This window comes from Paenibacillus sp. Soil750 (genome assembly GCF_001428045.1).
GTDB classification, from domain to species: Bacteria; Bacillota; Bacilli; order Paenibacillales; family NBRC-103111; genus Paenibacillus_E; species Paenibacillus_E allorhizoplanae.
The window spans coordinates 173,015-230,685 of the sequence record NZ_LMSD01000044.1 but is presented as its reverse complement, the minus strand read 5'-3'; the positions used below and the strand labels follow the sequence as shown (position 1 = coordinate 230,685).

50 protein-coding genes and 3 pseudogenes (1 of these 53 cut by a window edge) are annotated in these 57,671 nt (G+C 43.6%); 12 read left to right on the top strand and 41 right to left on the bottom strand.

What is annotated here, in order from left to right:
• Nucleotides 1–45: 45 nt before the first annotated feature.
• From ASL11_RS35250 to ASL11_RS35215, 7 genes are all read right to left on the bottom strand, one after another.
• Entirely contained in the window at nucleotides 46–687 is a 642-nt protein-coding gene (locus tag ASL11_RS35250) for a hypothetical protein (RefSeq protein WP_056626131.1), read from the bottom strand.
• A 286-nt stretch (nucleotides 688–973) separates the two neighbouring features.
• Nucleotides 974–1,975: a type I glyceraldehyde-3-phosphate dehydrogenase gene (locus ASL11_RS35245; protein ID WP_056626126.1), complete on the bottom strand. Its 1,002-nt coding sequence runs from the start codon at nucleotides 1,973–1,975 to the stop codon at nucleotides 974–976.
• Between the two features lie 38 nt (nucleotides 1,976–2,013).
• Complete coding sequence (locus tag ASL11_RS35240) at nucleotides 2,014–2,577, bottom strand: NADPH-dependent FMN reductase (protein WP_056626122.1); 564 nt, start codon at nucleotides 2,575–2,577, stop codon at nucleotides 2,014–2,016.
• A gap of 163 nt (nucleotides 2,578–2,740) precedes the next feature.
• A complete protein-coding gene (locus tag ASL11_RS35235) occupies nucleotides 2,741–2,965 on the bottom strand; it encodes a DUF896 domain-containing protein (protein WP_200962505.1) in 225 nt (74 codons plus the stop codon).
• A 734-nt stretch (nucleotides 2,966–3,699) separates the two neighbouring features.
• Nucleotides 3,700–12,039 carry a GH36-type glycosyl hydrolase domain-containing protein gene (locus ASL11_RS35225; RefSeq protein ID WP_056626113.1) on the bottom strand — a complete coding sequence of 2,780 codons (8,340 nt, stop codon included), beginning with the start codon at nucleotides 12,037–12,039 and terminating at the stop codon, nucleotides 3,700–3,702.
• Between the two features lie 155 nt (nucleotides 12,040–12,194).
• The gene (locus ASL11_RS35220) at nucleotides 12,195–12,605 is read right to left on the bottom strand and encodes a hypothetical protein (RefSeq protein WP_056626110.1); all 411 of its coding nucleotides are present in this window, start codon (nucleotides 12,603–12,605) and stop codon (nucleotides 12,195–12,197) included.
• Nucleotides 12,606–12,725: 120 nt separating this feature from the next.
• Nucleotides 12,726–13,061 (bottom strand): hypothetical protein, encoded by a 336-nt coding sequence (locus ASL11_RS35215; RefSeq protein WP_056626108.1) that lies wholly within the window; start codon nucleotides 13,059–13,061, stop codon nucleotides 12,726–12,728.
• A gap of 118 nt (nucleotides 13,062–13,179) precedes the next feature.
• On the opposite strand from ASL11_RS35215, the gene ASL11_RS35210 reads away from it, so the two are divergent.
• The gene (locus tag ASL11_RS35210; RefSeq protein ID WP_056626105.1) at nucleotides 13,180–13,950 is read left to right on the top strand and encodes a class I SAM-dependent methyltransferase; all 771 of its coding nucleotides are present in this window, start codon (nucleotides 13,180–13,182) and stop codon (nucleotides 13,948–13,950) included.
• Between the two features lie 233 nt (nucleotides 13,951–14,183).
• On the opposite strand, the gene ASL11_RS35205 is transcribed toward ASL11_RS35210, so the two are convergent.
• Together ASL11_RS35205 and ASL11_RS35200 are read right to left on the bottom strand one after the other, a co-directional pair.
• Nucleotides 14,184–15,092, bottom strand: coding sequence for a phosphotransferase (locus ASL11_RS35205; RefSeq protein ID WP_056626101.1), 909 nt, complete (start codon nucleotides 15,090–15,092; stop codon nucleotides 14,184–14,186).
• 226 nt (nucleotides 15,093–15,318) lie between these two features.
• On the bottom strand, nucleotides 15,319–15,648 hold the full coding sequence (locus ASL11_RS35200; protein ID WP_056626098.1) for a hypothetical protein: 330 nt from the start codon (nucleotides 15,646–15,648) through the stop codon (nucleotides 15,319–15,321).
• 242 nt (nucleotides 15,649–15,890) lie between these two features.
• Between ASL11_RS35200 and ASL11_RS35195 the strand changes: the two genes are divergently transcribed.
• The gene (locus ASL11_RS35195) at nucleotides 15,891–16,868 is read left to right on the top strand and encodes an aldo/keto reductase (RefSeq protein WP_056626096.1); all 978 of its coding nucleotides are present in this window, start codon (nucleotides 15,891–15,893) and stop codon (nucleotides 16,866–16,868) included.
• Between the two features lie 302 nt (nucleotides 16,869–17,170).
• On the opposite strand, the gene ASL11_RS35190 is transcribed toward ASL11_RS35195, so the two are convergent.
• The 7 genes from ASL11_RS35190 to ASL11_RS35160 all read right to left on the bottom strand — a co-directional run bounded on the left by ASL11_RS35190 (nucleotide 17,171) and on the right by ASL11_RS35160 (nucleotide 23,330).
• Entirely contained in the window at nucleotides 17,171–17,500 is a 330-nt protein-coding gene (locus ASL11_RS35190; RefSeq protein WP_056626094.1) for a hypothetical protein, read from the bottom strand.
• 511 nt (nucleotides 17,501–18,011) lie between these two features.
• Entirely contained in the window at nucleotides 18,012–18,743 is a 732-nt protein-coding gene (locus ASL11_RS35185; protein ID WP_063795782.1) for a YheC/YheD family protein, read from the bottom strand.
• Between the two features lie 29 nt (nucleotides 18,744–18,772).
• Nucleotides 18,773–19,687 carry a CapA family protein gene (locus ASL11_RS35180; protein WP_063795781.1) on the bottom strand — a complete coding sequence of 305 codons (915 nt, stop codon included), beginning with the start codon at nucleotides 19,685–19,687 and terminating at the stop codon, nucleotides 18,773–18,775.
• Between the two features lie 490 nt (nucleotides 19,688–20,177).
• Nucleotides 20,178–20,735, bottom strand: a complete 558-nt coding sequence (locus ASL11_RS35175) for a class I SAM-dependent methyltransferase (protein WP_056626088.1) — start codon at nucleotides 20,733–20,735, stop codon at nucleotides 20,178–20,180.
• A 504-nt stretch (nucleotides 20,736–21,239) separates the two neighbouring features.
• Nucleotides 21,240–21,665, bottom strand: a complete 426-nt coding sequence (locus ASL11_RS35170) for a DUF4304 domain-containing protein (RefSeq protein ID WP_056626085.1) — start codon at nucleotides 21,663–21,665, stop codon at nucleotides 21,240–21,242.
• Between the two features lie 206 nt (nucleotides 21,666–21,871).
• Nucleotides 21,872–22,177 carry a PhnD/SsuA/transferrin family substrate-binding protein gene (locus tag ASL11_RS35165; protein ID WP_268796266.1) on the bottom strand — a complete coding sequence of 102 codons (306 nt, stop codon included), beginning with the start codon at nucleotides 22,175–22,177 and terminating at the stop codon, nucleotides 21,872–21,874.
• Nucleotides 22,161–23,330, bottom strand: coding sequence for an MFS transporter (locus ASL11_RS35160; protein ID WP_442953123.1), 1,170 nt, complete (start codon nucleotides 23,328–23,330; stop codon nucleotides 22,161–22,163). The genes ASL11_RS35165 and ASL11_RS35160 overlap by 17 nt, the downstream gene beginning before the upstream one ends.
• A gap of 333 nt (nucleotides 23,331–23,663) precedes the next feature.
• On the opposite strand from ASL11_RS35160, the gene ASL11_RS35155 reads away from it, so the two are divergent.
• Nucleotides 23,664–24,245: a TetR/AcrR family transcriptional regulator gene (locus ASL11_RS35155; RefSeq protein ID WP_056626077.1), complete on the top strand. Its 582-nt coding sequence runs from the start codon at nucleotides 23,664–23,666 to the stop codon at nucleotides 24,243–24,245.
• Between the two features lie 230 nt (nucleotides 24,246–24,475).
• On the top strand, nucleotides 24,476–24,598 hold the full coding sequence (locus ASL11_RS37950; protein ID WP_261305123.1) for a hypothetical protein: 123 nt from the start codon (nucleotides 24,476–24,478) through the stop codon (nucleotides 24,596–24,598).
• A gap of 77 nt (nucleotides 24,599–24,675) precedes the next feature.
• On the opposite strand, the gene ASL11_RS35150 is transcribed toward ASL11_RS37950, so the two are convergent.
• The 3 genes from ASL11_RS35150 to ASL11_RS35140 form a co-directional block, all read right to left on the bottom strand.
• Nucleotides 24,676–25,902, bottom strand: a complete 1,227-nt coding sequence (locus tag ASL11_RS35150) for an RNA polymerase sigma factor (RefSeq protein ID WP_082596085.1) — start codon at nucleotides 25,900–25,902, stop codon at nucleotides 24,676–24,678.
• Nucleotides 25,903–25,907: 5 nt separating this feature from the next.
• Nucleotides 25,908–26,258: a YciI family protein gene (locus ASL11_RS35145; RefSeq protein WP_056626071.1), complete on the bottom strand. Its 351-nt coding sequence runs from the start codon at nucleotides 26,256–26,258 to the stop codon at nucleotides 25,908–25,910.
• 153 nt (nucleotides 26,259–26,411) lie between these two features.
• Complete coding sequence (locus ASL11_RS35140; RefSeq protein ID WP_056626068.1) at nucleotides 26,412–26,828, bottom strand: VOC family protein; 417 nt, start codon at nucleotides 26,826–26,828, stop codon at nucleotides 26,412–26,414.
• Between the two features lie 133 nt (nucleotides 26,829–26,961).
• Here ASL11_RS35140 and ASL11_RS38300 point away from each other — a divergent pair.
• Nucleotides 26,962–27,372, top strand: a pseudogene (locus ASL11_RS38300) (ISL3 family transposase); the annotation flags it as partial.
• A gap of 166 nt (nucleotides 27,373–27,538) precedes the next feature.
• Here ASL11_RS38300 and ASL11_RS35130 read toward each other — a convergent pair.
• Together ASL11_RS35130 and ASL11_RS35125 are read right to left on the bottom strand one after the other, a co-directional pair.
• Nucleotides 27,539–27,880, bottom strand: coding sequence for a hypothetical protein (locus ASL11_RS35130; RefSeq protein ID WP_056626062.1), 342 nt, complete (start codon nucleotides 27,878–27,880; stop codon nucleotides 27,539–27,541).
• Between the two features lie 382 nt (nucleotides 27,881–28,262).
• Nucleotides 28,263–28,901: an FMN-dependent NADH-azoreductase gene (locus ASL11_RS35125; protein WP_056626058.1), complete on the bottom strand. Its 639-nt coding sequence runs from the start codon at nucleotides 28,899–28,901 to the stop codon at nucleotides 28,263–28,265.
• 129 nt (nucleotides 28,902–29,030) lie between these two features.
• Here ASL11_RS35125 and ASL11_RS35120 point away from each other — a divergent pair, with 129 nt between their 5' ends.
• Entirely contained in the window at nucleotides 29,031–29,390 is a 360-nt protein-coding gene (locus ASL11_RS35120; protein ID WP_056626055.1) for a winged helix-turn-helix transcriptional regulator, read from the top strand.
• A 59-nt stretch (nucleotides 29,391–29,449) separates the two neighbouring features.
• Here the strand turns inward: ASL11_RS35120 and ASL11_RS35115 are convergent, their stop codons facing one another.
• The 6 genes from ASL11_RS35115 to ASL11_RS36925 form a co-directional block, all read right to left on the bottom strand.
• Nucleotides 29,450–29,902, bottom strand: a complete 453-nt coding sequence (locus tag ASL11_RS35115) for a VOC family protein (protein WP_063795780.1) — start codon at nucleotides 29,900–29,902, stop codon at nucleotides 29,450–29,452.
• Between the two features lie 466 nt (nucleotides 29,903–30,368).
• Nucleotides 30,369–31,517: a response regulator gene (locus tag ASL11_RS35110; protein WP_056626053.1), complete on the bottom strand. Its 1,149-nt coding sequence runs from the start codon at nucleotides 31,515–31,517 to the stop codon at nucleotides 30,369–30,371.
• Nucleotides 31,518–31,533: 16 nt separating this feature from the next.
• Nucleotides 31,534–33,315 carry a sensor histidine kinase gene (locus ASL11_RS35105; RefSeq protein ID WP_056626049.1) on the bottom strand — a complete coding sequence of 594 codons (1,782 nt, stop codon included), beginning with the start codon at nucleotides 33,313–33,315 and terminating at the stop codon, nucleotides 31,534–31,536.
• A gap of 111 nt (nucleotides 33,316–33,426) precedes the next feature.
• Nucleotides 33,427–36,468, bottom strand: a complete 3,042-nt coding sequence (locus ASL11_RS35100) for a peptidase domain-containing ABC transporter (RefSeq protein ID WP_056626046.1) — start codon at nucleotides 36,466–36,468, stop codon at nucleotides 33,427–33,429.
• Between the two features lie 34 nt (nucleotides 36,469–36,502).
• Complete coding sequence (locus tag ASL11_RS35095) at nucleotides 36,503–37,261, bottom strand: foldase protein PrsA (protein WP_082596078.1); 759 nt, start codon at nucleotides 37,259–37,261, stop codon at nucleotides 36,503–36,505.
• A 63-nt stretch (nucleotides 37,262–37,324) separates the two neighbouring features.
• Entirely contained in the window at nucleotides 37,325–37,492 is a 168-nt protein-coding gene (locus ASL11_RS36925; protein WP_157257161.1) for a hypothetical protein, read from the bottom strand.
• 841 nt (nucleotides 37,493–38,333) lie between these two features.
• Between ASL11_RS36925 and ASL11_RS35090 the strand changes: the two genes are divergently transcribed.
• Entirely contained in the window at nucleotides 38,334–38,831 is a 498-nt protein-coding gene (locus ASL11_RS35090) for a hypothetical protein (RefSeq protein WP_056626040.1), read from the top strand.
• Between the two features lie 48 nt (nucleotides 38,832–38,879).
• Here the strand turns inward: ASL11_RS35090 and ASL11_RS35085 are convergent, their stop codons facing one another.
• The 4 genes and pseudogenes from ASL11_RS35085 to ASL11_RS37790 all read right to left on the bottom strand — a co-directional run.
• Nucleotides 38,880–39,329 (bottom strand): GNAT family N-acetyltransferase, encoded by a 450-nt coding sequence (locus ASL11_RS35085; protein ID WP_056626038.1) that lies wholly within the window; start codon nucleotides 39,327–39,329, stop codon nucleotides 38,880–38,882.
• A 198-nt stretch (nucleotides 39,330–39,527) separates the two neighbouring features.
• Nucleotides 39,528–39,812 (bottom strand): hypothetical protein, encoded by a 285-nt coding sequence (locus ASL11_RS35080; RefSeq protein WP_056626035.1) that lies wholly within the window; start codon nucleotides 39,810–39,812, stop codon nucleotides 39,528–39,530.
• Nucleotides 39,813–40,022: 210 nt separating this feature from the next.
• The gene (locus tag ASL11_RS35075; protein ID WP_235550675.1) at nucleotides 40,023–40,919 is read right to left on the bottom strand and encodes a peptidase domain-containing ABC transporter; all 897 of its coding nucleotides are present in this window, start codon (nucleotides 40,917–40,919) and stop codon (nucleotides 40,023–40,025) included.
• 24 nt (nucleotides 40,920–40,943) lie between these two features.
• Nucleotides 40,944–41,424 (bottom strand): annotated as a pseudogene (locus tag ASL11_RS37790) (ABC transporter transmembrane domain-containing protein); the annotation flags it as partial.
• 534 nt (nucleotides 41,425–41,958) lie between these two features.
• On the opposite strand from ASL11_RS37790, the gene ASL11_RS35065 reads away from it, so the two are divergent.
• Genes ASL11_RS35065 through ASL11_RS35055 form a run of 3 tightly spaced genes read left to right on the top strand, consistent with a single transcriptional unit; the run spans nucleotide 41,959 to nucleotide 45,425 of the window.
• Complete coding sequence (locus tag ASL11_RS35065; RefSeq protein ID WP_056626025.1) at nucleotides 41,959–43,293, top strand: spore germination protein; 1,335 nt, start codon at nucleotides 41,959–41,961, stop codon at nucleotides 43,291–43,293.
• A complete protein-coding gene (locus ASL11_RS35060; protein WP_056626023.1) occupies nucleotides 43,286–44,368 on the top strand; it encodes a GerAB/ArcD/ProY family transporter in 1,083 nt (360 codons plus the stop codon). The genes ASL11_RS35065 and ASL11_RS35060 overlap by 8 nt, the downstream gene beginning before the upstream one ends.
• Nucleotides 44,355–45,425: a Ger(x)C family spore germination protein gene (locus ASL11_RS35055; RefSeq protein ID WP_056626021.1), complete on the top strand. Its 1,071-nt coding sequence runs from the start codon at nucleotides 44,355–44,357 to the stop codon at nucleotides 45,423–45,425. Before ASL11_RS35060 ends, ASL11_RS35055 begins: the two co-directional genes overlap by 14 nt.
• 290 nt (nucleotides 45,426–45,715) lie before the next feature.
• Here the strand turns inward: ASL11_RS35055 and ASL11_RS38295 are convergent, their stop codons facing one another.
• Nucleotides 45,716–45,877: a DUF5316 family protein gene (locus ASL11_RS38295; protein WP_442953122.1), complete on the bottom strand. Its 162-nt coding sequence runs from the start codon at nucleotides 45,875–45,877 to the stop codon at nucleotides 45,716–45,718.
• A gap of 429 nt (nucleotides 45,878–46,306) precedes the next feature.
• On the opposite strand from ASL11_RS38295, the pseudogene ASL11_RS35050 reads away from it, so the two are divergent.
• Nucleotides 46,307–46,554: pseudogene (locus tag ASL11_RS35050) on the top strand (transposase); the annotation flags it as partial.
• A gap of 228 nt (nucleotides 46,555–46,782) precedes the next feature.
• On the opposite strand, the gene ASL11_RS35045 reads toward ASL11_RS35050, so the two are convergent.
• Nucleotides 46,783–47,565: a copper amine oxidase N-terminal domain-containing protein gene (locus tag ASL11_RS35045; RefSeq protein WP_056626016.1), complete on the bottom strand. Its 783-nt coding sequence runs from the start codon at nucleotides 47,563–47,565 to the stop codon at nucleotides 46,783–46,785.
• A gap of 220 nt (nucleotides 47,566–47,785) precedes the next feature.
• On the opposite strand from ASL11_RS35045, the gene ASL11_RS35040 reads away from it, so the two are divergent.
• Nucleotides 47,786–48,451, top strand: a complete 666-nt coding sequence (locus ASL11_RS35040) for a protein kinase domain-containing protein (protein ID WP_056626013.1) — start codon at nucleotides 47,786–47,788, stop codon at nucleotides 48,449–48,451.
• Between the two features lie 484 nt (nucleotides 48,452–48,935).
• On the opposite strand, the gene ASL11_RS35035 is transcribed toward ASL11_RS35040, so the two are convergent.
• The 8 genes from ASL11_RS35035 to ASL11_RS35000 all read right to left on the bottom strand — a co-directional run.
• Complete coding sequence (locus ASL11_RS35035) at nucleotides 48,936–49,715, bottom strand: SDR family oxidoreductase (protein ID WP_056626010.1); 780 nt, start codon at nucleotides 49,713–49,715, stop codon at nucleotides 48,936–48,938.
• A 314-nt stretch (nucleotides 49,716–50,029) separates the two neighbouring features.
• The gene (locus ASL11_RS35030; RefSeq protein WP_056626008.1) at nucleotides 50,030–50,530 is read right to left on the bottom strand and encodes a shikimate kinase; all 501 of its coding nucleotides are present in this window, start codon (nucleotides 50,528–50,530) and stop codon (nucleotides 50,030–50,032) included.
• A gap of 288 nt (nucleotides 50,531–50,818) precedes the next feature.
• A complete protein-coding gene (locus tag ASL11_RS35025) occupies nucleotides 50,819–52,279 on the bottom strand; it encodes a sulfatase-like hydrolase/transferase (protein ID WP_056626005.1) in 1,461 nt (486 codons plus the stop codon).
• Nucleotides 52,280–52,317: 38 nt separating this feature from the next.
• On the bottom strand, nucleotides 52,318–53,667 hold the full coding sequence (locus ASL11_RS35020; RefSeq protein WP_162261694.1) for a glycoside hydrolase family 27 protein: 1,350 nt from the start codon (nucleotides 53,665–53,667) through the stop codon (nucleotides 52,318–52,320).
• A 388-nt stretch (nucleotides 53,668–54,055) separates the two neighbouring features.
• Entirely contained in the window at nucleotides 54,056–54,925 is an 870-nt protein-coding gene (locus ASL11_RS35015) for a carbohydrate ABC transporter permease (RefSeq protein ID WP_235550668.1), read from the bottom strand.
• The gene (locus ASL11_RS35010) at nucleotides 54,922–55,809 is read right to left on the bottom strand and encodes an ABC transporter permease (RefSeq protein WP_056625999.1); all 888 of its coding nucleotides are present in this window, start codon (nucleotides 55,807–55,809) and stop codon (nucleotides 54,922–54,924) included. The genes ASL11_RS35015 and ASL11_RS35010 overlap by 4 nt, the downstream gene beginning before the upstream one ends.
• Before the next feature lie 34 nt (nucleotides 55,810–55,843).
• Entirely contained in the window at nucleotides 55,844–57,379 is a 1,536-nt protein-coding gene (locus ASL11_RS35005; RefSeq protein WP_056625997.1) for an extracellular solute-binding protein, read from the bottom strand.
• Nucleotides 57,380–57,392: 13 nt separating this feature from the next.
• Nucleotides 57,393–57,671: the final stretch of a sulfatase-like hydrolase/transferase gene (locus ASL11_RS35000; protein ID WP_056625991.1), read on the bottom strand. The gene runs 1,194 nt beyond the window's last position; only the last 279 of its 1,473 coding nucleotides appear in the window; its start codon lies beyond the right edge, outside the window; its stop codon occupies nucleotides 57,393–57,395.

The following is a 57,671-nucleotide window of genomic DNA, read 5'->3' as shown; positions in this document are numbered from 1 at the left end:
TATTTGACAGCCTGCACATGATACCTACGCTACTGGAGGTTCAACTTAAATTCCGAAATGTTCACGAACTAGTCTAAATTGTTCTTTAACACTTAAGCTATTTGTTCTTTCAATGGTTTTGATACCATTATCAATACAGGCATTTCTAATATCATGAGAAAACTTCACCATGTTTTTGTTGCCGTTTTTGATTGCTTCTGATGGACTAGCTGTTTGGTTAATAACATCCAAAATCATCTTATGGTCTTCCCTGAAGAAATATAGCCTTTCTATTTCTTTATCAGACGTGTAGAGACATATCATTCTTTCTTTAGGAATAAAGGGTAATATTAATTCAGGCATTATTCCTAAATCTATTATGATTGGTGTATCGGTAGGCAATTTCAACAAATCAATAACATAAAACTCCATCATTTCTTCGACAATTTGAAAAAGCCATTCACAATGTTCATCATTGGGTTTATTAAACCATTTGTCCCAGTCCAAACCAGGATGAGGATATTGAATGGCAGGGTATTCAACAGGGCTAGTGAATGGTCTATATTTTAAGACATTATCCTCTAGCGTTTGAAATCCTAACTCCTCAACAAATTTCTTTGTCATTGTGGTCTTGCCCGCGCAACAACCACCATTTAACCAATAAACATGCTTTAATTGTTCTTTCAGATAATTATCATTAACTTTCATATTTACCCTCCTCAAATTACTAATTTTGAGGAAGTTGGCGGATTCTTATCGGCTTTCTATAACTGTGAAAGTACATATTGAATCCTCCTTTCCATAGCATACCAATAGCATTCGACTAACTGGTTATTTATTCCTCTTGCGTTATAATTATTCTGCCCGTTACTTGAACGAAAACAGGGAGCAGTTGCCGCGGCAACCTGCTCCCTGTTTAGAATGTATTGGCCGTCATCTTCGGCTCAGACCCATACGTCCTAAGATGCATCCAATTCATCATCAATCGTCTAGCTTATGATTTTGCAACAAGATAAGAGGCTACTTCAGCCAACCGTGAAGCATAACCCCATTCGTTGTCGTACCAAGTAGCGACAGACAATAGCTCACCTTGTACTTGGGTTAATGGCAAGTCAATAATCGAAGAATGGGGATCAGCTACGATGCGGGACGAGGCCCATTCCCCTTCCAAAACATCAAGAACGCCCTTTAATTCGCCTTCTCTCGCAGCTTCTCGAAACATATCGTTAATTTCTTGAACGGTGCATCGTTTTTCCGTTATCAAATTAAGTTCTGCGATGCTCCCGGTACGGGTCGGAATACGGTAGGCTTTGCCTGTGATTTGCAGGTCATTCCAAATGAATTTCAGAGCCTTCGCTGCACCTGAGGATGATGGAATGATATTCTCGGCTGCTGCCCATGAATCCCGGCGGTCCTTCATCGGCTGATCCGTCAACGATTGCGTGTTCGTATACGAGTGTACAGTGGAGAATAATCCGTATTGAATGCCATAGTTTTCTCTGACCAATTTGACTACCGGTGCAAGCGCATTGGTCGTACAACTCGCCATGCTAATAATTTTATGCTTTTCCGGATCAAAGCTTTCTAAGTTAATTCCTTTAAGAAGTACTGCGTCGCAATCTTCTAAGGTTTTGCTCGGACCGCTGACAAGCACCCTTTTGGCGCCTCGCTCCAAATGCAGTTCAGCTACTGATCGCGTAACGGCTCGTCCGGTACAATCAATGATCAATTCAACCCCTAATTCACCCCAATTCGGCAATTCAGCGGCCGAATTCAAATAACGAATCTCCCGGTCGCCGATTACGATTGCGCCTTTTTGAGCAGATACTTTCTCATGCCAACGCTTGTAGTTTGTATCCACTTCAAAAAGCGCGGCAAGCGTAGCTTCGTCTTTAATATCCGAGATGGAAAAGGGGACAAACAAATTTTGTTGCAACGCAGCCCGAAGGAGCTGTCTTCCGATACGTCCAAATCCAAAAAGCGCAATTTTACCCATAATAGCCTCCATATATATTAGATTAGTTATTATCCTTACTACTCATTAAGCCGTTCTACTTGGTTAATCCATTGCAAAAATGATTGAACATAACGTTGCAAATATTTGCGAGTCGTATCATCCGTGAGCTTACGAGTATTTGAATCAATCTTGTCCGTGATTTGAGAAATATACATTTTTTGAGCCGGCATCACATAGGACAGGGTGGCATCCAGCGTTTGCCTGATTTGCTGTTGCGAAAGAATCGTCCCTTTTGCTCCAGGTGTTGCGCCTATCACACCTGCAGGCTTATGAATTAAGACGGCTGTTTTGGTAGGTGTCGATGCCCAGTCCAGTGCATTTTTTAGTACTCCCGGTATACCTGAGTTATACTCCGGGCTAACAATAAGAATGCCATCCGTCTTTTGAATCGCCTCGCGATAATGCTTAACTGGATCTGGCCCTTTTTCATGATCCAAATCTGCGTTATACAAGGGTAGATTAGCAATCGATATGAATTCATATTCTGCGGAATCTACAAGTTCTGGGATTGTATTCGCAATCATTTGATTAAAAGAGCTTTCCCTCAAACTTCCTACAATAATCCCTATTCTTTTTGACATTAGCCAACCTCCAGAATTCATTCTCATATAATCATACAATACTTTCCTTACTATGCGTTGGGAAACCATTAGTTTAGGTGCCTTGACTATAAACCTGGCTAGGTTTCATTCGACAAAATTATCTTAAAATGAATATTCTTAATTTCGAGATATATGACAAGGATTATTGATCATTAGCTGCTTTTTTATCAATAAGCTTTTTAGGCGTAACATCGTTCCCTACTTCATCCATAACAGACACGTTCAGAAGCGTTGTTAATAGTTGTCCGCGTAAAATCTGTAAATACTGCGTCCGAAGCGCTGCTTGTTCTCCTTTCTCAGTATCAGATAGACCTGAACTGCGCTCAATTCTGCTCAGTTCATTAATACGGTTTAAAATTGGAATCATTCTCATTACCTCCTTGAGATGTCGTTTGGATATTATCTCAAATCAATTTATCTTAATTTAAAGATATATGATTTTAAGATAACTGTCAATAGCTTGTTTTCAATTAATTTGACTTCGGTGATTTAACTATAGTTGTGCGTTCTAGTCTCCGATGGTCTTTAACAAACCTTCTCCATATAATTACTTCATTATCCTCCCGTTACTTTAACGGTCAACGGCAGCCGATCGAATACCGGCTGCCGTTGTGTTGTGCATGAACTATAGTTCCTCGTAGCATAGCGACCAAAACAAATATGCGTGTTTATAAACGCTTAATTAGTAAGGACACCTTTTTGGTGTTGTGATAGTAATCATTAACAGCATCTTTTTGACTAAACTGAACTTCATCATCATTTACAGCAACCAAATATGTATCACGAAACAAACGATAAAAATTGAGATAGATTGAATCTCTTTCCTTTGGTAGTGGTGAACAGTCCCATCTCAGCAATTTGAAGTGCATTTAAATCATTAATCTCTTGTATAGTTGTTTCACCCATATCCTCAGCTCACCCTTCTCTTCTCAGCTTTTCTCTTAGCTATAGACACACACACAACACACATCCTGTTAGCTTAATTAGTGAAAGTAGCCGACTGCAGTCTCAATGCCGGCGGCCTCATTGTAATTTGTTACTGCTAATTATTTACTTCAAAAGCCCCCCAATCAACATATCACGTTGATTGGGACCCATTATTTAATATAGTGACAGTAAGATTTGGTGGATTTCACTATCGTCATGTAATAGGATGAAAGGACCGTCCTCGGTAGTGAACTCTTTCATATCGGCTGCCTTTCCATCAATCGATAACGTTGTTTGTCCACTGGACTTTTGTAATAAATTTGTGACAGTAATGTGGTACTCAGATTTTCCGAAACGGTAGATTACGGCAAACTCCGGCCATTCTCTTGGCATACTTGGGCAGATGAACAACCGTTCTCCTCTACGGCGCAGACCGAGAATCCATTCAATGCCGGCTTGGTACATCCAACCTGACGCACCTGTATACCAAGTCCATCCAGCACGACCTTTATGAGGCTCCTCTGTATACACGTCAGCAGACATGACATAAGGCTCACCCACATATTTTCGAACTTCAGATGACGTTTTCGTATGCATGATAGGGTTCAACATGTGGAATAGTTCAAAAGCTTTGTCTCCTTCACCAAGCCCACACCAAGCAATGATGCTCCAGATTACACCGTGTGTGTATTGACCTCCGTTCTCACGGATCCCCGGAGGATAACCCTGAATGTAACCTGGACTTGGATCCGTTTGATCAAACGGTGGATACAGAATATGCGCTACCGACAAGCTGCGATCTACAAGCTCACGATCAAAAGAACGCATAGCTTGCAACGCTTTGTCTGCCTGCGACAAACCTGAAATAACGGACCATGATTGTGCGATTGCATCAATTCGACACTCCGCATTATGGATGGAACCAAGCCATTCTCCAGAATCGGTGAATGCTCGTCGGAACCATTGGCCGTCCCACCCTTTTTCGTTAAGTGAATCTGCCAGTTTGTCCTGTATCCGCCTGTAATTTTCTGCCCGCTCGTGCTCACAGCGTTGTTCACATAAATTAGCCATTCCATGCAAAACAAGACCCAAGAACCAGCCGAGCCACACGCTTTCGCCTCGTCCTTCGGCGCCAACACGACTCATTCCATCGTTCCAGTCTCCTATTCCGATCAGCGGCAGCCCATGCTCACCAAACCGTAAACCTCGGTCGAGTGCACGAAAGCAGTGATCTAAGATCGTACCGCTTTGCTCGGACAACACGGTCGGCTCATAGCGTTCATGTTCCTTTTCACTTAATGGCTCGCTTCGAAGATACGGAACGGTTTCGTTCAATATGCTCTCATCTTCGGTATGTTCCATGTACCTGACCACAGCATATGGTAGCCACAACAAATCATCAGAAAAGCGAGTACGGATACCGCGGTGCGTTTCCTCATGCCACCAATGTTGAACATCGCCTTCTTCATACTGGTGGCTGGCATGAAGTAAAATTTGCGCCCGTGTGAGGTCAGGACGACTATGGAGCAACGCTAGTGAATCCTGCAGTTGATCCCGGAAACCGTAAGCCCCACCCGCTTGATAAAATGCAGAACGCGCCCACATCCTGCATGAAAGTGTCTGGTATAGCAACCAGTTATTCAACATGATATCCATCTCAGGACAAGGTGTAGAGACCCTAATCGTGCCCATTGCATCATCCCAAAACTTTATCACATCCTCGTATGCCTGATCGCAAACTAGAGTTTGACGATACTTCTGTGTAAGCTCCGCCGCGGTTTCACGAGAATCCTCACAGCCTAGTAGGATGTAAACAATTTGTTCAGAATTAGGCTTAATTACGAATTTGGTTTGAATAGCTCCACAGCCATCGTATGTTGGCCCTGTTGTGCCTGACAAGTGAAGTCGGTTCATGACAGCAGGATGATCAATACTGCCGTTCCGGCCAATAAACTCCAAGCGATCCGATGTCCATGTCATGTCCATATTTGTACTAGCAGCTTCCTGATGGTTTCCCTTCTCCCACTCTGCCGATGCTTCCATTTGTGGATGAATCGTTAAAAACGCGGTTGCGTCGCGGAAATTCTCTTGATACGTATTTCGTGCCATCAGTACTTCATTCTCTGAATCCCATTCCGAGACGATGAAAGAAGCATTCCCTTCACGGTGCACACCAAGTACCCATTCAGCATAATAAGTGACCGATATTTTCCGCTGTTCGGACGTTGTGTTTTGCAATCGCAATTTGATCACTTTAACGGGATCGTCCAGTGGAACGAAAACGGTCATTTCTTGCAGAAGACCATGACTTTCATGATGATAACGCGTATACCCACGACCATATACGACCTTATAGCTGGAAGTTAGCTGCTCGCGGGCTGGTGTCAACGACCAATATTCCATGCTTTCCTCGTCTCGTAAGTAGCATACTTCCCCTTGTTGGTCGATGGAGGGATCGTTTGACCATGGCGTCAATTTACATTCGCGGCTGTTGCGCCACCAAGTATACCCTGTGTACAGTTCCGATGTTATACATCCGAATTTCGTGTTAGCCATGACGTTAATCCATGGTGAAGGCAGGTAATTACCGTTTTTAAGAACGATATGGTACTCGCGGCCATCTGCCGTAAAACCTCCCCAACCGTTGAAGAAGAGAAGATCATTCGTTTCAACAGCCTTTGCAGGAGCAAAGCGGTTTGGTGGTGCCGTTATCAGAATCGTCTCATCCGAAGTGTAGCTCGGAACAGATGCTTTTAATTGCGCCTTTAGACTTGGACCGTCAGCTCGCAGCACAATACGGGATACTGCATACAACAATGACTTGTCGCCATCTGCTAATTGAGTGACGGGCAATACGTGAACGCCCCCTTGCCCTGATCCTTGTCCGCTAATGATTTGTTCGACCATGCGCCGAAGGGCTTCCTGCAAATCCTGCTGATATCCCTCGACAGATTCATTCAAAATCACAAGATCGATGAACAGCCTGTTATGACGCAAGTACTCAAATCCAATGATTAGCTTGTTAATAAATGATAGATTTACTGCATCTGAAACCCGTATTATGACTATGGGCAAGTCACCTGATATCCCGTAAGCCCACAATCCCTGCTGTCCCTTTTGGTTAACAGCAATACTACTCTCTCGCTCTGGGCGTAATGGTGCCGCGTACAACGTACAACCCGCAAGCAATTGAAAAACAGCTAGATCGGCAATAGATATATGTAAATGCTGAACTTCAATTTGACTCCTCGTCCAAGCAAGCTGAAAAGATCGTTCGATTTGTTGTTTCTGAGACAACTGCTGCACAATATCTATTGCTTGTTCCTTCGACTCTGTTACGCCAGTTAGAGCTGTCAATTCAACTTGTTCACCAGCCTGTAGCGTTAATCGCCGTCGCATGATAAATGCAGGATCAGCCACCGACCCAACCGTACTGCCAAGTCGGGTTGCGATTCCATTAGGTCTTGATAACGTATATCCCCTACCAATAAACCGTGCACGATCGGTTTCAAATTCTACCGGCCCAAGTGGCTTGCCGCCAGTCGTTAACGTGTGGAACGCCCATACGGATTTTTCTCCACCATCTCGAGGACGTTTACGTGCAAGCAGGCACTCTGCATCAGCTTCAAATTGTGTTTCAATAAATAGCTTAGTAAAAGCTGGATGCGCTTTATCCGCATTATGAGGCGCTAATGCGATTTCGAGAAACGTCGTCACCTCAAGAGTCCGAGCTTCACTCCCCTTATTGACAATCGTTAAACGACGAACTTCTGCGTTCGAATCAGGCGATACACAGATTTCAAGTGTCGTGTGCACATCCCCATCTTCACATAAGAACGTAGATCGATCTTGTGCGAACTGCGCCAGTTGCTTATTTGACGGCAAGCGACATGGTTGAAAAGTCGGAGACCACACTTTATCCGATATGACATCCCGAATATACATATAACTTCCCCAGTTGTCCGTCACTGGGTCTTCCCGCCAGCGGGTTACATCCATGCCTTCAAACCGTATGAACCCGCTGCCGCTATTAGAGATCATCGTGGTAAGTGTCCCGTTCGAATGTATATTTAATTCCGGTACTGCCGTATTGGCAGAGTCATATTCCCGCAGAGGAGCTATATGAGCCGGTTTCGGTTTTTCGATTCGTGACTGACCGGATAATTCACGATTTATTATCGTATTCCGTGGTGGAATCCGCTCTTGTAACAAGAGTTCCGCAGCCTGCACCCGTTTATCGCGATGAAAATGATCATACATTTTACTTGGCAGCAATACATTGGCAAGCGTCAGTAAACTCATTCCTTGGTGATGTGCCATAAAACTTCGAATGATCTTGTAAGTATCACCTTCAGGCATACGTCCAGGGGTAAAATCAATGGCCTCATAATAGCCATATTGTCCGCGCGCGCCTAGTTCCTCCATTCGTTGCAAATCATTCAAGCCTTTACTCAGGGCAAAAGGAAGTGCCATGACTGTCGCATACGGCGCCAGAACCAAATCTTGCTCAAGACCGCGTTTGAAACCTAGGCCTGGGACACCGAATGCCCGGTATTGGTAATTCATTTGATAATCAAACGCGTAATAACCGGATTCCGAGATACCGAAAGGGACACCCCGTTCATGCGCATATTCAATTTGTCGGTTCACGACACCTCGATACGTACTTTCCCAGATCGTGTTCCGATAGGTACGCATAATCAGCCCTGGCATCAAGTATTCAAACATTGTACCGGACCATGAAACCAGAGAAATCTGATTTCCTTGCCTTTTTACCGTTCGGCCGAGCGCATTCCAATGGGATACAGATATTTGCCCTAGTGCAATCGCAACAAAGCTTGTCTGTCTAGCCTCGGAAGCTAAGAGGTCATAGAGAATGTTATCCCGCTGGTTCGAAAACGCATGGAAACCCAGTACGAAAAGTTTGGCCTTATAATCATAAAGCGGTCTGAAGTCGGTCTCCATGATCAATGTCTCGAGACGATCGATCAGCTTGTTGCCGAGCTCTAGCCAATCACTAGAGGCTATTTGGGGTGATGAGTTCCTATCTTGCTTCACTTCGTTAAAAACATGAGGATCTTCTTGTCCGATGAATGTCACTTCTTCAGGACTTGTTTGATCGAGCTCAACGGAAAACTCAACTTGTAAGCCCGAATTGCCAGCAATAATTGACGAAAATGGATTTTTGCTTCGTGTGAAATCAATCTTTAGCCAATGGGCTAATCCTTGTTTAACTGTCATCAAACTTGCCACGAAATTCCCCGAATCCACTGTTGAGACATAGGCCGGCGGCAGTACATCAAGGGAAATGGTATCGTACCAGTTATATAGATGCCCGTTCCATTTGTCTAACTTTTCGACGGTGCTCACAGTACGTTCTAAACGCTCCACAAGCTCGGGAGTATCAATAAATCCGAAATCCCGAGCAGCTAAGGCAGCGGTCAACAAGAAACCAATATTGGTTGGAGACGTGCGATGCGCAACGCCATTTGGAGGATCCATTTGCACATTATCCGGTGGCAGAAAGTGATCCTTAGGCCCTGCATAATCCTCATAAAATGCCCAAATTTGTTTAGCCAACACACGCATTTGGTCCTCTTCCACTGGGGTGAACTGCAACTCGTTATGTGCAATTGGTTGGTTCAGCCAGCGTACAGCGAAAGGAGCTAAAGCCCAAATTAAACAGAGCGTGAAACCCATCCAGCTAAGTGCAGTCTCCTGCTGCAGCGCTACAACTATCACAAAGAGAATAATTAATCCATATCCGACACGTGCTCCTAGAAGCAACGCCTGTGGTTTCCCCTTAGTATTTCGTTCAATTTGAGAAGAACTTGTCCATTCAAGCATACGACGTTTGCTAATCAACAGTCTGTATAGGGACTTACAGATCGCATCGAGAAGAACCGCACTTTGAAATGGTAAAGTTATAATATTCATTAGCACGTGTAAAACCGTAGACAACACCCTCCGTGGATGCCAAATGACGGTCTTCATGTGACCAAATTGCCGGATAATCGGTAATAGCATGGTTGCAAGAATGAAAGAAAACCAACCTACCGAGGATCCAGGCAGAACACTTAAACCAAGTGCCAAGAGCACGAGATAAGCAATTGGAAGTAAGCTGCGGCGCAAGTTATCGATCACTTGCCAACGTGTAATAGCGGACAGATCTACGGGTCTTAATGCTCCACGACGGTCGCAAACATGAGGGAAAAGCCAACAGAGCATCTGCCAATCTCCTCGGACCCACCTGTGCAAACGCTGTTGATATGCTAGAAACTTTGACGGGTGGTTATCGATCAGTTCAACATCCGATAGCAGAGCTGCCCGCAGAAAGCCTCCTTCAAGCAAATCGTGGCTAAGCACTGTATTTTCAGGAATACGTTCGCATAAAAGCTCTGCAAATATATCCACATCAAAAATACCTTTTCCCGTAAAAATCCCCTGCTCCATTGCATCCTGGTAAGGATCTGAAGCGGCAAAGGCATACGGGTCCAATCCTGGCTCCGAACAAATGTAAGCAAGCCTCGATTGCATGGCTGACTCATAACTAGTTCCAATCCGAGGCTGCAGTACGCCGTATCCTTCAATGACCCTAGTTCGCGCTTGATTTAAGCGTGGTCTGTTGTAAGGAAGATGCAGCGTACCAATCATTCTCTGTGCGCTTCCCATTGGTAACTGTGTATCCGAATCCAAGGTTATTATGTAGCGAATTGACGGTAGATCTTCCGTATCACCTATTAGAGTGTCGAAACTCGTCACCTTACTCCCTTTCAGCAACTCAACGAATTCCACCAATTTACCGCGTTTTCGTTCCCATCCCATGAATACTTCCTCAGCAGGGTTCCACTTTCTGCAGCGCTGGAAATAATGAAATGTTGCTCCTTCTGGGATCGCATACATCCGGTTGAGAATCGCAATTTTTTCTTTGGTAAAAGTAACAAGCGCTTCGTCTTTGTGAAGCGTTTCTTCCGCAGCATCAGTAAAATCACCCAAAAGAGCGTAATGTATGTTCGGATCGCGGTTGGCTAAATAATGAATTTCCAGACGATCAACAAGCTCTTCTACTTCCTCTGTTGTCGACCATATGGCAGGAATGACGACCATCGTGGTTGCATTGGAAGGTACTCCGTTTGAAAAATCATAACGCAGCAAAGGCCGAGGGCGTATCATTCTCTCAATGCCAAAGTGGAGCCAAGTAATGACCCATTCGCTTACAGGAAGGGAAAGCATAAGTAAAACAACTACCCACCCTACCGGTGTAAAGCCTCCAGTTCCGCCAATCCAAGTACCAAAGGCAATAAGTGCAAGCATGAACAGTCCGATTAACAGAGATAAATAGGTACCAGTTGATCTTTTGGCAATACCTATTCCACGCACTTGTCTAGTTTTGCTGCATAATCGCAAGGCATGCTCTAACTTCTTGATTCCAGCTGGTTCAAATAAAAAATAAGCCACAAACGTTGATCGTGGTAAGTCATTTGCCTGCCCTTTTATTTCACTCCAACGTTCATGCTCTTCCTTCGAAAGAGCTACTGCATGTCTTGCGATCAAATTTTCGGGTATGCGCATACGGTGTGCTAATCTTTCAACTCGATTAAGGATTTCGTTCCTGCTATAAGAATCAAGAAGCGAATAGTCACCCGTACTATCTTGACGAAACGTTTGATCTAACAAGCTAATGCGTTCAAATAAGCTATTCCAATCCATACGCTCATTTTTTCGCAAGCTGCTGATTAAATTACCTGCCTTAACCTGAAAGGAGGATTGAAGCTGATGCTCGTACGATACAATGCGGTCCAAATCAATAGAACTATTCTCTAATTTGCAAACTAACCATTCCCGCACTGTCGCTGAATCCTCTGCCCACTCCCGCAAGTGACTAATCAAATGGACGATCCATGGACCTGATAGCGGTACTTGTTGCTCTACTTCTTCTAAGACTGCGTTAATCGTCTCTGGATTTAACTTGATAGGTTCTATTCTTGAAAGTAACTGTTCAACTTCTACGCAAACCTCCCGACGTTCCCGGACAAGTGCCATCGTTTCAGATAGCCTTCCAATCAAAGACATCCTTAGTATGAGTGAGATGGAACAGGTTTCAGCAAGTTTCAACGCCGATACTTCTTGGTATGCGTTCATATAGGATACAAGGGTTTCCTCATCCAATAGACCGTCAACTTGCTCCAAATAATCCTCACAAAGACTCTGGATTCGTAACATTCCCTTCTTTTGAAAAGAAGGTAAGTAATCAAAAGAGCGGTTGGTAAAATTAGCTTTTACTTCTATTGCTTGTTCCTCAATAAATTCAGCATTATCAAGCAGCCATTCTTCCGCTGGTAAGGCACAAGTTGCGGGACTGTTTTGCAACGATATAACAAAATCCCTTAAACTCTCTATGTTTTTCTCAAATTGATTCCATATGTATTTGGGATGGATTCGCACTAACGTTGGCATATGCTGTAAGGCAAGTTCTCGCGCTCTTTGACAAATTTTATCCGTATTATTTACCATTGGCCCCTCCGGAGATCAGTTTATACAATTTCTTGTCTTACTGTCGTCCGGTATAACGAGAATTCCGGGACAATGAAATTATCCCCAGTTTTGTATAATATCATTAGTAAAATTTATGTTTCATGACTGTAAACCTTTTTAAGTCATTTCAATTGCTAATTAACGCACCCTATCGGTACTGATGATAGCCAGCTGACTGCACTGTGAATATTATCGAATTCACGATAAAGCAATTCAGTTGAATCTTTCTTTTCAATAGATTGTCCTACGTCGATATTAGGAACTGTTTTCTCTGGAAAGACGATAGCTATAATTTCTATGCCAGCGTCTAATAATCTAGGAAACCATTCGTCACACAACCATTGTGTCTCCTTTGCTATAAACAGACTATGGCTTTCATCGAATAATGCTTTTTTCGCCTTTTTTATCTCTGCAAGTTCAACTAATTTATTAAGGGGGAGGCGAAAATCTTCCTCATGAGCTAAATAACTCCAGCGAATCACTACAGATTCAATCACATCATCCCAAAAAATATGAGCTTTATCAGAAAAGTAATAATGTAACATGATTAATCTCTCCTCTCACCTGCTGATCGAATAACAGTTACTACCGCGATAGTAGTATTAGCTTCTCAGAATCAATTTATTATTTTAACTGGTGCTTGCTGAAGTACGTTATTCATATTATTAAAACACTCCTTCATGATTTTTACGAAAATAAAGAGGCCGCACGTATATGCAAGCCTCATCTTTAATACTTAGGGTTATCAAACGTCCAGTTGCAGACGCGAGCTCCGCAATAGCTAGAAGCTGGATTGTTTCGATCTCCTGTTCAGCACGCCTTGCTACAGGCTCCAATCCGCAAGGACGGATAGTGGCATCCGCAAGTCCCTTCATACGGTGCATCAGAATGTCCTTAAAATTGTCCACGGCAATCATTTCTACGCCCTCGAGTTGCTGTGCCGAATCGAAGAGCCAACGTCCTTTCGCATGAAGATCGCAGCCATAAAGGGACTGATCCAACCGTTAGTAAGACCAGAGTCTCCGTCTTTACAATTATAATTAAGCATGATATGTTACCATTATAGGTTCGTTTTTTGAAACCAAGTTTCATACAATGAAATATCGAAGGGGTGATGGAATGGATACAAAGGATCATGTTAAAGCCCAATTTGGAGCTAACGCTTCTAAATATGTCGTTAGCCCACGTCATGCATCCGGCCAAGATTTGAAAATATTAGTCGAGTGGGCTCAACCGGAGAATGCCGTGCAGGCGCTCGATATCGCAACCGGAGGCGGACATTGCGCCTTGGCGTTGGCCTCCTTTGTCGGTGAAGTGACCACGATGGACATTACTACCGAGATGTTGCAAGAAGCGGAAGCTTTCCTTACCAAGAAGGGCTGCACGAATATCAGGTACGTTGTTGGGGACGCGGAGAATCTTCCTTTTTCCAAAGAACAATTCGATATGGTCAGCTGCCGAATCGCCGCCCATCACTTCCCTGACCCCGACCGATTCGTAGAGGAAGCATGGCGCGTTTTGAAGTACGGCGGAAGCTTTATTCTAATGGACAACATCTCTCCAGAAGCGGATCGGATCGACACCCTCTATAATGATATTGAACAACGGCGAGATCCCAGCCACTTCCGCGCTTGGAAAAAAACGGAGTGGATTCGTCGCATCGAGCTGACCGGCTTCCGGGTGGAACAGCTGATGCAGACAGGAAAACCGTTCGAATTCGCTACTTGGTGTGCTAGAATGAATGTCCCCGAGCAGGTCCAGCAAGAGTTGGAGACGGATATGCTGAACTGGCCAGAAGCGGATCGGCAGCAGCTTAAGGTCCACAGCGAGAACGGCAAACTGCTCAGTTTCGAGGGAAGCTACATGATGTTGAAAGCGCGGAAGGCATAGCTTGGGGCTGCGTAGCAGCAAACATATGTAATTGGCACGACGGTCAATAATCGTAGTCGATCACCATGCCACATTTGCCTTCCGATTCCATTCTATGGTTCTAATATTTTTTTCGTGCCTCTTATAAAGGCGAAAATGATTACGACTCTCCTGCCCGTTAGTTGAGCGGTTGGCATAGAAATGAAAACAGGCGATGGATTAGTTCCATCACCGCAATATCGTTCGTCGTTAGTTCAAATGCTTCTTGGAATTATTAGTTCTACTTGACGAAGAAAATCTTCCGCAAGTTCTAACTGTCTAGTAGCAAATTTCAAATCCCCGTAGCCCGCAAGGGAGAAATCCAAGTTCCCTAGCGTGGACATTAGTGTACGTGCAGTAATAGCAACCCCAAAAGCTTTTAGATCGGTACCGTTATCGAAGTGGTTCAATATGTATCTAAAAGTTGGCTGCTGTATTCCGCCGAATAATGCATGATTACCAACAAATGAAGCTAAGTCCCAGTATGCTGGCATCAATGATACATCCTCAAAGTCCGACCAGATCCATCCTTCTGGACTTGGTAATAAGTTTCTTGCATGGGCATCGCCATGACACGGTATTAATAAACTTGGTTCGATGCGCATCTGTTTATTTACCCTTTGAAATACACTTAATAATGCTTGTATACGCTGATCGGAATTACTCCTCAGTTTATTAGCCGATTGACATGTTCGTTCCCAAACTCCAAGCACAGGAAGGTCGCCTGAGAAGTCTTTCATTGCTATTGAAAGTCCGTTTACCAATTCAACAGCTTCACTCGGTGAAGGAGGTTGTAATTGTGTAGGAGCAACATATCTCCAAAGTGTCATCCATGCACCACCAACATCGTACGGTCCTGCATCAGTAAGTTCAGAAGGCAATAACGCGGGGATGCCCTTGGATTGTAAGTGACTTGCTACCCGTAACTCTCGAACAAGTATCTTATTTGCATACTCTGAATCTTCTTTTGAACTGACAGTCGCTATTCGGGCCACAATCGGATAAGGAGACAAGTGAATGATCAGGTTCCCACCAATACTAAGCTCGATAGGCGTAATTTCAGTTAAACCAGTTTTTTCTGCAATTAATAACACTTGTGAGACAAGTTTGCCTTTCTCTGACACTACAACAGCTCCTTAACTAAGGTATAAAAATATCTTAGCACCATGGCTGTATTCCTCATAGGTACAAAACCTTTAATAATCAACTCTTCTGCCGATCATAACTTAATACGCTGGCTGCACATGAATTAGGGAGCAGTTGCCGACCCCGACGATCTGCTCCCTGATTGTTCAACTATATTTCTGCGTTAGTTCAATGACCAATTCATAAACCTGTTAATTAAATGGCTTAGTTGGTAAGTATTGACGCTCTTTGATACTTATCATTTACTTTAACCGCTATAGCTTGTTTAGAATCTATCCCTTTAATTTCAAATAATTGGCTTCCAACTGGTGTAGCATTAGATTCTCCATTCTTCTTCGGCATCGGAGTTGTTCTTCGTTCAATCTTGCCAATCTCCTTACCAATGTCTTGGATGGTAACCTCCTCTGCGGAAAGTCCATAAAGGATATTATTCCAAACAACGGCACTTGGATAGCTACTGGATGATTTTCCATCAATTTGCGAGCAACCTGTTAAAAAGGCGATTGAGAACAAAATGAGAATTAAATACTTCATCTAAGATCCCACCTTTAATAATAAATTGGTTATTTTTTCTTATTTTAACATTTACCAAACTACTTTGTATCGACATTCTCATTCAAGTAGAGGGGATTAAATTGGCTTTGAAGAACTTTGAGAGGGTAAAGACTAGTTACTTATAGGGAAGTAGGTAAACATAAAGTGCGTTCTTCCAAGTAGCTTGTTTTTTGAGTATATTCATTTGGAAGCATGAATTGAACCCAAAAGGAGTAGATACTGTGAGATATCGGGTACTTGGTCGTTCAGGTCTTGAAGTAAGCGAGGTAAGTTTAGGGTGTTGGGCAATTGGCGGGCCTTCGTGGCGAGACGGTGAGTCCGTGGGTTGGTCAGGCAATGATGACAGCGCTTCTATTTCAGGGTTGAAACGAGCATTTGAACTGGGTATTAATCATTTTGATACAGCAGATGTCTATGGAGATGGCCATTCAGAGCGCGTAATTGGACGCTTCCTGAAAGAAGTTCCGCGAGACAAAGTCATAATCGCCTCAAAAATCGGCTGGTTCCGAGGAACAGCGCCGAATGCCATGCAACCGATCCACATCCGTCATCAGTTAGAGCAATCGTTGATGAATTTGGGCACCGATTACTTGGATCTTCATTATTTTCATAACACGAACTTCGGTCCAAACGATCTTTATTTGGCTGAAGCGGCTGAAATGATGCGTCAATTACAGAAGGAAGGCAAAGTTCGTGTCATCGGACAATCAGGCTATAGTTACGGTGACTTCAAAAGAGTCTGTCCAGTTACTCGTCCAGATGTGTTGCAATTCCACTATAATGCCTTCGGCAATCAGTTTGATCAGCCTGGTACCAATTTGTTCGAATGGGCAGCTGAGCAAAATTTAGGCGTCGTGCTATTTGGCCCGCTAGCACAGGGGTTGCTGCTCGATAAATTCGATCCGGAGAATCCGCCAAAGTTCGGCGAAGGCGATGTTCGTGCTTCCAATTCAGGATTTACAAAGGAGCGTCTGTTGGAAATCCGCCAACGACTTGTCCCCATCAAAGAGCGGTTCGGTATGGAAGTTCAAGATTTGGTAAGGGTAGCGATTCAATTCGCGCTTGCACAATCTCTGAACGCTTGCGTAATCCCAGGATTCAAGAATGATAAACAGGTGGAGTCCAATGCTCAGGGAGCTGGAAATCCATTGAATGCGGAAGAAGTTACCTTCATTCGCAGCGTAATTCAAGGGGCTTAATCTGATAGATACTGAATATATTCAAACGAGAAAACCTGCCAAGGATTTGGTGGGTTTTCTTGTTTCTCATAAAAAGGGGAACGTGAAGAATGAAAAAATCTCCCAATGGTAATTGAAATATTATGTGTTCGAGTCGCTTTGGCGAAGACCTCGATCGAATTTTAATTTTGGTGAATGATAGGGGTGATAGAACATCAAATCTAAAACCATATTTAAACTTTAGGAATTCCACGTTAAACTGCCCGTTACTCTAATGAATACAGGGAGCAGCTGCCGGGGCAATCAGCTCCCTGTTTATTGAGCTAACGTTCCCAAGTTAGCGTAGTTTTTCTCCCATACATATTTAGATGAAACTCAAGCTGTTTAATTCCTTCAATGCCAATAATGTGAACTGATCCGATAAGTATCTCTTCTGTAACGTCCCAATCATTTTCAATATAATCCGCAGGAACTTCATACTTCCGCAGAAAAAATTGGGCAACATTTTTATCTTGGCTATTCAAATATTTTTGATTTTCAATAACTTGTACTTTTACGAATGCACGATTATTATCTGATGATGCACTAATTTCACAAGCCAATCCTGTTCCGACCAATAAACTGTTGATTTGCTTAACATCTAACTCCTTCATACATAGACCTCCAAAAGGCAATATCTATGTAGGTAGTTTTGTGTCACAAGACTACAATGTAGGGAGATTTGTGCATTTTTTACTGACACAAATTTACCTACATAAAAAAATAAAAGCTTGATTTCTCAAGCTTTTTCGAATTGGTTTATGTAGGCACTTTTGTGTCATTGGACAGTTTTCTATTATTGTCGGATGACAAGAACTTGATGTCATAAATGTTTGACTTGGGCTTTTTACTAGAAATCCAAAAGATATGCAAGTATATAATTCCACCCTGAATGAACACGCGCTGATACTGTTTCCAATACGCTCGGCAGCTTCTGAAAATGCCTTTAATTCGTAACTTCCTTGACGTATATGCTTGAGTGTTATTTCTACTAAAATTGCGTCAATCTTCGCTGTTCATCAAGTCATCTTTTCTTTGGTTCATTTGTCCACCTTTTTCCTTTTTCTCCATTTTCGCCTACATAGATACGTTTTATTCGCATTTATTCATTCTTATAGTTTTTCGTTAGTTTGTGAATCTTTCGTAACGTATAATTTTGCGATACATCCGCTTATCGGAAAGGGCATTAAAAATGTATTTATCTGGTCGAGTATTGACCTCTATGATCCAAGGCTTCATCTCTTTATCAATACCTATATCCACCCCATACGACCTAAAATTCGGGAAAATTCCACTCATATGATTACTGATCCTAACTCCTAGCGCCTTTAATGATTCAACATAGGAAACTTGCTCATTTTTAGGAATAAACGGTGAAAGTAGCTTTCCCACCGGCATTGGCTTACCCCCGCTATGGTAGTTGGTCACGACCTTATTAGGCATGGCTAATCGTCCCACGATACCGGTTACCTCCCACTTACGCTTGCGGTTTCTCTGAACCATAATACGCAGATCAAACGGAAGTCCCTGATAGTGGAGTAAGGGTATACCCTTCTGCACCAAGTAGGTTTTTTTACTTTTTGCTTGCTGGAAAGCGACGTACGCTCCTTTAAAAGTTGCGAATGAACGGTGCCGTGTGCCGTTCTCCAACCGATATCTGGAATCAGTACGAGACAGCTTAAAAATACCATAACCTCCGGTGCCATTACTCGGTTTTAGATAGACAGTGTGATATTTTTCCAACATCCCCTCCACGTTTGCTTCGGTTGCAAGGATTGTTGGCGGTAGATTAAGGGCTAGTTCATCATTAGTTAATAACGCCTTGTATTTGCCTAGCTTGTTATTCCAGTAACCCATACCTTCACCCCTATTTGTTGATAACCGTTCTACCAATCCGGTACAATCCGATAAACGTTTTTCTTCCCTGCATTTTGCAAAATGCGGGTTGGTACATTTGACATTTTCAACACGTCCGTTGTTCCTTTTTCATTTTTCGTAACTTTTAACATTAAGATTGTTCCTCTCAGTCTAGCGGTATGCCGGGGAAGTTCGGTGGATACGAAATTTCCCAGAGAAGACGCCGCTACCCGATTTCTAATGAGTCCGTCGATGTCCTTCACCTTATACATTCTTATCGGATGCAGTACATGGGGATGCGCTCCTAGCACTACATTAACACCTTGTTTAAACAGCAGCTGCATGAGCCTGATTTGGTTGCGGTCCGGAGATGTTCGAAATTCTTTCCCAAAATGTAGGCAAGCGATGATAAAATCTGTTCTACTCTTCAAACTGCGTACGTCTGCTATTATTTTTTGATGGTTTAGCCGGTCGACTAACCATGGCTCTGGCACTGAGATCCCATTTGTGCCTTTCGTATAAGCCAATATTCCGATGTTTATTCCCTTTACGTTAACAATTAGTTTCTGGCGGGCCTCCTGTGCAGAGCGATACGTTCCCGTATGTTGCAGGCCATGTCGATCGAGGACATCTAATGTTCGTCTCAAACCGGATCGTTTCCCGTCCATACAATGGTTATTGGCTGTGCCTACCACATCAAAGCCCAAGTTTCGGAGCGAAGCAGCGAATTCGTCAGGGGTATTGAACAATAGCTTCCCGGGCTCTTCGCGAAAATCGTTGCCGGAGAATGTCGTCTCCAGATTGCCAATCGTTAAGTCAGCTTTCCGCAGATAAGGTTTTACTTTGGAAAAAATAGGGTCGAATCCGCCTTCCCGTGCGGCTGAAGCGATCATCTTCTTTTTCATCAATAAATCCCCGACTGCAGCGATTGTGATTGTCGTCAATCCACCCACTCCTCTCATGATTACACCTTATGCGGTAGAAAAGCGAAATGCTTGAAAGTTGGGCGCCCTTGGAACGGCCAGTAGAAATAAAAAGCTCAAGTCTGAATTAGCTTGGCTTTCGCATTCAAATCCTTTATATCTTTACTCTCCTGTCCAATCTGTCATTGGAAAAATAAAAAGGAGCTGTCTGTTGACAGCTCCTTGATTTGAAATTCTCAGTAATATCTTCTTCGGACAATTGTTAAATCTTTTGAAGAGTCCATTTTTTCTCTGAACTGAACTACTTAACCAACATGCTTTCAATTAGCTCTAAGGCAATTTTCATTAGAACGCCCCGCTAGTAAAAGTTTCCATCTGTTAATTTTATCAAACGAATGTTCTCCAGCAAAATGAGCCAACCACCCATAATTACTTTTACCACCCTGTTATTACACAATAGTTCTGCGTTAATTGAAACTTTTACCTCTCTCATAGATGATGTGAAAAACACTCAGATCTTATTTTTTATTATCAATGGCTTTTTTGCGTCTACAATAATGGAAACCATACCAAGTCCTTCGATAGAATTCCTTGTATCAAATCGAAAGGATCTTCCTATCTTTCCATCTACTTCGTTCCAGTAAATATAATGAAAATCTCCCTTTTCATCACAATATTCCAACAATGATACTTCAAACCCGGCTTTTTCAAATACTTCTACGAATGTTTTCGCGTCATAAACTATTTTGTGAGTTGCCGCCGGATGGTCAGCTGGACCAGGTCCACCGACTTGAACAATCTGTTGGTACCTTTCGTTATGGAAATTTTTATCCGGAACGGCACAACGAATGTACCCACCTGGTTTTAAAAACTCATAACAATGGTTCGCAGCTACAATCCCCTCCTCATAAGTTAAGTGTTCCCACACGTGTTCAGCCAACAGTGCATTAATACTCCCCGGTTTAAATAAGGTGTTCCAACTTTCCAAAGAAAGTAAATTCAACTCATCCTTTTGTGTACTGAGCCAACCATCATAGTTTGTTCCTCCTGCACCAATTATAACTTTCATCTAAATACCACCATCCTGATTTCGCATTAATTAATTACAGTGTAACGCTTAGAAATAAGGATAAGAATGGATTTTTGTTAGGTTACTATGGTTATTTGTTATTGAAGATAACTGCCAGTTAGCTTGAACGAATTTGGATAATAAAACAATATATTCATATACTAGTTACACATCTCAGGAAAGGAGCAATGAACATGGCTGATTCGATTAAACCCAACGGCTCACAGCATGCAGCACCGCCATCGGATGATCCATATAAACAAGGCAGATCAGCAGCTAAGAAGAAATCGAAGTAACTAGATAAAACGTAACAAAGAATAAATACCACCCAAGAACCCTGCCCGATTGTTGAAATGGCGGTCGGTTAATGCCGGCTGCCTCGTTGTGGTCTGTATTGATTTATAGTTCCTACGTTAGCACAATCGACTAGCTCTCTTAAGTCTTGAAGCAACCCTGTTGCCTTACCTATATTATCAAGTCCCCAGAAACGGTTAAATAACTCGTCTAATTGAATTGTGAAAAGTAACTTGTTCCCTGACTTAAAATCATATCTTTCATTTCCTGTATTACAGTTTTTGACTCCTCCTCTGTATGACCATACCGAAACCAAATTTCACGTTCCTTATTACGTAGTACATTTTTCTGAAACCATTTTAATTCATTGACTAATCGAGTTCTGAATTCACAATCATAAACGGTTAGTTTACTAGAAGGAATATATTCCTTAATTGTATTGGGAAGGAAGTCCAAATGAACCCCAAGATCTACAACGCAGGATCCACCATTTTTATCAGCTTGAATCACGATAGCGTTAATTACGTGGTTCTTGGTATCCTTAACAAAATGATGATCTGTGCCAATAAATCCAAATTCGTTTAATGTCGGTGCTAGATGCTTCTTGATTAGCTTTCTGAACTCACTTGTTCTCATTTTAGTATTACCTCTTGGTCAGATTATCGTCTTGAACACGTAATATCAGGGAATGTAACGAATTTCGGTGTAATATTAAATAATTCCTCTAAGTGATGCTTTATTAACGAAATCTGCCCTTTAGTTAAGAAGGCTGCTGAACAATCATCAGCAGCCTTCTTATATTTTAGTAATTGCACTCTTTTTACGCATTCGTTTAATCTGAACTAAGGTTTTTTCACCATCAAAGATATGGCCTCACGAACGATATCAAATTTCTTATCGGTAGATATCGTGTACCCTCGATGTCCAAATACATCGTTGAAAATCTTCCATACTTGCGGGTCGGAAGCTAATGTGATAAATGCATCCTCGAGCTTCATTCTCCATATGGCATTCATATCGGAGCGTACTGTGATCGTATCATTCGGAATCCGCTCGGTAAAAGCAACAACTCGTGTCTGTTCCATTATTTTCGGATAATTTTTAAGCGATGGGCTAAGCGAGGCACGATTATTATTTCGATATGACAGACCGCGGACGGCAGGTCAATGCCCAGAATAAGAGGGCCAAAGCACTGACAGCGGCACCTAACGAACATACTCCGTTCCAGCCAGCGTAAGCGTAGATACTGGTCGAAGCAATTGAACCGGTGGCGCTTCCTATGGAATAGAAAATCATGTAGCCGGCAGTGAGTCGACTGCGTGCCTCTGGGCGCATGTTATAGATTAAACTCTGGTTCGTGACGTGTACGGCTTGCACCGCCAAATCAAGGAGGAGTATTCCAACGATCAATGCAAGCAGCGAGTGTTCGGTATAGCTGATTGGCAACCAGGATACCAGCAACAAGCTAAGCGCGACTCCGGTGGTCCTCTGTCCTAAACCTCGATCGGCGAGCCGCCCTGCCCGAGATGCCGCTAACGCACCGGCAACTCCAGCGAGACCAAACGCTCCAATAGCCGTATGCGAAAGCGACAGCGACGGGCTGCTTAGAGGTAACACCAGCGAAGTCCACAATGTGCTGAACGCGGTAAAAATCAGCAAAGCCAGTACTGCGCGGACGCGTAAAATTCGTTCTTGCAAGAACAAAGCGATTACCGAACGAAGCAACTGTGGGTAAGTTAGTGACTCTCTTATGCGTTCATCATGCGGCAGCACACGGAACAACACGCCAGCCATGACGAGCATCAACGCCGCTGAGACGAGATAAACCGAACGCCAACCGGCGAGATCGGTCAATACGCCAGCGAAGGTTCGCGCAAGCAGAATGCCGATCACTACTCCGCCTATCACTAAGCCGACTATTCTTCCGCGCTCGACAGGAGCAGCCAAAGTCGCCGCAAACGCCACGAGCACCTGCGTTACTACAGCGAGCAGTCCAACCGCAGCCAAGCCTGTGAGCAGCACCGTGCTGGTTGGGGCGATGCCAACCGCAATAAGAGCCAATACGGATAATAGCATTAGACCGGGGATCAGCCGACGTCGATTCAGCAGATCGCCGAGCGGTACCAACAGCAGCAGTCCCAGAGCATAACATATCTGTGTAATGGTAATGACAATGCCCACGGATGAATGCGCAATACTGAACTCGCTCGCCAGGGCGTCCAGCAGCGGTTGTGCGTAGTAGATATTTGCGACAGCCAACCCGCAGGCGGTTGCAAATAACAGTGCCAAATAACGAGACATCTTAGTGACAGGAATGGAATCGGATACGGTGTATGCTCCTTGTGCTGTAGCCTCTACTATATCGCAATCATTTCCGGCAATAACTGCCGCATTTTCTGATAGCATCTCCATTGTTCACACATCTTCTCCAATCTTCTTTAAATTAATTAAATACCAATCAGTATATTATACCGATAAGTATGTTATGATGCTGTGTAAATATTACTCGCCACACATACATACTGTCAAGAGATGGTTGTCAAAAATTATTGTTTGAAGGGGCTTTGATTTGACAGCAAATCCTTCAAAGCTTAAAATCATAACATACTGAACGATATGGAAAGAGGTGCTCTCATGGTTCGGCAACGGGAATTTGATGTGGACATTGCATTAGACGCAGCTATGCAAATATATTGGGAGAAGGGATTCGAAGCTACCTCTTTAAGTGATTTAACATCCAGAATGGGAATTCAGAGGCCAAGCATATACTCCGCCTTTGGTGACAAGAAAGAATTATTCGAAGCCGCGCTACGGAAATATACAACCTATCACTCTTCCAATGTCCGAGCTAAACTTCAGAATCGTTCATCTGTAAAAGAAGGATTTCGCACTTTATTTGAGGGTATTGTAGAAGAAGGATACTCTGAAAGTTGCAATCGGGGATGCTTTTGCATTAATACGATGGTGGAACTTGCTCCTCATGATGAGAAATTTGAAATTCTTACAAGGGAACATCAGATGTATCTATCTGCTATATTTCAAGAAGCAATTGAACGAGGTTTACGATCAGGTGAGCTTGAAACCGACATGAACGCAAAAGCATTAGCACAGACACTTGTTGTATCGTTAATCGGACTTACCGTATTGATGAAATCTCGTCCAGAACGATCATTTATTAATAATTCTGTAGAGATTATACTTACATTGCTTAAGTAGATGTTGGGTAGTTCTATAAAATCTATCATGAACTTAACTTAGAATGTTCAACTCCTATCAAAAAATTCTTAACTCATAAGACGCAATGTACAAACTATGATATACGAAATGAACAATTTTTATTGCACTAATCTGCCCGATAGTTTAATCATAAGTGAGCAAAAACCTTTAGTAAAATCGTGCTATCTTATGCCCGCTGCGTCGATGATCATAAGCGGGTGCAATTATCCATGGCACAGCCGTCAACGATGCGTGTTGTTATCGGATCAATCTCACCGAACGAAATCGGCAAAACATCTGAAGTTAATATTGAAATGAAACTTGATGCCGTAACCATCGTGGAGCCCGTGTGAATATGTCAATCGCATTTTGAGAACAAAACAAAAAAAGATCTGTCCCTGGATTTAGACGTCCATGACGACAGACCTGACTACTCACATTCTCCAGCTTGCTTCTCCAGAAACTCGCGGATGGAAGGATCCATGCACAATCCGATGGCGCGGCTGTACGCGGCACGGGCTTGTTCGAACCTCTGCATCCGCTTGAACAAATGGGCGCTTAGGGCCCAATAAGGTTGATAGCTCTTGACCGCATCGGCCGGCACTTCTTTCAGCAGCGCCATCCCGATTTCGGCCCCACACGCCTCAGCAACGGCTGCCGCCCGGCCGACAATTGCGCCGATCGTTGGCGCGATACGTACGAGCCCCTCGTACAGCAATGCGATCGCTTCCCACTCCGTTCGGCCAGTCCAGGCACGCTGGGCGTGCACGGATTGAATCGCCGCTTCAAGTTGGAACCGCCCGATGCGGTTTCCTTGCGCAGCAACACGAAGGCAATATTCCGCCTCCTCGATCATCATGACTGACCAACGAGAATGATCCTGTTCAGTTATCGGAACATAGTCACCTGCCTCATTACGCCGCACATGGCGGCGTGCTTCGCAGTGCAGCATAAGCGCCATTAATCCCAGCACTTCCGGTTCTCCCGGCATGAACCGTAAGATCAGTCTTCCCATGAAAATCGCTTCTTCGGCCATTCCTTTCCGGCGTGGATCTACACCTGCCACATCATCCCAGCCGCTTCCATAGGCTGCATAGACAGCTTCAAGTACAGCTTCAAGGCGCTCAGGCCATTCGTCCTTCCCAGGCAAGTCGAATATAATGTCATCGCTTTTCAGTTTCGCTTTCGCGCGGGTAAGCCGCTGCCCCATCGTTGCAGGCTTAACAACGAAGGCAGAAGCAATGCGGGCTGCGTCAAGGCCAAGTACAGACTGGAGCATGAGCGGTGTACGCACGGCTGGATCAATTTCGGGATGGGCGCAAATGAACAGCATTTTGAGCCGTTCATCCGGAAAAGACGCTTCGATTTCGGACCATTTCTGCGTATTTTTCGCCATTGCGATCAAAGTCTGTTCCGCACCAGCATGCACCCTGGCATGCCGGGTACTGTCGATCAGTCTGCGCTGCGCAGCAGTAAGCACCCAGGCCTCGGGATTATCTGGCACTCCTGTCGCAGGCCATGATTCAAGCGCGGCCAGGAAAGCGTCGGCAAGCGCATCCTCCGCTGCTGCTAGGTCACGCCAGCGCACAGCCAGAAAAGCAACCAGACGGTCGTAGGAATCACGGGCCGTCTGTTCAATCAGTTGATGAGCATGCATGGTGCTCATAACGAAACTGGATGCAAGTTAGGGCGAACCTCAACCGAGCTACCGGGACAACGTGCTGCCCATTCCAATGCGGTGTCCAAATCTGGTACGTCGATGATCATCAAACCGCCAAGATGCTCCTTGGTTTCGGTGATCGGGCCATCCTGAACCAGCAATTCACCACCCCTGAGGCTAAGCGTGGTTGCGGTTTCGGGGGCCTCGAGACCTGCACCGTTTACAACAATGCCTGAATCGAGCATCGCTTTGACATAATGGGCCCAGCTTGCGGCATATGCCTCCTTGTGAATCGGATCTTTTCGTTTGGCGAAATCCTCCGTCGTTTCATACATTAACAGTGTGTAATTCATGGTTTTTGCTCCTCTCAACATTCATAATGGGGTTGTTTCATGTCTTCACTATAATGACGATCCAGTTCGATGGATTTCTACATCATGCGAAAATATTTTTTTTGAATGTCAGATGGCCCGATGTCGCTTGTATGAGTGCGCTCTCCGTTATCCTTAACCTTGAACTGCATCCATGTTCATGTAGTTGATTGCCCACATATGGCCGTCCAAGTCCTCGAAGGCCCAATGATACATGAATCCATAATCCTCAGGTTCTTCGTACGATTTCCCACCCAAGGAGACTGCAGTATTCACGATTTCATCCACCTTTTCTCGGCTCTCGAAGGCCAATGCGATCGTCATTTGCGCATACTTTTCCGTATCAACGGTTTCCTTCTGCGTGAGCGACTTTAAAAGTTCTTTGGTGAGCAGCATGACCTGCAGGTTGTCGCCGATCACGATGGCTACCGACTTCTCATTCTCGGGGAATTGCGAATTGAGCTCGAATCCGAGTCCGGTGAAGAACGCCTTCGATTGTTCTACGTTGTTTACAGGCAGATTGAAGCTCGTGAATGTGGACATTAATGCCATTTTTAAACACCTCATCGTCAAATTGGTTTGTTGTCATTGATGCCTTCGTTTATTTAGACGAAAGCCGATTCGGGAATTCATCGGTCTACTTGATTCCTGCCACTCCTGTATTGTTGTAATTCCCCAACCACAAGTGCAAACCCAGTATATCAACGAACTTCTCAACATACCAGAGTTACACGTAAGCCAGATTCTGTTTGTCGATCACAATGAAATTCATATCGACGCCACTCCCGTCGCACATCTTCAAAGCTGCCCGATCTGCCTGATTCGCAAAGGTACCAATGGGACGCGAACCGTACGCCATCTGTCAGTCTTCAAGAGAAAATCCTATCTGCACGTACCGGCGATTCGTTTGTTCTGTACGACTTGTCATGCCGAATTCGGATGGACCTACGAATTCGTGGGGCACAAACAACGCTACAGCAAGCTGTTTCGCTCCCTTGCGGTGGAGCAAGCGCTCGGCTCAACAGCGGTGCATAGCGCCCGCATGCAGCAAGCGCCGACGAGCACTGTGCAACGTCTGCATCAGGAAGCCGTTCCTTAAAGACTGAACTATCGTTCTTTCGTTAGTTGAATGGTCGTTAAATAAATTTTGATGGTACCCGTTTAACTGAAGACTGCTATCTTATAGATAAGCACCTTTTGCTTCTGGTAATTTTTTATACTCCTCTTTGTTCTTTACAATATTAAAAATAAAATTTCGCAATTCAAAAAACTGTTTTGCATCCCTCTGTAATTTCGCAATATCGAGTCGTGTTCTCTATATTTATTACAATACCATTTATCCTAATTTTCCACACATCATCTGCATGTGGTTCTGCGCTACAACTCGTGTCAGCAACTAGTTCTTTTGGGTTTAATACCTTAATCTCTTTCATAGCTTGATAAATACTAATTAATTCTTCATTTGAAAAGGTCACCTCGGCATTAGCTGCTCCATCACCAATTAAATCTTTAACCACCATCCCATGAAAGGAATCGATTTTATTTTTACTTCCTACTCCATAGCTAACTGAGAAAGCAAAGTCAGTTGGCATCTGGTCAGGCATATGGGGTTCTTCTTTTGAATTACAGCCTGCAAACAAAAAAGTTATTACGATTAGAATGTTAATAGAAAAAGGGAGCAGCTGCCGCAGCAAAATGCTCCCTGAATTTAGTGATCAATAGAAAAGACAATCCTACTACTGAATTAACGATTGCAGAATTGTCTTATTTTTTTATGAATCCTTATTGAACAAACATTATCCGTTAGCGCAATAAAAAGCCTATTGAAATACTTCAACAGCATTTTTTTATTTGGGAAATATACGCAACTTGATTTCCTGTGGATAATGGGACTCCCCCCGAAAGTAATCGGAATCAGCTTCGCAGCATTACTTCACTTTTGTTGGATATGCTCTTATGGATTCCGGTTTGAGAACGGTCCCCCGATTAGAATCGTTTGGCAACTTCCTTAGCATGTGCAATTGCTTTTTCTTTAATAGCTTGAGCTTGCTCTTGTGATTTTAATGCCGTTCCTTCAACAAAAATTGCCTCAATAGATTGAATCCCATAGAACTGTAAAACCTTATTCAGATAGCTGTATCCCATTTCAAGTGGAGCTAAAGGACCTTCCGAATAAACAGAACCACTAGCTTGAATGTGTAAGACTTTCTTACCGGTCAACAGACCTTCAGGGCCGTTTTCGGTATATCTAAAAGTCTTACCCGGAATTGAAGTCGCATCAGTGTATGCTTTCAAAACCGGTGGGATCGTGAAATTCCACATCGGGGAAACATATACGTACTTATCAGCAGCCACGAATTGATCAACAATCGCTTCAAGACAAGCCACTTTTGACTTCTCAGCATCAGTCAGTTGTTCGAAAGATGAACCCGACCGAAGCTTTTCCCAACCTCTTAAAACATCAGCATCAAATTGCGGAATATTCTCTTTGTAGAGATCCAAATGAACAACTTCATCTCTCGGATTAGCCTCGCGGTACGCTTCGATAAACTCTTTGCCTACCGCGAGACTATACGATGATTGAGGATCGAGAGGGTGTGCAGTGATGTACGATACGATTGCCATGAATCATAACTTCCCTTCTGTAATCAGTTATACTTTCAAGGATAATCATATTATATATACTTACAATTTTTAAGTACGCACAATAATGTGGTATAGTATTAAAAAAGGTACTGTAACGGAGGCCTATGTATGCAAAAGAACCCTGTCCAATGTCAATTCGTTGTGGCGCTGGATTCGATCGTCGGCAAATGGAAGCCGATCATCCTTTATCATTTGCTTCAAGGTAAACCTTTGCGGTTCAATGAGCTAAGAAGATTGTTACCCGATATCACTCAAAGGATGCTTACGCTCCATCTGCGCGAATTGGAAGAGGAAGAGATTGTTAAACGAGTCATTTATCCGCAAATCCCGCCGAAAGTAGAATACTCCATCACGGAATACGGCATGAGCCTGTCTCCGATTTTGGAAACTTTACACCAATGGGGAGTGGCCCATGTTGAGCGAAAACAGCTCAAAAAGGAGAAAAATGAACAAACAGAAACGGACTAGCGTTCGACATTACGCTAGTCCGTTTCATTCTACTCCGAGTAACAATATAACGAAAGTGATTACGAGGCATGTCCGGCAGCCCGGCCTGCCAGAATTAAAGAAGATCTATAAATCCGAACTATCCTCTCTCTATGGAGAAACGTTTTGCTCTTAAATACTCCCATTTTCTCTAGTGAAAATCCTCGCATTCCGTCGAACTCCTCAATCTCACCAACATCGGCTCCTCGCTGTCGCAGAAGCTTATATGCCGTCTCAATCACAATATCTTGCGTATGAAAGTTAAAATACTGTCCTACACCATAATCATTTTTCGGAAATGGTTTCTGTTCAATGTTGTAGGAACGCACGAGACAAAAAATTATTTTGTTATTATTCATCATTGTCACAGTAGCGTTCAGATCATCTTTATGCATGATTTCAAATCCTAAAACATGGGTATACCATTCAGTTGATCGTTTCAGGTCGCTGACCGGGACGAAAATACCAACACCAAAAAATGGGCTTTTACTCATTTTAAATATCTCCTCCTTAAGTATTAATGTGAACTTAACTAATAAACGACACATTCACCGAAAACCAAACAGAGGGTTTAAAATAAGTTTTCCGTCACCATAAATTGGTTCCTGTCTGGATCTTCAAAATAGAAAGCGATCCTCCCATTTACCAATTGGATGTTGCTGATTTTCACCCGTATCTTGGCCAAATCGAGGTAACACCTGCATATCTCACTAAGGTCTCTCTATTTGAAGGCTTCGACGAGCCTATCCAAATCCATTTGTGAGGCGTACGATTTCGGAACTTCCCTCTCAAAAGGATCTTTACTAGCTACCTCAATTTGACAGGCAAGCTTCTGTAATCTCAATCGAGCACGCCAAATAGTCATCTGGACGGTCCCTTCCGCTTGTGATAAGAACTCGGCGGTTTCTTTCGAAGTAAAATCAAATACACCTTACGCTTTTTTTTGTTTGACAAAATTATTTATTTTCTACCGGAAAATAGGCTTACCAACAACTCATACTGCTGAATCAGCTCCTCGGAAGGATGAATGCCAAGCTCTAGGCTGAGAAGCCGAGCATAACCGGTATACAGAGCGGTCAATCCTTTTCTGTTCCCGGTCTGCTCGCATATCGTCATAAGAAGAGATATGACAGATTCGTCAAACGGATTGCGTTCTTTCAGCTTGAGCAGCAGCTTGGAGGCAGAGGTCATATCGCGCAAAGAAATATGTGCTGTGGCAAGCTTTATTGAAAATGATGCGTACAACCTTGCATAGCGCTCCATTTCGTCAGTAGCCCACAAATAGGATTTGTCTCCAAACAAATCTCCGGTATACAGCCGTTCAATCTGCACTGCTCTATCCACATTTCCAACGTCAATGGAGTGCAGTTTCTTCACTTGTTTTTCGAATTCCACATAATCAATAAAGGGATCCTTCAATTCGAGCGCGTAGCCATCGTTCTCCGATCGTACAATCCCACGCATGCCGAGAGGTTCCAAAGAATTGCGCAATTGATACACAGTCGTATTCAGATAATTCTCCGCACCCTTTTGGTCCATGCCTCCATAAATATCAGCAATTAGTCTCGAACGAGGAATACGTCTGCCACGATAAAGAACCAGGTAAGCAAACAGCTCCGTGCACTTTCTAGAGATCCACTTTACGCGGCCTGCTTCATTTCTGACAGCGAAGTCTCCGAGAGCCGTTATGACGACCTGCCCCACATCCTGGGAAGCCAGATCTTGCAGTGGCTGTGATCGTAAAAGCTGCCAGTTCGATAGAGCGCGATTTACCGTCCGCTGCAGCCGCTCCTTGGAAACCGGCTTGACCAAGTAATCCAAGACGGACAGTTCGTAAGCTTCTAGGGCGAAATCCTTATGAGACGTGACGAAGACGACTTGCATGGTAGAACCAGACTCTTCCATCTTGGCGGCGAACTCCATCCCATTCTCGCCTTTCATCGAGATGTCTACAAAAGCCAGGCCGATATCGTCGTTCCCGCTTAAGAAGGAGACTGCTGACAGCGCATCTGTAAAAGCACCCGCAACATGAACCCCGGGTATCTTATCCAGCATTTTGTGCAGAATCAAATGCATCGCCGGCTCATCGTCCACTAAAATCACTTTCATGCTACTTCACCACCTTTCAATTGTTAGAATGCTTCCTACCACCAACCTGGCCGGGCAAGGTGAAGGAGAAGGTCGTCCCAACTCCGGGTGCGCTGTTAAACCAAAGGCTGCCGCCATGAATGCTAACAAATTGACTGGCAAGTACCAGTCCGAATCTCATATTTCCAGGATCGTCTCCGGTGACCGGCATTTTGAAGAACTGTTCATTCAGACTCAGTATTTCCGCGGTCTTCTCATCAATTCCCTCTCCATTGTCGCATACGGACACGATGATCCGATCGCCTTCCTGTACGGCTCCGATCTCAATCACCCCGCCGAATCCCGTAAATTTGATGGCATTCGAGAGTAAATTTCGCAGAATGAGATCCAGCATCTCTTTATCCGCGCTAACCGCAAGCTTCTCGTCGATTCGTTCCGTCATCCGAATCTGCTTCATGCTTGCCTTCGCTCTGGCAAGCGACAGAGACTGTCGAACGACTTGCTGCAAATTCCAGTCTAACGGTCGAAATACGACTCTCCCTTTCTGGCTGCGATACCAGTCGAGCAAATTCTCAACAAGATTGAACGTGCCTTGCACTTGTCCTTGGAGCTCTCGGAACACTTCGACATGCTGGGCTTCGGTGGCAGTAAGCTCTTCACCGAGTAGTTCGGTTAGGCTGACGAGGATTGCGATCGGATCGCGAATGTCATGCGCAACGACGGTGAACATCTTGTCCTTGAACGTGTTCAACTCTGATAGCTGTCTGGCATTCTCACGCAATCGAGTCTCGTTTTCCTTCAATTCCGTAATATCATTGAACATCAATATTTTTCCGATCGGAGTGCCCGAATCGTAGATGAACGCTAAATTGCAGTGATAATGCTTACTGTAGTTTGCATGGAATCTTTGAAATGAGAAGCGTTCGTTTCCGGTGCTGGCAGTGCGAATGTGCTCAACCAGTTTCGGACTGGAAGGCAGAACCTCACCCACGTAAGCGGGGTAATGCTTAGTCAAACCGAGTTCGGGAAGCACCTCTTCGGCTGCGCTGTTGTAACTGACGATTTGATCCTCGTAATCGAGCAGGACGACCCCATCCCGGATCGTGTCGAACACTTGAGTCAACGCAAGCGGGGTAAACTTAAGCAGATTAAACCGCAAAATCCCCCACACATAGACGACTCCCGACACGGCGAATCCAAACGGTGTCAAATCGACGATGACTCCGAACCACAATAACATATTGAACATCAGGGGCACGGCAGCACCCATACTCAGTACGATGACTTGCTTGCGCACGATTCGAGAAGACCGCCAGTACATGGGGATAAACAGAAAAAAACCGCACATTATAACGAAATAATTATAGAGGGTGTGTACTTCATACCCAAGGCCTTTGTCCGTCTTATACAAAGGAACCGAAGTTCCCTCATTCAAGTTATAGCTCTTGTAGATCAGGTGATGCCAATCGTTAGTCAAATGGAGAAAAAAAATAGTCGCTGGGATAACGAATAAGACCAGTGCAAGGCGTTTTCGATATCGGGCCGCTGTCCCCGTAAATTGAATGACCTGAAAGAACCATAGCGTAGAGACGAAAGGAATACCCAAATATTCAATTTGAAGCGCCAGCTTCACTTCGAACAGATTTCGGCTAAGCAATTCGACCGCATAGCCTGTTGCGTAGCAAGCCGCTCCCACCATGATTAGAATCATCGTTTTAGCGATGGGTAGATGGCGTTTCTGGTAAGAAAGGAATGCGACGTACACCATTAGCGCCGCTGCGAGAAAAAGCAGTAATGACATCCATTGTATTTTATCCACAGCTGTCTCCTATATCAACTCTCAGACAATGTCTGATGAATAGCGTAACGCGAAATTAAGCTATTATCAAGCTCATTTCGATTATGAATCTTCGGTTTATTGATCGTATTTTCAACTTAACTGCTGACTAACTAAGTAATAATAAAGACCCTGAGCCTGGGTAAGCTCGGCATGGGAGCCAGACTCCACGATCACTCCGTGATCCATAACGAGAATGAGATCTGCTTTTTGCACCGTGCTCAATCTATGAGCGATGATGAGAGCGGTGCGTCCTTTCATTATCGAATCCATATTTTGCTGAATAATCCGTTCCGACTCCGAATCAAGCGCACTTGTAGCCTCATCGAATATAAGAATGCTCGGCTCGCCAAGCAGCGCCCTTGCAATGGCGATCCGTTGTAGCTGCCCCCCTGATAAGCTTAATCCGCCTTCGCCAATCATCGTCTTGAAACCGAGCGGCAAAGCGGTAACAAATTCGTAAGCTCCTGCCAACTTGGCGGCTGCTTCGACTTCTTCTAGTGTAGCGGACGGAAAACGAATCGCGATGTTGTCTTGAATCGTCGCACGGAACACTCGACTTTCCTGCTGGACGATACCGATTTTACGGCGCAATGAAGCGGCATGAATTTGCCTGAGATCGTGTCCATCAAGACGGATCGTCCCGCTTGTCGGCGTAAATAGCTTCGTCAGCAAATTGGCAAACGTTGATTTGCCCGACCCGCTTCTTCCGACGATCGCAACGGTTTGCCCGGGTAGTATGCGGATACTAATTTGTTGCAAAATATTGGGGCCGTCCTTTTCATAACGAAACGTCACATTGTCGAACTGAATGTGTCCCTTCAGCGCAGCCAGCCTTCGCATATTTTGCGACTCACGCTCTTCCGGATGGGCCTGAAAGACATCGTCGATTCGTTCCATCGATACTCGCACTTCCATAATTTCGTTCAGCATCTCCAGCATGCTAGTTATCGACTGTGTAACTGTAAAGTAGACCGACAAAAAGGCAACAAATTGCCCGACCGTCAATTGACCGTGCATAACGAAAACCGCGCCACTGTAGAGCACCAAGGCGTTGCCGATCGTTTTAATACTGTTCGTAATCGTTTCAGATGCTACGTGTAATTGAATGGCCTTCATTCGCTGCTTCAAAGCAAGCTGCAGGTTGTCCATTAGCTTCCATCTTATGGAAGATTCGGCGGCAAGGGCTTTGACGGTCGAGATCAATTTAATAGCTTCGACTATCGTCGTTTGGGACTCCGCCTCCGCTTCGAATTGTTTGCGGCTGTTTTTGCGCATGAGCGGTGAAAAGAGCAGCACTAGCGCGATATAGCACGGAATAATGGCAAACGCGATAAACGACAATTTGATATGATAGACGAACATAAGTGTTCCGTAGATGAGGATCGTCAATACATCAAGCAGCATTTGCACGGCCCCGGTTGTCAGCATTCTGCGTATTTTCTTGTTTTCGCCCACCCGACTTGTCAAATCGCCGATTGTGCGTGCCAAAAAAAACGATAAAGGCAAGCTGAGTAAATGCTTATAGAAATCTCCCAGCATTGTGATGTCGATACGCAGTGCGATTTGAGCTGCTAAAAAATTTCGAAACGAATTGACTACGATATAACAAACAGAGAGCCCAAGCATACTGATCAACAGCATTTGGAGAAGATCCGTGTGCTTATCTACAAGCACCTTGTCTACAATGACTTGCGTAATGATCGGTATCGCAAGGGCGATCAATTGCACGAGCAATGACGTGACTAAGAGTGATAGCAACGCTTTTTTGTTCGGCATCACGTATGCGATAAACCGCGTTATTGGACTGCGAATACGCTCATGAGATGCTAGTCGCTCCGTTGGCGTGAGAGTTAAGATCGTCCCGCTCCAACCAGCCTGAAAATCCGCTCTGCTCTTTTTTTCCAAACCATATGCCGGATCACCAACGGTAACATGGGTTTTGGTCACTTCATAAACGACGATAAAGTGCTCGCCCTTCCAATGCGCAATCACTGGCAGCCTCATATCGGCAAGCTCATCGAGCTGAATTGTAAAGCCTTGGGCAGCCAGACCGAGCGATTCTGCCGTCTCTGTCAAGCCGTACAACGAGCTTCCGGAACGCGACATTTCTGTTTGCTCCCGAATCCGATTCTGATGAATGCGCGATCCGTAGTACGCCATCACCATGGCAAGACAAGTAGGACCGCAATCCATTTCATTTTGCTGCAAAAGGAACGGATATTTGCGCAGCTTGAATCGTCGTTTTGCAGGCTTCACTTCAACCGTTTGCCAGAGAGTTGGTTTGCCGGGAGCAGCCTCCAATTCCATCGTGTCGTCTTCCCCATACTTGGAAGCGCTTGATACATAATTGGCGGAAATGCTCTCGATCGCTGTTTTCAGAGCAGGGTGCTCCACGATCATATGATCGAAATCATTTTTGCTTAACCGAAACAACTGAGCATCCTCACTGGCTACAACCGTAGCTTTACGTTGCGCCCCTGTAAGAAGCGCTAATTCTCCGAAAAAATCGCCCGGGATAAGACGGTTTATTATAGTACCGTCTTCTTCCTTGATTACCTCGCAATGCCCGGAGTGAACGATGTAAAATGCGTCTCCTTCGTCTCCCTGACGCACGATCGGCTGCCCTTTTTCCACTTTGGTCACAGTCATCCGTTCCAGAAAAGTCCGAATGGCTTGATGATCATCGAAAGATAGCAAAGTCGTCCGTTTTAAAAACATGGAGACGGCACGAGAAGACATGTAGGTCGTAAGCAGATGCTCAAGTCCGGGATTATGCAGCAGCACTTCACGAAGCTTCTCTGTTGGAATGGCTAGCAGTCGTACATTCCCTGCAGCGCTGTAGGTGATGGTGGGGCTTGGTTGCTCCATCTCGCTACCCCATCCGAAGCTGTCCCCTCCCGACAATAGACCAAGGCTAATCTCCTTCCCGTTCGACTGCTCTTCGATCATCCGGACTTCTCCCGAGACGACGCAGTAAAGAGACTCCGATAAGTCGCCCTTTTCATGGATCGTCTGTCCGATGGAGAATTGCACGATCTCAGCATGTTGGGACACCCTTTGTTTTTCATCCGAACGAAGCACGCTAAATAAAGATATTTTTTCCATATAGGTGAACTGTTTATTTGTCTCCATCTCTCACCTTATCCCCAATGACCTAATCTTGTTCCTAAAGCAGAATATGTACGCTTGCTTGCTTACGTCTGGAAGAAAGCCACTCCTCGAACAAGATCTGTTCAATTCTCGATCGAATGTCGGCGTTCAGCTCCGCTGGATAAACTTCATCAACCTTAATCACGTAAAATTGTTTGTCGATTTCAAGTGGTCCGATAACCGTCCCGGCAACCGTCCCGAATGCTTGCGTATGTACCTCTCGGGGAAGCTCCTTTCTTTCCCTGCGACCGACAAACCCTCCCGCAAACCTTGATAACTCATCCGTCGAATATTCGCGTGCAAGCAAGAAAAACTCGGCTCCCTCCATCGTCTTGAATCTAAGCTCGCGCGCAAGTCCCCGTTCGTTCACTAAGATTTGCGAGAGGGCCACCGCATCGAACTCAGAACGATGTTCCGCAAAGTAGCGCTCTACCTTGCCGGATGCTACATGCTCGCGAACGCGAACCATCAATAACTTCATTCTGGCGTAGTCAGCCAAGTCGGAAGTTGAAAGCGAACGTTCCGCCAGCCAACCTTCTACTTCCGAGGCTTGATACAGCTCGTACTCTACTCTCCAGTCATTGACCGCCTTCTGGATCTCCTCCGGACTAGCTGTGAGTTGATGCTCTTGGGCGTAGGCGGCGATAAGTACATTTGATGCATAATCCTCAATCGCGCTGAAACGTCCACGCATTTTGGTGAAGCGCAGAACAGTCGCTAATGAATAGCTAGTTCCTTCTATGTGAAGGGCAATGACCTGATCCAGTGACATCATGAAACCCCCTTTATTTTCGTCCTATTTCTAGATAAAAGCGCGGGGGAATCCCCCGCGCCTTGGTTAATATGAAGCACGTGATTGATGCTTAAATGGATCACTAACTCCGCCGGTCACATTCTTTGCTTCTTCCTCAGACAACTTTTTAGACAAATTATCGAGCTTTATTTCAGCAGCTTTGTTTGTCTCTACCGTTTCTTTGTTCACATCCGTTTGCTTTGGCTGTTCCATTGTTTTCACCTCCTTTAGAATTCATAATGCAAGTTTACTACAGCCAAATAAAAGAATAATGAAAGAATTCGGCCATAAAATAGGAGAAACCGCGTAGAATCAAGCCTTCGCGGTTTTTTTATTGATGTAATTTTTTCAGACAAAGGACAAATGTCTCACTTTGTGTCAGAGAATATATAAATGCATTTTTAGCAGTTTTCTCCTGATCCTAAACTATTGTTCCGAGTTGCAGTGTAATCCCATAACTAAGATTAAGATCAAAGAGGATATTTTATATGAAGCAGTTCAATAATATACTCCCAACCTCTCAATGCTCCCATCAGTAGCTACAAATTTGCTAACAATATAATATTGAAACCCAAGAATAGACCTGTGCACCGTCCAAACGATTTGAATAGAGCATAGGTAGTTATACCGATAAGCATGAAGCTTAAAATGGTTACCAATTGATTTGTTATGTTTGTCAATGAATTCTTTAACAAGATACGTTGTAATAGGAATAATAAAAACTCAATTGATGTGCTACAAATACATAAAATTAATACAAAAATAATTAATTTCGTTCGGTCTAGTCGGATCATATTTTTAAACACCTTTCAAAATACTTGGTGTTGGGATAATGTTTGACCCCCTACAATTCCATTGCCCAAGCAGGCATCATGATGTTATGCACTCGTTCTCCGTTAGTTCAATCGAACGCCGAGAGAAACGATTACGTGCAAGAAGTTAGAGAATAATTGCTTTAAGACTATAAGAATAAGAAATATGAGCAGTGTACAAACATATGTTCTAATGCTATGTTAGGAATAGAAAATACATCCCATCTAGGAGTGAACGACTTATGGAGAATATAATCCGTTCTGGTATGCATGATTTTGATTTTACGCTTAAACCGATGATAAATCGCAATAGACGTCGGACGAATGCGATGTATCCGGAAAAGGAAGGTGTCTGGGAAGAGTTTGAAGCTAGTCATACAGGTGAGAAATATCTCGATGGGAAGGTCATCATCGACCATTTTGAAGGAATATTCCCGAATGGTGAAGTTAGAAAAGGGATGACGATACGCGCCTATGACGAGGAAACGCAGCAGTGGTCGTTGGTATGGCTGGATAATCGCAACCCTCATGATTTTAGACCGCTGATCGGAAAGTTTAAAAATGAAATTGGTGTGTTTAATCAAGTGGTAGTAACACCAGACGGAAAGCCGCTGCACATGAGATTCACTTGGGATGAAATCACGGAGAATACGGCTCGCTGGCAACAGGCCTTTTCGTTTGATGCGGCTAAAGATTTAACCTTCATTCCAATATTAAACTCCCGTTACTCAAGAAACTAAAGAGGAGCTTCTTCGATGAAAGCTCCTCAACTATCGCTCCCAGTTAGTTTAATCTTCGAATTTTTTTATATAGTTCTTTTGATCCTTTGTAAACATATAGCTTCGTCTCTCATAGAACCTATGAGCATTTATTCGGCTTGGGTGGGATAACAATTTTATTCCAGAATATCCACTGTCCTTTCCCCACTGTTCAAGGCGATCAATCAAAATACCGCCAATACCCTGATTCCTATAACTTTCTTTAACAACAAATCCCAGAACGTTTACTAAAGATTCGGAAAAAAGTAATTCATACGGGCTTCCATGAATATATCCGATTACCTCGGTGTCTTGTTCGTAAACAAAGATGATATCTTTAGTTTTCTTTGTAATAATATTAATTCTCTCTCTTACTCTCTCTTCGGAGAATGCATGTAAATTCGGGTTAAAGGCTTGATTTAGCAAATAAATATCATGATAATCAGTTTCTCGAATTTCCCTGACCTTACTTTCTTTCATATTTAACGCCTCAGTTCTATAGATCTTTACAGGCCGTTGCATATCTTGACAAGGCACTATGCATGCACTTAACTCTGTTACTTTATTAAAGCACCTTAATTTTAACACATATTGGAACTATCCTGCCCTTTAGTTTAATAACAAAAAGAGACCCACAGCAACGGGCTGCGGGTCTAAGTTATATTTTCAAGGCATTAGTCAGCTATCTAAGCCTGCCTTTACATGTGTTTCAAAATTCTTATTCGAGAACTCTTTTAAAATAGCCGTCACTAACAATGTTACACCAATAATCATAAACAAAATGCTAATTATATATGGTATTCTTAACATCGTTCCGTCCAAAGCCAATGATAGTTTTCCAGGAGGATCGCTCCATCCCCCCATATGCGGAACATAATTAGCAATTGCCAAATTTACCATACCGAATAGTAATGTTCCTGAAAATAAGAAAGTGGTTCCAGCTACTAAGATCGAACTTCTCATAACTATCACCTCTATCCGTTTCTTTATTATGATTTGATAACTCTATATTACCATAAAATAGAAGTTTAATACTCCATTATTCTGCCCGTTAGTTTAGCAAGTTACAGGTCAGTCTACTGCTTGTCGGGCAATCGGACAATGTTCTTGTCAACCGACACTAATAGCGAACAGTACTCCACATGTGTTAAGACGGTAAAAAGAATTTAGTCGTTATTCCAATGGTTGGCTGACCAGCATGTGGTAAAGACCTTTAGCGGCCATTAACTGCTCATGAGTACCCGACTCTGCAATGACTCCTTGATCCAGCACCAGAATGCGGTCCGCATGCCGGATCGTGCTTAGCCGATGCGCGATAATGAGGGTCGTTCGATCCTGTAGTATCGTGCTCATATTCCGCTGTATCGTCTTCTCTGATTCATTGTCAAGCGCGCTCGTCGCTTCGTCGAATATCAGAATGCGTGGATTGCCGATCAGCGCCCGCGCAATGGCGATACGCTGGCGCTGTCCTCCAGATAAGCTCGCACCTCGCTCCCCAACCTGTGTATCGTAGCCATTCGGAAATGTCATAATGAATTCATGCGCTCCCGCAAGCATGGAAGCGGCCATCACCTCATCCATCGAGGCATCGGGAATTTGATAGGCGATATTCTCGCGAATCGTTCCGCTGAAGAGCCCCGCTTCCTGCTGTACGACTCCGATTTGCTTACGGAGTGTGGCGGCCTGCACCCGCTTCAGATCGTGCCCGTCGACGCGCACCGATCCACTACTTGGCTCGTATAGCTTGAGCAACAGGTTAACCAGAGTCGATTTCCCTGACCCGCTCCGACCGACGACGGCAATCGTCTGGCCCGGAGCCAACTCGAAGGAAATATTCTGCAATACGTTCTTCCCGTCGGAGTCGTAGCGGAACGATACGCGTTCGAATTCGATCGTCCCCCGCAGCTTCGGCAGCGCAGTCAACCCGGTAGGATCGACTTCCTCCCGCTCCGTCTCGAATACGTCGTCAAGCCGTTCCAAAGCAATCCGCAAGCCTTGAAACTCGTCCCATATTCCGATTAAGCCCAGTGCCGCATTGGTAACGAGTGCATACACCGCGCTGAATGCCATCAGTTCCCCTACGGTCAGCTTCTCCCCGATAATAAACCCAGCCCCTGCATACAGTACGGTTACACCGCTTAAGGTTTGCAGCACGGTGCCGATAGAGCCTGAGATAATTCCGATTTTCCAGCTCTTCATTTGCACGAAAGTCGATAGACGGAACTTACTCTCCACTTTCTTCCTTACCTCATCTTCGGCCGCGAGAGCTTTCACGGTACGCATGGAGCCAATGGTTTCCACTAATACGTTTTGCAAGTCCACATCAGCTTGGAATTGCTTCCTGCTGTTGCGTTTCATAAGCGGAGTCACGATAAGCGTAAGTGTAATGAAGCATGGAATGAACGCCAACGCGATCCAGGACGCTATATGTAAACATAATAATCATGTAAACAACAATCGTCATCACATTCAGTACGGCACTCATACTATTCGTTACGAGAAAATGACGGATGACTTGATTTTCACCAGCGCGCGTCAAGATGTCGCCCACTTTCCGTGTGGCGAAGTAGCGCATGGGCAAGCGAAACACATGCCGATAAATAGCAAGAAACCGCGAAGAGCCTACTACATGTGATTATTAAACGATCCTCAACCTTTACATACTCCAAAGCATTCAAATCCCTCTTAGCAACCTCACGATACAATGTAGCCTTTGACACACCTGGCGTATACCGATTATTTGTCGGTCAACGATACTAGCCCGTATGCAGGAATTAGCTACGAGAATCCCATCGTCGGACGTGAGAACGCGCGTGATCCGACGCCACTTCCAGCAGTACGACGTCGTAGTCTTCGTTATCGCCATTAACGGAGCGGTTTACTTTTACTTGTCGAATTTTGGACAATGTTGTTTTCATAAATCGGCAATCGGCCCAAGTTCTTGACTTGTCATTTAACGCAAATCTTGTAACACGTATAAATCAAGTGATTCACAAATACTGATCAGCCGCGAAGCACTACTTTTAAGAAATTGATACTTCGTATAAACCTTTTATAAATGGGAAAATATAACTTTAAGTATTTAAAGTATAAGGGAGAAATCAGAACAATGGACCCATTGGTAGAAGAAATAAAGAAAAAATTCGCGAGTATGGATGATTTCTTTCTTCAACGGGATTATCTTAGTGATATTCCTGTTGTCTTGATGGGGCTTATGACCTTAATTAATTTAACAGAATCTCGAGAATCCCTTCATATATTCATAGAACGCTTAAATACATCTAACAAAACAATAGATGAATTCATGAACTTGTTCGGGGAAGTGCAGGAGATCGTTACGAATGAAGTTGTGTCTTCTATTGTGGAGGGCAAATTAATTATATACTTCGAGAATCATAACAAATATGTGGTTACACAACCGATACCCAAGATACTAAATCGTTTTTTTGAACCTCCTACCAATGAAAACGTTCTTCAAGGACCTTTAAGTTCACTTATTGAAGACATTGATCAAAACATTGGTATTGTTAGAAAACAATTAAACTCGGATCGTCTCCGAGTAAAATCGTTTTCTGTCGGCAATGGCGAGCAAAAAAGAATTTCCGTGCTTTATTGCGAAGACCATGTCGATATGGAATTAGTGAATAACATCATTCGTCAACTGGAAATGAATCTGGACAAGGAAGTTAACAATTTACAAAACTTAGCCAAAACGATGGGCTTTTCTTCCTTTGGCCCTATTTCAAAATTTAAAACAACAGAACTGCCACAAGAAGTTGCTCAGTCCTTACGAGTAGGAAAAGTCATTCTATTTGTAGATCGATTACCTTTTGCGCTCGTACTTCCAAGCTTGTTATGGGACATGTTCGCACTAGAAAATGATCGTAATTATCCGCTGCCCTTAATGATAACTATACGATTTTTACGTATAATGGGTGTCTTACTTACTTTAATTTTTCCTGCTTTATACGTTGCTCTTGTAGCTGTTAATCCTGAAGTGTTGAGAATAGAACTTGCGTTAGCTGTGGCCCAAAGCCGTGATAGTGTGCCTTATCCTGCTCTTGTAGAAATCCTAGTGGTACTTGCTATTTTGGAATTAATTCTGGAAGCTAGCGTTAGATTGCCCAAAAGTGTTGGACCCACGATTACCATGGTAGGTGGAATTATATTTGGACAAGCTATTGTTGCAGCCAAATTAGTAAGTAACCTCATTATTATTATCCTTGCAGCTACTACAATTGCGAATTCAACTATCGTTGGGTTTCAAAACTCTCTCTCGATCCGGTTATTTAAATATTTAATCGTGTTTCTAGCTGCGATCTACGGAGTGTTAGGCATATTATCAGGTTTAGTCATTGTCTGTGCCTACCTTGCGAGTCTAGATACCTTTGGAGTTCCCTATACTCAATTCAATGTGGCAAAGGATGAAAGCAAAAATGGATAAAAGCTTTGCTGTCGTGTTCATGTTTATACTCACTCATTTAGGGGTCATTTTCTTCCTATATCCCGAAGATATTATTGCCAGTACACCTTCAGGACATTGGGTTCTTATCCTCTTTGAAATGATCGTGCATTTTGCAGCTATTTCTATGTATATGAAAGGGCTGAGTTCTTTTCCAGGATGGGATATTATTCGTATCTATATGAATGCAGGCAAAACAGTAGCTATCTTTTTTCTTCTCCCAGTTACTCTGTATTTACTGGTAGTTATTATTATAGCAGTTCGAGCTTATTCGGAAGTCATTACAATCATCTTTTTATCTAATACCCCTCTATGGTCAATCATAATCTTATTACTTTTCGTGTCAACGTATCTAGCTTTAAAAGGAGTAAATGCGATATTTCGTACCGGTGTGCTAGTCGGTACTCTTTCGCTACCTTTGATCCTAATCATCAGTTTGACTTCTTTTCAGAATGTTGATTGGAACTATGTCTTTCCCCTTTTCGATCAAGGTAGTTTTTCGTTCCTGACTACATCCTCGTATCTTAAAAGCTTTTTTGCCTACGCGGGAGGTTTTTTGTATCTTGGCTTCGTTCCGCCCTTTTTCACTTATCAAAGAAAAAAAGTTCTCCTGGCCATTGTTGCCCTTACCCCCTTCTTTATATTATCCGTCTATGTTCCGCTTCTCACATTCGGAGAGGCCACTGCTGCAACCCTTCATTTCCCTCTCGTTGTTGTGTTCGAAACGATCAGTATCCCTTGGTTGATGTTCGACAGAGTCACCATGTTTTTCATGTTCACACTGATCGCTTTCTCCATGATATTTATCTCACTAGTATTGTGGGAGACCAATCAAGTCATAAGTCAATGCATTCCCTTCGTTAAACCAAAGTATCTTCTTATCTTCCTTTCAGTGTTTATCTTTATCATCTGTTTAACAATTCATGACTGGGAAACTGTTGAGAAACTTTTATTGTGGAACTCGCCTTTAAGATTATTTGTCTTAGTAACTGTTCCTCTGTCTATTTTTTATCTTGGGCTGCGAGCTAAGAGGAGGGTGGGACATGCACACAATTAAGTCGACATTTCAAATCTGCATGCTTCTATGCCTGGCATTGCCTCTAAGCGGTTGTTGGGATAATAAGGACATCAATCATCGCACACTACCATTGGTTATGGCTATTGCCATGCAAGGCGACCTGTATAAAGTATCTATACAAACCCCAGAAATAGATCAGGATGAGATAACTTTAAAACTGATCAGCGAAACAGGAAAAACAATAAGCCAAGCCGTAGATAAGATCAGTATGAATAAGGAAAAGCAAGTCGACTTATTCCATATTAAGGTTATTATTGTTGACAGAAAACTTGCACAAAATGGCATGAAAGACATCATCTCTGGTTTTATGAGAAGTGGGGAGATTTCCCCAAAAGCTTACATTGTGATATGTGGAGAAGACACTTCACTGTTTTTATCTAAAGAATCAACAACTACGGTGCCAAAAGGATCCTTTGTTTACGATTTTTTTGAAAAAAATGCGGGATGGAACCCACAAATCTCAAGAGCACAGGTTTGGAAAATTTACCGTAGTATTTATTCATACACCAACGATGTTGCTATCCCTCTTGTAAAATCTTCTCCGGATTCGCCTTGTGAATTTTTAGGCTCTGCAATTATTAAAAATGGAAAGATGGTTGGACAAATCAATACCGACGAAACTCTCATATATAATGTATACCATGGTGAAAGCACTTCGGGGAAAATTGAAGTGTTGGATCATGCGAGTGTTTCAATTACTAGTAATACAATGAAACTTACAACCAAACTCATTAACAATAAACCTTATATGAATAGTCAAGTTAAATTGAAAGTGGTTATCCTAGAAACAAAAGGAAATCCATCACAAACATTAATTAAAGAAGAATTAGAAACGCTTCTTACAAAGCGGTTTCAACTACTCTTTGCGAAAATCCAAAAAAGTGAAGCTGACATTTTAGCACTGGGGCAGCGTTTTAGAAGAAAAATCCCTAGAAAAGAATTAGAGCATTGGAGAACAAAATACTACCCTCAGTTACAAATGGATCTTCAATTCCATGCGGATATTGAAAATGAAGGGTTTATTAAAATGAACTAGATCTAAAAATTCGACTCTGAAAAAAAGAATTTTGGGAGGTATGCAGTTCTGGAGCTGGTGTTAGTTTAAAAGAAACCTGTAAAGATACCTTTGAATTTTGGGATAAAGAAATTTTATTATTTGAGGGGTTCGCTGCAGGTAGTCTTCCGCCACGCTCTATTGCCAGTTAGCATAACGTGGCTGCCGATCTATGCCGGCAGACGTCATGTCGTGATTTAACTATAGGTTCCAGTATTTACCATTGAAATCCTAACTAGGGCTAGTACAACGACATTAGCTAAATCGATTTTTCATTTAAAATATTTAAGATATCCCCAAAGAAGTAAAATCGGGATAGCTGCAAGAAAACATGCTATCGAGATACTGTCCCTTTGTTTTTTATCATATGTGGTTTCTGTATTATCATTAGATCGTTGGCGGTCACCTGATATCAGTGAGCCACTTGTAACAATAGTAGTGAAGAAATAATTATAGTAACAATGAGTCCACTTAAAAGAGATAATTTAGCTAATTTCAAGATTAAACGCCTCCCCTAAGCCTTTGCCCTTGTTTTACCACATATTGGAAATTGACTGCCCGTTCGTATTAAGAGGTTAACCAGTTTTTACTGGTTGACCTCTTTTGTGTTTTAGAGGTTTAGTAACGGTAGCCGGTGTCGAACGTCTCTGCCCGTGGGACCGTGATCCCGTGATGTAAACTGTTCACCCCCTACTTGTAGAAACATGTTTAAGGCTGGTTGAGACATCGATCTCGAATAACAAGCGAAGCTATGACACTGCAAGAAGGACTAGGAGCTACCGGTAAATTCAGTTTTAGGAGGGATCGAAGAATGAATCCAGTAATAGGTCTGGATATTGCAAAAGGAGAAAGTCAGAGCCATCTCGGGAAAGTTTACAGCTACGATTAACAGGATCACAAAACGTGGCTCCAGCAGACTCAGACACGCCTTGTACATGGTTGTGCTATGCGGGCTGAGGCGTACTGGGAGTAAGAAGCTCAAAGCTTTTTACGACAAAAAATGGCCGAAGGAAAACCTCACAAAGTAGCGATGGTCGCATGTGTGAACAAGTTACTACATTGGATGTTTGCCATACTTAAACGAAAAGAAGCATACCTTGAGTTGATTTGATTGGAAATCAAACGAAATCAATGAAAAACTTTCCAAAGCAATTTTGGAGGGTTATTTGGCATACTCAGTAATTAGTATAGCACCATCTTCTCCATTTTCTATTGAAAAATCTTGACAAGTTATTAGCTGGTTTACTTTAATAGGCTACCGAGCATGTCGGTAGCCTATTATTATTGTGTTATCGTGTCCCGTTAGTTCAACGTTTGGGATGCGATAGCTTTAATCGCCTTATTCAACGACAATTGTCGTGTGAACTTCACCGTGATAATGGCTGTCCACAACCTTTTCAGTGAGCGAAAAATTGCTGTTGGCTGCAATTAAGTACGTTCCTGCAGGCAATAACAGATCATTTTCCGCGTAAAATTCTTTCCAAAATCCTGTATCGGGATCATTTACGGAGTAGCCACCACTCTTGAAAAACGGGTATTCATTGATCTCTCCTTTGAACAACCTTGTAGCTGTAAGCTCCAACGTACTTGCACCTTCCATTTTTATTTTCTTACCATCTGTTAAAGAAAACATTATGTAAGTGTGCGGACCCCAAACTAATATTGAATCACTGTCGCCAATGTAGGTAAGCGAGGCAGAATAATGAATGGGTTCGCCTACTTTGTACTTCTTCTTTTGTATGTTCAACTTCATCTCAAATTGATCGTCTTTATGTACTAGCTTTGGCTCTTCCATCATCTTCTTTATTTCTGGATCCATTGAAGTTGAATCGCTTAAACCCATATCTCGCAAAGTTATTGAATTTGTGTCTACTATGGAAACCGTTTTGGTGGTGTCTTCATATTTAACAAGAGCACCCATGTTTTCAGCCACAAAACGAATGGGTACATACGCGCGACCGTTATAGTTTAATGTAGTGTATTCACTATCTAATTCTTTGTCTTGACCATTAAATACAAATTTGGCAGGAAATAAGTACGCTTGGATTGTGTCAGACGCATAAACAGCAGTTGTTGCGGATAAACCAATTCCGCAAATTAGACCTAAAACAAACTTTTTCAAAATTCATCACTCCCACTGTTTAGTTCCAACGAATTAGACGAAGCGAGCAAGTAAAAAGTTACCATTGTAATTGGAATTATACCTACATTGTTTTTAATGCGTAAGTTGTCGTTATCTAACCCGCTATAATTTTTGATATATATGTCCAAGCAATTTTTGCACGGTCCACATAAAATAAATCTATAAATCTATCAATCTCGTAAAAATAGGAGGGGCTATGATGGGAACCATGTGGGGTGGATATACAGTTGATCTTAACTTGATTGGGTCAGGAGCTTTAGGCAAGGTCTATAAAGCTTATGATTCGAAAGGACGCCAGCTGGCAATCAAAGAGACTTCCAACCGTGAGGCGGCAAGACGCGAAGCGCGGATTATGCAGAGTTACCGGATCGGTGAGTTTTTGCCACGCTATTATGATTATTTTGAGATGGGGGAAAAAGGCTATTTGGTTACTGAGTATATCCGGGGGGCGACTTTGGGCAATGACTTTCATAATACCTTCACCAATAAGCGGGATCAGGACTTAAGTGTAGAGATTACAATCAACATCCTCAAGGGGCTTAGACAACTCCACAAAACAGGGTATATCCATAATGATGTGCTGCCCAAAAATGTAATGATACTTCACAATAAGCCTGAGACGGTCAAAGTAATAGATTTCAACATTGCCAAAGAGATTGTGAGTCCCGCTGTCATGAATAAGGAGCTACAGGCTGTGTGCAAAATATGCGCTTTCCTCATGAACGGGACGCTAGCGGATATCCATAAGGCGGAAATTCGCGATAGAGATCTTAGGCGTGTGTTATTAAATCCCTTTGACGTAAACAATAAGGACAGGTATCCATCGACTGACGCACTCATTGCCGCATTGCGGCCTTTTTGCTAAGGCACCTCACCTGGTTTTTGTGGCACGTTCCCTGTTGTTCCTTCTAACCAATTGTTAATATTTACAGAAAAACAATCCTCGAAAATAACATTACAATCCTCAGAAGCTAATTTTATCATAACGATTCGCGACTTATAGAAGGAAAACTGCCAGTTAGATTAAACAGTTGGAATGTACTCCTTCCGCTCTCCGTCGGGAATAAGATAAAGTTCTTGTCCCCGACAATGGGGGACGTGAGATAGACGAAATGTTGAACTTCCATGAGACAGGCTCTTGATTGCCAAAATCATACTGTTCCATTTGGTGTAACCCTCCGACGTTAACAAAAAAAACACCAACCAACTTGTGGTGGTGTTGGATTGTTATGGCTATCTTTTCCCACAAAAACGCAGTTCGCTTTAGGTCTGGGAATGTCTCCAGCCGCCGATGCTTATCGGATCGAAGGCGGGCTGAGCTTGAAAGATGCGTTTCTTTCTATGACTTACTATTTTGTCTGGCCCAGCATGTGGTCCACAGTCTTACTGAGCTGGCTAAAAATAAAATTCGGCGCTATCCGGTTCATCATTTTTAAAGCATTGCTTTGGCCGGGCCGGATTTCGTATCGGTCAATCTCCATTCCTTTGATCGCATAACTCACCATGTCAGCGACCGGCATCGCCTTTGAACCTGTCAAATCTGCCGGATCGAATGTATCCACCAGCGGAGTTTCTGTCAAAGGTGGAGCCAGCTCAAATACTTTGACCTGGGTGTTTTTAAGCTGTGCTCTGAGCGAAAGCGTATAGGAATGAATGCCGGCCTTTGCTGCGCAATAAATGGGTGAGATCGGAAGAGGCACGAACGCAAGGCCTGATGAGACATTTATGATCGCAGCCGATTCTTGCGTTTTCAGATGAGATAAAAATTGCTGCACCATCCAGATCGGACCACTGAGGTTCGTTTCGATCTCGCTGTTCAAATCCTCTAGGTCGTTACCCGCAGCATGAAGATTTATTCTTCGCATAAACCCTGCGTTATTGATCAAGACATTGAGCTTGGGAAATTGCTTCACCACTGCAGCATACAATGCTGCAATCGCTTGAGGATCTCCCGCATCGCTCTGAAACGTATGTACCGTTGGTAGTTTTTTCTTAGTCGCATCAAGCCTCGCTTGATCCCGCCCAGTGATAATAACGGTATTCCCGAGCTTCAACAGCTGACTTGCAAATTCGAAGCCAATGCCGGATGACCCGCCCGTAACAAGAACCGTATTGCCGCTCATTTTCATCAAATTCCACCCGTTCCTTCCATCTCCATAAGTAAGGTGCTTTCTACCAATAAGTGTACATGAAGTTTATATAGATAGGAAGGCATCATTAAATTGAAATAAAAAAATTTACATTGAGTTCCCTAGTATCCACTCGACTTCAGTGCTATCAATAGACAATTATTCTACTCATTTTCTCTGTTATGAGATACATATAAAATGGGGCTCTCTCGCTTCATGATTTTATTTTTGGTGATTACGGCTACATTTTCTGGAGCATCAAATAGCCATTTAGAAAAATGTTGACGAGATGTTAGCTGGTTTTAGTTTAATAATCAATGACATTCTTGTACTTTCTCTAGAATCTCGCTAACACATTGTTCTATATTCTTATTTGAGCAATCAAGGGTAATATCACTGTATTTATTGTATAAAGGAACTCTTTCCTCGTAAACATCCTTAAGACTATTTCCCTTCATTATAACAATGCCTCTGGTTGTTACATTTATAAGTCTTCTCTGAATTTCTTTATATGGGACATGTAAATAAATAATCTGACCATTCTGTTTAAGGATATTCATAGCCTTTTCTGAATATATAACACTTCCACCTGTAGAAATTATGCAATTTTTCAGTTGCAATTCGGAAACAGCTCTTTCTTCTATTTCCAAGAATTGTTCGATACCGTCATTATCAATTATATCTTGTAACAGCCTACCTTCATGTTGTTGTATAACAATATCTGTATCCACGAAGTCCATTCCTAAAGCTTTGGCAAGCAAAACACCTAAAGTGCTCTTACCAGCTCCAGACATACCTATAAGAACTATATTCATATTCTTCCTCACTAATTTTAATTGGTATAGTTTCGCTAAACCATTCGACAATCATCATAAATATCCTTTAGAAGTCATTAAACGCCCGATACGTAATAAACAAATAAGGGGCTGCCGTGAAGCAATCCCCTCAATTATTGTTCTCCGAAGGAGCTGAATGAATTTGTATTAGGATTATAATTTAGCGGGTCAATGAAAACTCCATATGTAATTGGAAATCGTACGGCACCACTTACATCCTATGACCTTCATGATTAATTTTCAATATCACTTCCACATATCAAACCATCAGACCTGCATTACATTCGCATCCTTTTTGAGCTTCACCTTATAAACCGGCTTTCGTAATCCACGAAGGAACCCATTGATTGCTTGCAGATGTTCCGCAACGACAAGTTGTAACGAATCTTTATAAGCCAAATTGTGCGTTTCATCCGGATCATTATTCATATCGTACAATACATAGCGCTGCTCGGGCGCTTCAAGGTTATACTGGATGAACTTCCATCGTTCCGAACGTGCCATCACCTGCATAGGTACACTATCTACGCTATGCAGCCCCTGCATACTGAATGTAAATTTTCTCTCTTCATGTGGATCTTCGTTTCTGCTTCCACTGATGATCACAGAACCCGACAGATCGTTGCCGGATAGGGTAGTCGGCAGGTGCTCTAGTGCACTCGTGAGACCCGCGAGCGTAGGAAACAAATCTACGTGGTTGATCAGCGTTTCGTTGACTTTACCGGCAGGAACAACACCTGGCATCCGCATAATTAGCGGAATACGAGCCGAGGAATCATACATCTGATTTTTAAGCCACAGCCCTTTTTCACCAGCCATATCCCCATGATCAGAGAAATACACAACCAGCGTGTTCTCCGTAAGTTTAAGCGCGTCAAGCGTATCCAGCAGTTGATTCACATTATGGTCCATCCAGCTAATACTGCCATAATACCTGGCTCGCGCCAGTCTGTTCATCTTCTCCGTATTTTGAAACCAACCAGCCTGCTCCGCCATTTTATACACAACAGCATTGCTTTCCAACTCACCTGGCACGCTCTCCGGAAAATCAATGTTCGCAGGATCATACATATAATAAAATTGCTTATTTGTATTCCAATACCAGTGCGGCTGAACAAACGAAACGTGTAGGAAAAATTTTTGAGATTGATGTGCCGTCAAGTACTGAACTGCCTCTTTTAGCATAATAGCATCGGTCTCCAATGACTCATCTTTCACTACTTTGCCATGCAGCCGTGAAGGTTGTTTCCCTCCAGCACGAATATCGGTCATAGCATCAAATATAAGCTTGTCGTCAGGATCAAATTGCGGTGGATCTGATGCTCTTCGCGCTTTGATGTCCTCAGTAAAATGCTCTGTACTGTATCTGTAATCATAGCCGTATTCGTACGACTCATGATTGGTATGCATTTTACCAATACAAGCCGTCGTATACCCATGCTGCTTAAAATGATGCGCCCATGTCAGAGTCCGTTTATCAAATACATGCGCGTTGCTGAGTTGGCCATGCTCCAATGGGTATTGTCCAGTGATAAAGCTTTGGCGGGTCGGGGCACAAATCGGATAAGCACAATACGCTTTCGTAAAAAGCGTCCCCTCGCTGGCCAGTCGATCCAAACCAGGGGTACGAATGATCGGGTGGTTCGCGCAGCCCATAATTTTGGCATTATGTTCATCCGACGTAATAACTAGGATATTCCAATTGTTTCGTGCAGCAGCAGAGGTCATTCCTATCCATTCCTTTCTTATATAAAGTGAAAGCTACCTCATTTTTCCCCGATAAAATGGATATACAATACGCCGTTCGCATCAATCTGTGTTTCGATTTGAGTTCCGTCGTAGTTCATTGCAGGCTCTTCCCAAATATTCCGCAAAAGAGTGCCGGGTGCATGCGGCAATGAGAGCTCTTGCAGTGTGATCTCAACCGACTTCATCTCTCCAGTTCGGTTAAAAATACCTATCCATCCCTCGTTGAGACTTTCCTTCTTCCGAGTAGACCATGCCTCGATCCCCTCGTTATGATAAACCCTAGTTCCCATGACGCCGTTTTGATTGCAAGCAATCATATCAGGGTTGGTAAGCAATTCAAACGAAAACTCATCCGTTGTCGGAAGTGCTCCTCCCATGAATAAGGGAGAGGCAGCAAGTGCCCTCATCGTAATAAAAGTCAGCATTTGGCTGCGGTTTAACCCGCTCATCCGTTCTCTTCCTTTTCCGCTAAAAAGCTCTTCCTGAGAAGATACAATAGATTCCGCTTGCTGTTTCTCTTCCGGTCTCCAAACACTTAGATGCCCGAAAGGAATCATATCCATATCTAGCCAAAAGCCTTCCTGGCGAACATCATTAAATTCCAGCCACTTGTCGAATGCCCTGTCAATATCACGTTGATTGTCCCAGACATCTTTGGTTGTCCTCAGCATATTGGCGAGGCTATAAGTGTCTATCTGTTCAAGGACCGTCTGGCCCCCTGGTGAAAGGCTCAGTACGATATCGCGTCCGCACTTCTCGATCGCTTTAACAATCGCTTCGATCTCACGAGGAAAGCCGGTAATATCATCAGCTTTTATGAAATCCACACCCCAATCGGCGAGTTGCCCGATCCAAGCGTTATAAAATTCTTGTGATCCAGGCTTATCCATATCGATACCATAGTTATAATGGCACCATACACAGGTATCCGCCGTATTGGCAATGTCAGCAGCCCGATAAGGCGTACCGAATATCGGCAGGTTCTCTTCGACGGCTTTACGGGAAATACCACGCATGATATGAATACCGAATTTGAGCCCAAGTTCATGTGTACGATCAATCAGTGGCTGCAGCCCCTTCGGAAAATAACAATGAGAGGGTAAATACCTGCCATATTCGTCTATTCGTACATCAAGCGCATGCTTAGCTGTTGGAAAGCGATGACCCGGCTCTATTTCATATTCGGCAAACCAACCATTGTCGACAACGAAATAGTTATAGCCGGCGTTCTTCAATCGCTCAGCCATCACTTCCAAATTCTCGAGCAGCACTTGCTCGGATGCCGCGCAACCATAACAATCAAAGCTATTCCAGCCCATGGGAGGTGTGGGTGTTAAGGCATGCTGTTTCCTAGCTATTGTTTCCAAATGAGTAAGCTCCTTTGTGCGCATAGGTTAGTTGAATCCCTCTATCATAAAAAACTCTCCCCCTGACGCACAGAGGAAGAGCACTAGCTTTATTGATAAGCTGTCGGAAGCGTCTGGTACAATCCGCCCGCTTTGTCTGTTGAGGTTACTTTTATTTTCAAAGAGTTAACCACATCATTGATTCGTTTCGGATAGGATTATAGGACCCCGTGGCTGTCTCATACACCTCACCGCCATAGTAGATGCCCTGGATATAAGCAGGAGTCGCCGTTTCCCCTTCACCGAATGCTTTGGTTTGAAGTTGAATCACCAATTTGGACGGAACAGTAATGGCAAAAAGGCTGGTTTAACTTTATGATTTTGTCTATAAAAGGTAAGGTAGAAACCTTCACTCCTTAATCGATCCGATCAGCGCACCTTTCGCGAAATATTTTTGCAGAAAAGGATAGACAACCACAATAGGAAGCATAGCCACCAGAATTGCCGCCATTTTCACATTTTCCCCGATCGACGTTGCCATCTCTATTTCGAGTGAACTTTGGGAACCAACCTCGGCCGTTCCTCCTACAACCATTTGGCGCAACAGCACCTGAATCGGCCATTTGCTGGCATCACTCAGATAGATCACAGCCGCAAAGAATTCATTCCAATGATGAACCATGAAAAACAGTGAGAAAGTCGCCAGAATCGGCTTGGATAGCGGCAAAATAATAGAAAACAAAATGCGAATCTCGCCTGCCCCATCGATACGAGCTGCTTCATCCAAACTCTCCGGTAAATTTTGAAAAAAGGTCTTCATGACGAGAACGGTAAACGCATTCGTGGCGCCCGGCAGCAGCAACGCCCAGTACGTATTCATCAAACCAAGTGATTTGATCAGCAAATAGTGAGGAATTAACCCGCCTCCGAACAGCATGGTAATGAAAACAAACATCAGCATCGTTCGGCGTCCTGGCAGCTTCTTCTTGGACAGAGCGTAGGAGAGCGTAATGGAAACGAACAAATTAATGAGCGTGCCTACGACAGTAAGATATACCGAGTTGCCTAACGACCGTATAAAGCGATTCGTGGAAAAAAGGTACCGATAGGCATCCAGCATTACGTCTTTAGGAATGAAATATAAATGCCCACCTGCCGATTCCAGCGTGGAGCTGAGCGAAACCGCCAGCATGTATAGAAATGGAATCACTACCCCCAAACCGAGCAGGAGGAACATAGCGGCATTGCCTACATCAAAAAGGGATGTTTGTCTATTCAAAATACCCCTTCCTCCCCCATCGATTTGGCAGCTTTGTTAGCCAATAATACTAATATCAAACCGACAATCGATTTAAATAGACCCGCTGCAGTGGCAAAGCTATAATCCCCGCCAAGCAGACCGACACGGTAGACATAAAGATCGAACACATCGGATACTTCTAGATTCATCGCGTTGGACATTAGAAAAATTTGCATGAAGTTCGATTCCAGCGAGTGTCCTAGACGCAGCAGGAGCAGGATGACAATCGTGCTGCGAATACCTGGTAGCGTAATATGCCAAATGCGACGCCAACGTCCGGCACCATCCACTTTAGCAGCTTCGAATAACTCGGGATTTACCCCTGCCATCGCGGCAAGAAAAATAATCGTCCCCCAGCCAAGATCCTTCCAAATATGCTGCAGCACCATCATCGAGCGAAACCATTCATTGCTGACGAGAAAAGGAATGCTTTCTCCGTTACCAACATAATGGTTGATCACACCAGAAGGCCCAAAGAACACCAGTGTCATGCCCGCTATAATCACCCAAGAAATGAAATGCGGCAGGTACAAGATGGTTTGAATAAGCCGTTTATAGATCAACCACCGAAGCTCATTTAGCATGATGGCGATAAATAATACGAATGGAAAATAAAAGAATAAATGATACAAACTTAGAAGCAGCGTATTTTTCAGCAAGAGAGGAAAGTCATCATGGGTCAGAAAGTTACGAAAGTGCTCCATACCGACCCACTCGCTTTTGAAAACTCCCAAAAACGGGCTGTAATCCTGAAAGGCAATCCATACTCCCCACATTGGAAAGTAATGAAAGACTAAGAAATAGATTATGCCCGGAGCGGCCAATACATAGAGCCATGCATTACTTCTCCACTTTACTGCCATCAGCGTATACCTCTCTTTGTCTAAGTTAGCTTAACTATTGCTGATAAAGCTCCAATAGCTCTTTTCCAATCTGATTTCCGCTGTTCTGCTGCCAAGCTGCGATTTCTTTCTGCACAACGTCCCATCCAGCTTGCCCTGTCACATATTTGATCGCCGACGCATCGACCTTCTTCTCATGATCCGGATTTTTCTGATCGGTAGGTGAAATCAAACCGGAGAACGTATCCAGCACGCCGATCGTTTTAAAGCTGTCCAGAATACTACGTTGCAGTTTATTCACCTGCGGGTCTGTTGAATTGGCATAGTTATAAGGATCGAGTGGCCATAACAACAGGAAAGTCGAAGGCTTTTCTTTCTCACTAAGCTTCTCTTGTTCTGGTGTTCGACTGACAATCCCATCTTTAATATCCGTGGAATGGACGCCTTTGATCCCGCCATTGCGGTAATACTCGTATTCAGGAGCCGCCTGGGCATTCAGAAATTCCACAATGCGCTCCGCTTTTTCCTTGGATACTGTAGAAGGAATCACCCAGGAACCGAAGAAGCCCAAGCTTTGATTGACGCCTTTCTTCCCACCAGGACCTTCAATAGTAGGCAGAACAACCATTTCAGCCTTAGGATCTACAGTCTTGAGCTTGTCGAAGTTGTTACTACCGAGCAAACCTACATGGTAGACAAGCGCACCTGCTTCACCTGCAAGAAACTTATCCTTATTTTGTTGATTCTTGAGCAGCGTCGCATCTTTATTTAACAGCTTTTCACTCCATGCCAGCTTCAGCCAATCCAAATAATCTTTATATTCCTTTGTCTCTAAGGCGTATACAGCCTTATCGTTTTCAATTCGGTAGTTATTTGGCATGCCAAATGCAAACTTAACTGGTGCCATTCCGCCGAAAACAGACTTGGCATCATCCGCCTGTGCGGCAAATGTGACAAAAGGAATCGTTTTCCCGCCACCTACCGGATCCTTTTCCCGGAATACCCGCAAGGCATTCGTCAGTTCATCGATGGTTTTCGGAACGCTGAGGCCATAACGGTCAAGCCAGTCCTTACGCATAATAATATTGGCTGAACCATTCCCATAGGCGTATTGTGGTCGAGGAATCGCATAAATTTTCTGATTAACACTGGAAGCTTTCCATGCCGTTTCGGGAATGTTTTGATCCAAATTCTTTTTCCCTTTGACCAAGGATGTGAGATCGTAGAATGCGCCCTGTCTTGCCAATTTTTCAAATTTAGGGTCTTTGATCCCTGATTTCAAAAGGATTAAGTCATACTGATCTAAGCTTGCCATCGTGACATTCAGTTTCTCGTCATAGGTCGAAGCGGGCACCAGTTCCATGGAAAGCTTCACATTGTTTTTCTTTTCGATATATTCCTTCGCCTGGTTACCTTCCATCGGAGGCTGATCCTCATAATGGATGGTCATGACTTTAATCGATACAGGCTCTTGTGCACTTCCGCCTACGGCCGTAAAAGGGTTCTCTTTGCTTCCGCTGGAGCAGCCCGTCAAAGCTCCAATACCTATTACGGCTGTGAGTCCTAGATGTAACCATTTGGTCGCTTTCATTCGTTTACTCCTCTCAAATATCTGTTCTACGGTTTGTTCCAATGGCGCACGCCGGGCCCCATTCCGCTAAAGCTACCGTCGGATATTGGTTAAAGATAAAATCCCCCGCATCCGCAGATTCTCTCCACATCGCCATAAACAAGGATCGTTTTATTTCCTGCATTTCCGGTGCATCCTGTAAATTGCAAAGCTCGTGGGGATCCTCCTGCAGATCGTACAACTCATCGACATCTGTCGGGTTATATACCAGTTTATACCGTTCCGTTCGGACGATCCGCTGCATGTAGTACAC

Coding starts and splice junctions, on each gene's coding strand:
- ASL11_RS35115 (WP_063795780.1), bottom strand. CDS start 29,902: ATGAGTAAAAGCCCATTTTTTGGTGTTGGTATTTTCGTCCCGGTCAGC.
- ASL11_RS35150 (WP_082596085.1), bottom strand. CDS start 25,902: ATGCATGCTCATCAACTGATTGAACAGACGGCCCGTGATTCCTACGAC.
- ASL11_RS35220 (WP_056626110.1), bottom strand. CDS start 12,605: ATGTTACATTATTACTTTTCTGATAAAGCTCATATTTTTTGGGATGAT.
- ASL11_RS35240 (WP_056626122.1), bottom strand. CDS start 2,577: ATGTCAAAAAGAATAGGGATTATTGTAGGAAGTTTGAGGGAAAGCTCT.
- ASL11_RS35155 (WP_056626077.1), top strand. CDS start 23,664: ATGGTTCGGCAACGGGAATTTGATGTGGACATTGCATTAGACGCAGCT.
- ASL11_RS35200 (WP_056626098.1), bottom strand. CDS start 15,648: ATGAAGTATTTAATTCTCATTTTGTTCTCAATCGCCTTTTTAACAGGT.
- ASL11_RS35175 (WP_056626088.1), bottom strand. CDS start 20,735: ATGAAAGTTATAATTGGTGCAGGAGGAACAAACTATGATGGTTGGCTC.
- ASL11_RS35185 (WP_063795782.1), bottom strand. CDS start 18,743: ATGGGTTACTGGAATAACAAGCTAGGCAAATACAAGGCGTTATTAACT.
- ASL11_RS35210 (WP_056626105.1), top strand. CDS start 13,180: ATGGATACAAAGGATCATGTTAAAGCCCAATTTGGAGCTAACGCTTCT.
- ASL11_RS35190 (WP_056626094.1), bottom strand. CDS start 17,500: ATGAAGGAGTTAGATGTTAAGCAAATCAACAGTTTATTGGTCGGAACA.
- ASL11_RS35095 (WP_082596078.1), bottom strand. CDS start 37,261: ATGATGTCACTGGATCAGGTCATTGCCCTTCACATAGAAGGAACTAGC.
- ASL11_RS35245 (WP_056626126.1), bottom strand. CDS start 1,975: ATGGGTAAAATTGCGCTTTTTGGATTTGGACGTATCGGAAGACAGCTC.
- ASL11_RS36925 (WP_157257161.1), bottom strand. CDS start 37,492: ATGGAACAGCCAAAGCAAACGGATGTGAACAAAGAAACGGTAGAGACA.
- ASL11_RS35025 (WP_056626005.1), bottom strand. CDS start 52,279: ATGACCTCTGCTGCTGCACGAAACAATTGGAATATCCTAGTTATTACG.
- ASL11_RS35040 (WP_056626013.1), top strand. CDS start 47,786: ATGGGAACCATGTGGGGTGGATATACAGTTGATCTTAACTTGATTGGG.
- ASL11_RS35085 (WP_056626038.1), bottom strand. CDS start 39,329: ATGAAAGAAAGTAAGGTCAGGGAAATTCGAGAAACTGATTATCATGAT.
- ASL11_RS37950 (WP_261305123.1), top strand. CDS start 24,476: ATGGCACAGCCGTCAACGATGCGTGTTGTTATCGGATCAATCTCACCG.
- ASL11_RS35035 (WP_056626010.1), bottom strand. CDS start 49,715: ATGAAAATGAGCGGCAATACGGTTCTTGTTACGGGCGGGTCATCCGGC.
- ASL11_RS35235 (WP_200962505.1), bottom strand. CDS start 2,965: ATGATTCCAATTTTAAACCGTATTAATGAACTGAGCAGAATTGAGCGC.
- ASL11_RS35005 (WP_056625997.1), bottom strand. CDS start 57,379: ATGAAAGCGACCAAATGGTTACATCTAGGACTCACAGCCGTAATAGGT.
- ASL11_RS35075 (WP_235550675.1), bottom strand. CDS start 40,919: ATGGCATTCAGCGCGGTGTATGCACTCGTTACCAATGCGGCACTGGGC.
- ASL11_RS35225 (WP_056626113.1), bottom strand. CDS start 12,039: ATGGTAAATAATACGGATAAAATTTGTCAAAGAGCGCGAGAACTTGCC.
- ASL11_RS35110 (WP_056626053.1), bottom strand. CDS start 31,517: ATGAAAGTGATTTTAGTGGACGATGAGCCGGCGATGCATTTGATTCTG.
- ASL11_RS35145 (WP_056626071.1), bottom strand. CDS start 26,258: ATGAATTACACACTGTTAATGTATGAAACGACGGAGGATTTCGCCAAA.
- ASL11_RS35170 (WP_056626085.1), bottom strand. CDS start 21,665: ATGAGAACAAGTGAGTTCAGAAAGCTAATCAAGAAGCATCTAGCACCG.
- ASL11_RS35120 (WP_056626055.1), top strand. CDS start 29,031: ATGCAAAAGAACCCTGTCCAATGTCAATTCGTTGTGGCGCTGGATTCG.
- ASL11_RS35055 (WP_056626021.1), top strand. CDS start 44,355: ATGCACACAATTAAGTCGACATTTCAAATCTGCATGCTTCTATGCCTG.
- ASL11_RS35030 (WP_056626008.1), bottom strand. CDS start 50,530: ATGAATATAGTTCTTATAGGTATGTCTGGAGCTGGTAAGAGCACTTTA.
- ASL11_RS35080 (WP_056626035.1), bottom strand. CDS start 39,812: ATGAGAAGTTCGATCTTAGTAGCTGGAACCACTTTCTTATTTTCAGGA.
- ASL11_RS35250 (WP_056626131.1), bottom strand. CDS start 687: ATGAAAGTTAATGATAATTATCTGAAAGAACAATTAAAGCATGTTTAT.
- ASL11_RS35130 (WP_056626062.1), bottom strand. CDS start 27,880: ATGCCTGACCAGATGCCAACTGACTTTGCTTTCTCAGTTAGCTATGGA.
- ASL11_RS35010 (WP_056625999.1), bottom strand. CDS start 55,809: ATGGCAGTAAAGTGGAGAAGTAATGCATGGCTCTATGTATTGGCCGCT.
- ASL11_RS35060 (WP_056626023.1), top strand. CDS start 43,286: ATGGATAAAAGCTTTGCTGTCGTGTTCATGTTTATACTCACTCATTTA.
- ASL11_RS35125 (WP_056626058.1), bottom strand. CDS start 28,901: ATGGCAATCGTATCGTACATCACTGCACACCCTCTCGATCCTCAATCA.
- ASL11_RS35100 (WP_056626046.1), bottom strand. CDS start 36,468: ATGGAGACAAATAAACAGTTCACCTATATGGAAAAAATATCTTTATTT.
- ASL11_RS35140 (WP_056626068.1), bottom strand. CDS start 26,828: ATGGCATTAATGTCCACATTCACGAGCTTCAATCTGCCTGTAAACAAC.
- ASL11_RS35090 (WP_056626040.1), top strand. CDS start 38,334: ATGGAGAATATAATCCGTTCTGGTATGCATGATTTTGATTTTACGCTT.
- ASL11_RS35160 (WP_442953123.1), bottom strand. CDS start 23,330: ATGTCTCGTTATTTGGCACTGTTATTTGCAACCGCCTGCGGGTTGGCT.
- ASL11_RS35065 (WP_056626025.1), top strand. CDS start 41,959: ATGGACCCATTGGTAGAAGAAATAAAGAAAAAATTCGCGAGTATGGAT.